This window comes from Janthinobacterium sp. DSP2-3-3, from assembly GCF_049897325.1.
In the GTDB taxonomy this organism is placed as follows: Bacteria; Pseudomonadota; Gammaproteobacteria; order Burkholderiales; family Burkholderiaceae_D; genus Janthinobacterium.
Genome location: NZ_JAFCWA010000016.1, coordinates 55839 through 112495 on the forward strand (window position 1 = coordinate 55839; position 56657 = coordinate 112495).

At 61.5% G+C, this 56657-nt stretch carries 50 protein-coding genes (2 of these 50 cut by a window edge); 31 read left to right on the forward strand and 19 right to left on the reverse strand.

What is annotated here, in order from left to right; all coding sequences use genetic code 11:
• Together ACP7DE_RS24980 and ACP7DE_RS24985 are read left to right on the forward strand one after the other, a co-directional pair.
• Window positions 1-400, forward strand: partial view of an IPT/TIG domain-containing protein gene (locus ACP7DE_RS24980; protein ID WP_426074625.1) — the final stretch only. It extends 2072 nt beyond the left edge of the window; 400 of the gene's 2472 nt are visible here — the last part of the coding sequence; the start codon falls outside the window, past its left edge; the stop codon is at window positions 398-400.
• Window positions 401-558: 158 nt separating this feature from the next.
• Window positions 559-966, forward strand: coding sequence for a tautomerase family protein (locus ACP7DE_RS24985; protein ID WP_426074626.1), 408 nt, complete (start codon window positions 559-561; stop codon window positions 964-966).
• Here ACP7DE_RS24985 and ACP7DE_RS24990 read toward each other — a convergent pair whose 3' ends face one another.
• The 3 genes from ACP7DE_RS24990 to def form a co-directional block, all read right to left on the reverse strand.
• On the reverse strand, window positions 967-1869 hold the full coding sequence (locus ACP7DE_RS24990; RefSeq protein WP_426074627.1) for a LysR family transcriptional regulator: 903 nt from the start codon (window positions 1867-1869) through the stop codon (window positions 967-969).
• Window positions 1870-1903: 34 nt separating this feature from the next.
• Window positions 1904-2860 carry a methionyl-tRNA formyltransferase gene (gene fmt, locus ACP7DE_RS24995; protein WP_426074628.1) on the reverse strand — a complete coding sequence of 319 codons (957 nt, stop codon included), beginning with the start codon at window positions 2858-2860 and terminating at the stop codon, window positions 1904-1906.
• A 107-nt stretch (window positions 2861-2967) separates the two neighbouring features.
• Complete coding sequence (gene def, locus ACP7DE_RS25000) at window positions 2968-3510, reverse strand: peptide deformylase (protein WP_426074629.1); 543 nt, start codon at window positions 3508-3510, stop codon at window positions 2968-2970.
• 304 nt (window positions 3511-3814) lie between these two features.
• On the opposite strand from def, the gene dprA reads away from it, so the two are divergent.
• The 3 genes from dprA (at window position 3815) to ACP7DE_RS25015 (ending at window position 8525) form a co-directional block, all read left to right on the forward strand.
• Complete coding sequence (gene dprA, locus ACP7DE_RS25005) at window positions 3815-4918, forward strand: DNA-processing protein DprA (RefSeq protein WP_426074630.1); 1104 nt, start codon at window positions 3815-3817, stop codon at window positions 4916-4918.
• A 94-nt stretch (window positions 4919-5012) separates the two neighbouring features.
• The gene (locus ACP7DE_RS25010) at window positions 5013-5477 is read left to right on the forward strand and encodes a DUF494 family protein (protein ID WP_096233791.1); all 465 of its coding nucleotides are present in this window, start codon (window positions 5013-5015) and stop codon (window positions 5475-5477) included.
• A 372-nt stretch (window positions 5478-5849) separates the two neighbouring features.
• Window positions 5850-8525 (forward strand): DNA topoisomerase III, encoded by a 2676-nt coding sequence (locus ACP7DE_RS25015; RefSeq protein ID WP_426074631.1) that lies wholly within the window; start codon window positions 5850-5852, stop codon window positions 8523-8525.
• A gap of 73 nt (window positions 8526-8598) precedes the next feature.
• On the opposite strand, the gene ACP7DE_RS25020 is transcribed toward ACP7DE_RS25015, so the two are convergent.
• From ACP7DE_RS25020 to ACP7DE_RS25035, 4 genes are all read right to left on the reverse strand, one after another.
• Window positions 8599-8997, reverse strand: a complete 399-nt coding sequence (locus ACP7DE_RS25020; RefSeq protein WP_426074632.1) for a carboxymuconolactone decarboxylase family protein — start codon at window positions 8995-8997, stop codon at window positions 8599-8601.
• A 77-nt stretch (window positions 8998-9074) separates the two neighbouring features.
• On the reverse strand, window positions 9075-9812 hold the full coding sequence (locus tag ACP7DE_RS25025; RefSeq protein ID WP_426074633.1) for a hypothetical protein: 738 nt from the start codon (window positions 9810-9812) through the stop codon (window positions 9075-9077).
• 78 nt (window positions 9813-9890) lie between these two features.
• The gene (locus tag ACP7DE_RS25030; RefSeq protein ID WP_426074634.1) at window positions 9891-11330 is read right to left on the reverse strand and encodes an alkaline phosphatase; all 1440 of its coding nucleotides are present in this window, start codon (window positions 11328-11330) and stop codon (window positions 9891-9893) included.
• Window positions 11331-11359: 29 nt separating this feature from the next.
• Window positions 11360-12811 carry an alkaline phosphatase gene (locus ACP7DE_RS25035; RefSeq protein ID WP_426074635.1) on the reverse strand — a complete coding sequence of 484 codons (1452 nt, stop codon included), beginning with the start codon at window positions 12809-12811 and terminating at the stop codon, window positions 11360-11362.
• Between the two features lie 288 nt (window positions 12812-13099).
• On the opposite strand from ACP7DE_RS25035, the gene ACP7DE_RS25040 reads away from it, so the two are divergent.
• The 4 genes from ACP7DE_RS25040 (at window position 13100) to ACP7DE_RS25055 (ending at window position 16833) form a co-directional block, all read left to right on the forward strand.
• The gene (locus ACP7DE_RS25040) at window positions 13100-13969 is read left to right on the forward strand and encodes an MBL fold metallo-hydrolase (RefSeq protein WP_426074636.1); all 870 of its coding nucleotides are present in this window, start codon (window positions 13100-13102) and stop codon (window positions 13967-13969) included.
• A 90-nt stretch (window positions 13970-14059) separates the two neighbouring features.
• Window positions 14060-14722, forward strand: coding sequence for a DsbA family protein (locus ACP7DE_RS25045; protein ID WP_426074637.1), 663 nt, complete (start codon window positions 14060-14062; stop codon window positions 14720-14722).
• Between the two features lie 93 nt (window positions 14723-14815).
• Window positions 14816-16279, forward strand: coding sequence for a catalase (locus tag ACP7DE_RS25050; protein ID WP_426074638.1), 1464 nt, complete (start codon window positions 14816-14818; stop codon window positions 16277-16279).
• A gap of 170 nt (window positions 16280-16449) precedes the next feature.
• Complete coding sequence (locus ACP7DE_RS25055) at window positions 16450-16833, forward strand: hypothetical protein (protein ID WP_426074639.1); 384 nt, start codon at window positions 16450-16452, stop codon at window positions 16831-16833.
• A gap of 61 nt (window positions 16834-16894) precedes the next feature.
• Here ACP7DE_RS25055 and ACP7DE_RS25060 read toward each other — a convergent pair whose 3' ends face one another.
• The 4 genes from ACP7DE_RS25060 to ACP7DE_RS25075 form a co-directional block, all read right to left on the reverse strand.
• Window positions 16895-20473 carry an ABC transporter permease/M1 family aminopeptidase gene (locus ACP7DE_RS25060; RefSeq protein ID WP_426074640.1) on the reverse strand — a complete coding sequence of 1193 codons (3579 nt, stop codon included), beginning with the start codon at window positions 20471-20473 and terminating at the stop codon, window positions 16895-16897.
• A 10-nt stretch (window positions 20474-20483) separates the two neighbouring features.
• Window positions 20484-21377 carry an ABC transporter ATP-binding protein gene (locus ACP7DE_RS25065; protein ID WP_035824559.1) on the reverse strand — a complete coding sequence of 298 codons (894 nt, stop codon included), beginning with the start codon at window positions 21375-21377 and terminating at the stop codon, window positions 20484-20486.
• Window positions 21378-21568: 191 nt separating this feature from the next.
• Entirely contained in the window at window positions 21569-22765 is a 1197-nt protein-coding gene (locus tag ACP7DE_RS25070; protein ID WP_426074641.1) for an ABC transporter permease, read from the reverse strand.
• 3 nt (window positions 22766-22768) lie between these two features.
• Window positions 22769-23548, reverse strand: coding sequence for an ATP-binding cassette domain-containing protein (locus ACP7DE_RS25075; protein ID WP_426074642.1), 780 nt, complete (start codon window positions 23546-23548; stop codon window positions 22769-22771).
• Between the two features lie 148 nt (window positions 23549-23696).
• Here ACP7DE_RS25075 and ACP7DE_RS25080 point away from each other — a divergent pair, with 148 nt between their 5' ends.
• The gene (locus ACP7DE_RS25080; RefSeq protein WP_426074643.1) at window positions 23697-24128 is read left to right on the forward strand and encodes a hypothetical protein; all 432 of its coding nucleotides are present in this window, start codon (window positions 23697-23699) and stop codon (window positions 24126-24128) included.
• Between the two features lie 85 nt (window positions 24129-24213).
• A complete protein-coding gene (gene coq7 / locus ACP7DE_RS25085) occupies window positions 24214-24858 on the forward strand; it encodes a 2-polyprenyl-3-methyl-6-methoxy-1,4-benzoquinone monooxygenase (protein WP_426074644.1) in 645 nt (214 codons plus the stop codon).
• A 38-nt stretch (window positions 24859-24896) separates the two neighbouring features.
• Here coq7 and ACP7DE_RS25090 read toward each other — a convergent pair whose 3' ends face one another.
• Complete coding sequence (locus ACP7DE_RS25090) at window positions 24897-25319, reverse strand: OsmC family protein (RefSeq protein ID WP_426074645.1); 423 nt, start codon at window positions 25317-25319, stop codon at window positions 24897-24899.
• Between the two features lie 225 nt (window positions 25320-25544).
• Here ACP7DE_RS25090 and rplM point away from each other — a divergent pair, with 225 nt between their 5' ends.
• From rplM to erpA, 5 genes are all read left to right on the forward strand, one after another.
• Window positions 25545-25973, forward strand: coding sequence for a 50S ribosomal protein L13 (gene rplM, locus ACP7DE_RS25095; RefSeq protein WP_010393282.1), 429 nt, complete (start codon window positions 25545-25547; stop codon window positions 25971-25973).
• 9 nt (window positions 25974-25982) lie between these two features.
• Window positions 25983-26375, forward strand: coding sequence for a 30S ribosomal protein S9 (rpsI, locus tag ACP7DE_RS25100; RefSeq protein ID WP_010393285.1), 393 nt, complete (start codon window positions 25983-25985; stop codon window positions 26373-26375).
• A 179-nt stretch (window positions 26376-26554) separates the two neighbouring features.
• Window positions 26555-27592 carry an N-acetyl-gamma-glutamyl-phosphate reductase gene (argC, locus tag ACP7DE_RS25105; RefSeq protein ID WP_426074646.1) on the forward strand — a complete coding sequence of 346 codons (1038 nt, stop codon included), beginning with the start codon at window positions 26555-26557 and terminating at the stop codon, window positions 27590-27592.
• Between the two features lie 90 nt (window positions 27593-27682).
• Complete coding sequence (locus ACP7DE_RS25110; RefSeq protein WP_426074647.1) at window positions 27683-28072, forward strand: bactofilin family protein; 390 nt, start codon at window positions 27683-27685, stop codon at window positions 28070-28072.
• 98 nt (window positions 28073-28170) lie between these two features.
• Window positions 28171-28533 (forward strand): iron-sulfur cluster insertion protein ErpA, encoded by a 363-nt coding sequence (erpA, locus tag ACP7DE_RS25115; protein WP_029496047.1) that lies wholly within the window; start codon window positions 28171-28173, stop codon window positions 28531-28533.
• Between the two features lie 74 nt (window positions 28534-28607).
• Here erpA and ACP7DE_RS25120 read toward each other — a convergent pair whose 3' ends face one another.
• Complete coding sequence (locus ACP7DE_RS25120; RefSeq protein ID WP_426074648.1) at window positions 28608-29738, reverse strand: anhydro-N-acetylmuramic acid kinase; 1131 nt, start codon at window positions 29736-29738, stop codon at window positions 28608-28610.
• Between the two features lie 112 nt (window positions 29739-29850).
• Window positions 29851-31218 (reverse strand): peptidoglycan DD-metalloendopeptidase family protein, encoded by a 1368-nt coding sequence (locus ACP7DE_RS25125; RefSeq protein WP_426074649.1) that lies wholly within the window; start codon window positions 31216-31218, stop codon window positions 29851-29853.
• Window positions 31219-31372: 154 nt separating this feature from the next.
• Here ACP7DE_RS25125 and tyrS point away from each other — a divergent pair, with 154 nt between their 5' ends.
• From tyrS to ACP7DE_RS25180, 11 genes are all read left to right on the forward strand, one after another.
• A complete protein-coding gene (gene tyrS, locus ACP7DE_RS25130; RefSeq protein WP_426074650.1) occupies window positions 31373-32638 on the forward strand; it encodes a tyrosine--tRNA ligase in 1266 nt (421 codons plus the stop codon).
• Window positions 32635-33084 carry a D-aminoacyl-tRNA deacylase gene (gene dtd, locus ACP7DE_RS25135; RefSeq protein WP_426074651.1) on the forward strand — a complete coding sequence of 150 codons (450 nt, stop codon included), beginning with the start codon at window positions 32635-32637 and terminating at the stop codon, window positions 33082-33084. Before tyrS ends, dtd begins: the two co-directional genes overlap by 4 nt.
• A gap of 25 nt (window positions 33085-33109) precedes the next feature.
• Window positions 33110-33754, forward strand: a complete 645-nt coding sequence (locus ACP7DE_RS25140; RefSeq protein WP_426074652.1) for a YbhB/YbcL family Raf kinase inhibitor-like protein — start codon at window positions 33110-33112, stop codon at window positions 33752-33754.
• Window positions 33755-33757: 3 nt separating this feature from the next.
• Window positions 33758-34402 carry a histidine phosphatase family protein gene (locus ACP7DE_RS25145; protein WP_426074653.1) on the forward strand — a complete coding sequence of 215 codons (645 nt, stop codon included), beginning with the start codon at window positions 33758-33760 and terminating at the stop codon, window positions 34400-34402.
• A 173-nt stretch (window positions 34403-34575) separates the two neighbouring features.
• On the forward strand, window positions 34576-35628 hold the full coding sequence (gene dusB / locus ACP7DE_RS25150) for a tRNA dihydrouridine synthase DusB (protein ID WP_426074654.1): 1053 nt from the start codon (window positions 34576-34578) through the stop codon (window positions 35626-35628).
• A 168-nt stretch (window positions 35629-35796) separates the two neighbouring features.
• Entirely contained in the window at window positions 35797-36030 is a 234-nt protein-coding gene (locus ACP7DE_RS25155) for a helix-turn-helix domain-containing protein (protein WP_008445162.1), read from the forward strand.
• A 105-nt stretch (window positions 36031-36135) separates the two neighbouring features.
• The gene (gene purH, locus ACP7DE_RS25160; RefSeq protein ID WP_426074655.1) at window positions 36136-37722 is read left to right on the forward strand and encodes a bifunctional phosphoribosylaminoimidazolecarboxamide formyltransferase/IMP cyclohydrolase; all 1587 of its coding nucleotides are present in this window, start codon (window positions 36136-36138) and stop codon (window positions 37720-37722) included.
• 194 nt (window positions 37723-37916) lie between these two features.
• On the forward strand, window positions 37917-38456 hold the full coding sequence (gene ruvC / locus ACP7DE_RS25165; protein WP_426074656.1) for a crossover junction endodeoxyribonuclease RuvC: 540 nt from the start codon (window positions 37917-37919) through the stop codon (window positions 38454-38456).
• 61 nt (window positions 38457-38517) lie between these two features.
• Window positions 38518-39096 carry a Holliday junction branch migration protein RuvA gene (gene ruvA, locus ACP7DE_RS25170; protein ID WP_102123180.1) on the forward strand — a complete coding sequence of 193 codons (579 nt, stop codon included), beginning with the start codon at window positions 38518-38520 and terminating at the stop codon, window positions 39094-39096.
• A 6-nt stretch (window positions 39097-39102) separates the two neighbouring features.
• Window positions 39103-40158 (forward strand): Holliday junction branch migration DNA helicase RuvB, encoded by a 1056-nt coding sequence (ruvB, locus tag ACP7DE_RS25175; protein WP_034749202.1) that lies wholly within the window; start codon window positions 39103-39105, stop codon window positions 40156-40158.
• 32 nt (window positions 40159-40190) lie between these two features.
• Window positions 40191-40658, forward strand: coding sequence for a YaiI/YqxD family protein (locus ACP7DE_RS25180; protein ID WP_102123182.1), 468 nt, complete (start codon window positions 40191-40193; stop codon window positions 40656-40658).
• Window positions 40659-40726: 68 nt separating this feature from the next.
• Here the strand turns inward: ACP7DE_RS25180 and ACP7DE_RS25185 are convergent, their stop codons facing one another.
• The 4 genes from ACP7DE_RS25185 to ACP7DE_RS25200 form a co-directional block, all read right to left on the reverse strand.
• Window positions 40727-41866, reverse strand: a complete 1140-nt coding sequence (locus ACP7DE_RS25185; protein WP_426074657.1) for an OmpA family protein — start codon at window positions 41864-41866, stop codon at window positions 40727-40729.
• 13 nt (window positions 41867-41879) lie between these two features.
• A complete protein-coding gene (locus tag ACP7DE_RS25190; protein WP_426074658.1) occupies window positions 41880-43655 on the reverse strand; it encodes an Ig-like domain-containing protein in 1776 nt (591 codons plus the stop codon).
• Between the two features lie 279 nt (window positions 43656-43934).
• The gene (locus ACP7DE_RS25195; RefSeq protein WP_426074678.1) at window positions 43935-44363 is read right to left on the reverse strand and encodes a DUF2147 domain-containing protein; all 429 of its coding nucleotides are present in this window, start codon (window positions 44361-44363) and stop codon (window positions 43935-43937) included.
• A gap of 153 nt (window positions 44364-44516) precedes the next feature.
• Window positions 44517-47324 (reverse strand): valine--tRNA ligase, encoded by a 2808-nt coding sequence (locus ACP7DE_RS25200; protein WP_426074659.1) that lies wholly within the window; start codon window positions 47322-47324, stop codon window positions 44517-44519.
• Window positions 47325-47494: 170 nt separating this feature from the next.
• Between ACP7DE_RS25200 and ACP7DE_RS25205 the strand changes: the two genes are divergently transcribed.
• The gene (locus ACP7DE_RS25205; RefSeq protein ID WP_426074660.1) at window positions 47495-49849 is read left to right on the forward strand and encodes an ankyrin repeat domain-containing protein; all 2355 of its coding nucleotides are present in this window, start codon (window positions 47495-47497) and stop codon (window positions 49847-49849) included.
• A gap of 536 nt (window positions 49850-50385) precedes the next feature.
• Window positions 50386-51453 (forward strand): porin, encoded by a 1068-nt coding sequence (locus tag ACP7DE_RS25210; RefSeq protein ID WP_426074661.1) that lies wholly within the window; start codon window positions 50386-50388, stop codon window positions 51451-51453.
• Here ACP7DE_RS25210 and ACP7DE_RS25215 read toward each other — a convergent pair.
• Complete coding sequence (locus ACP7DE_RS25215) at window positions 51450-53537, reverse strand: putative bifunctional diguanylate cyclase/phosphodiesterase (protein WP_426074662.1); 2088 nt, start codon at window positions 53535-53537, stop codon at window positions 51450-51452. The genes ACP7DE_RS25210 and ACP7DE_RS25215 overlap by 4 nt on opposite strands.
• Window positions 53538-53775: 238 nt before the next feature.
• On the opposite strand from ACP7DE_RS25215, the gene ACP7DE_RS25220 reads away from it, so the two are divergent.
• Together ACP7DE_RS25220 and ACP7DE_RS25225 are read left to right on the forward strand one after the other, a co-directional pair.
• Window positions 53776-54516, forward strand: a complete 741-nt coding sequence (locus ACP7DE_RS25220) for a Crp/Fnr family transcriptional regulator (RefSeq protein WP_426074663.1) — start codon at window positions 53776-53778, stop codon at window positions 54514-54516.
• A gap of 101 nt (window positions 54517-54617) precedes the next feature.
• Window positions 54618-56657, forward strand: partial view of a PAS domain S-box protein gene (locus tag ACP7DE_RS25225; RefSeq protein ID WP_426074664.1) — the 5' portion only. It continues 204 nt past the right edge of the window; the window shows 2040 of its 2244 coding nt (coding positions 1-2040); it begins with the start codon at window positions 54618-54620; its stop codon lies beyond the right edge, outside the window.

Consider the following 56657-nt stretch of genomic DNA (forward strand, 5'->3'; position numbering starts at 1 on the left):
CTTCGATGCCGTAACCGTGGCCGACCATGGCGGCAGCGCCATGAGCCACTTCCGCGTCAGCTTCGCCAACCCCGGCGATATCAGCGACGTGCAAGTATTGTTCAATGGTAAGCCATTGACCAGGCTGGAGCGTTCCGCGCGCCGCAGCAAGGCTGCCAACGATGGCAGCTTTGAGGTAACGCAAAGCGGCGGCAAGCTGGCGCTGGCCTGGGATGCGCAAGCGGAGCCGTACGCGGCCGTGCTGCACGTGGCCGCCGATGGCCGCAAGACGGTGGTCGCCAGCGGCTTGACAGGGGGCAATGCCAGCGTTGATGTGAACGCCTTGCCGACCGGCGGGCGTTTCGAGGTCAGCCTGTCGTCGTCCGTGGGCGGACGTTTGATGAAGGTGCAGCGCCGCTAGGCAAGGGTGCTGGATGCAAAAAAGGGCTTGCCGCGGCAAGCCCTTTTTTATGGTGCAGGCATTGGTGCACAAACTGCACAGATCCTGTGCCTGGCGGAGGCTGCCACTTTTCATCCCGCCTGCCTAGAATGGGTCTTCATCCACTTGCGGAGTATCCCATGCCCATCCTGAACCTGCGTTTGTCCACTGCGCCCGATGCGCGCCAGTCGGCCGCCATCGCCGCCACCCTGAGCGCCCTGACGGCGCGGCTGCTGCACAAGGCGCCCGAATTGACGTCGGTGGCGATCAGCCATGCCGATGCGGCGCATTGGTTTGTCGGCGGGCCCTCACTGCAAACTCAGGGCAAGGCCAGTTTTTTTCTCGATATCTTGATCAGCGATGAAACGAATACGGCAGCGGAAAAAGCCGCCTATATCGCCGCCGTGTTCGCCGCCATGCAGGAGTGTCTCGGCGCCTTGCATGACGTCAGCTACATCCACGTGCATGACGCGCGTCAGGCGGCCTGGGGCTATGGCGGCTTGACGCAGCAGTTTCGCGCCGTGCGCAAGGCGCTGCAGCAGCCATGATCAATCCCAGTGGCGCTCTTGGTAATGCTGCACGGCAAAATCGACGAAGACCCTGACCTTCGGCGACAGCTGGCGGCTGTGCGGATACAGCGCGTACAAGGTGCGTGGGCGCAAGGTGTAGCCGGGCAAGACCTCGACCAACTGGCCGCTGCATAGCGCATCGCGCACGATGAAGGCGGCTGCGCCAGCGATACCCATGCCACCCACTGCGGCCTCGCGCAGGGCGACGCTGGTATTGGCTTGCAGGCTGCCGCGTACGGCCACTTTGTGCGCGGCGCCGTCACTATCCGTGAACAACCACTCCGCCGGTTTGTCGCCCGATGTGTACATCAAGCAATTGTGCTGCGCCAGATCTTGCGGCGTGGCCGGATGGCCATGGCGGGCCAGGTAGGCGGGCGAGGCGACGGCCAGCGTGCGGCTGCTGGCCAGCTGGCGCGCCACCAGGGTGGAATCGGGCAAGCCGCGCGCCAGGCGCAGCGCCACGTCGAAGCCATCGTCGATCAGGTCGACAATGCGGTCATTGCAGACGAGGTCGATGTGTATGTGTGGGTATTGGCGGGTGAAATCGGGCAGCCAGGCGGCCAGTTCCAGCGCGCCGAAGGCCACCGGTGCATTGATGCGCAAGCTGCCGGACGGTTGCGCCTGGTGCCTGGCGACGGCGCGGTCGGCCGCATCGAGCGCGTCAAGGATATCGCGGCTGGCCAGATAGTATTCCTGGCCGGCGGCCGTCAGGGCGAAGCGGCGCGTGGTGCGGTTCAGCAACTGGGCGCCCAGTTGGCCTTCCAGCTGGCGGATTTGGCGCGAAACGATCGAGTGGGAAATGCCCAACGCGGCGCCGGCGGCCGTGAAACTGCCCAGTTCCACGACGCGGCGCAAGGCGCGCAGGGCGGTTAGCTGGTCCATGGGGTGCTTGCCGCCGGGCTAGTTGGGGTGTGAATTAAACGAAACGTTTGCCTTCCAGCGGGAAGCCTTTGATGAACTCAGTTGCGGGCAAGCGCTTGCCGCCCGGTTTTTGCAGTTCCGTCAGGCGCAAGGAACCATTGCCGCAGGCCACGACGATGCCGTGCTGGGCATCGGCTGCCAGCACCTGGCCTGGCGCTTCCTTGCTGTCCGCTTCAATTACCTCGGCGGACCAGATCTTGATGGTCACGCCATCGACCTGGCCGCAAGCGCCGGGGAAGGGATTGAAGGCGCGGATTTTCAGGCCCAGTTCCAGCGCAGGCTGGCTGAAATCGAGCGCCGCTTCGTCCTTGGCGATCTTTGCCGCGTAAGTCACGCCCGCTTCCGGTTGCGGCACGGCTTCGAGTGGCTGCTGCTGCATCTTGCGCAGGGTCTCGACGATCATCTTGCCGCCCAGCGTGGCCAGCTTGTCGTGCAGGCTGGCGGTGGAATCGCCCGCTTCGATGGGCGTGCGCTCGATGGCCAGCATGGGGCCCGTATCGAGGCCTTCTTCCATTTGCATGATGGTCACGCCCGTTTCATCGTCACCGGCCTCGATGGCGCGGTGAATCGGCGCCGCACCGCGCCAGCGCGGCAGCAATGAACCGTGGATATTGATGCAAGGTTTGATGTCGAGCGTGCTGCGCGGCAAGATCAAGCCGTAGGCCGCTACGACCATCACGTCGTAATCGGTGGCCAGCAGGCGCTCGTGAGCTGCTTTTGCCTCGGCCGCGCGCTGCGGGTCCTTGCTGTCCATGCGCAGGGACAAGGGTTGCAGCACGTCGATGCCATGCTGTTGCGCGTATTGCTTGACGGCCGAGGCGTGCAGTTGCATGCCGCGCCCGGCAGGGCGGTCGGGCTGGGTCAGCACCAGCGGAATGTCAAAACCTGCTTCATGCAAGTCTTTCAGGGCCGTGGCGGCAAATTCAGGGGTGCCTGCGAAGATCACTTTCATTTGGTTCCTTGACGTGAGATGCGCAGGCCTGTGCCGGAGGCGCCAGACTGGCGTGGTGTGACGACTACTGTTGCTGCTTAGTCTATCAGCACAGCGGCAAAAGCGGCTTAGAAACGGCGATTTTGTGCGCGCAGGCTCGCTTCGCGCTCGAGACCACGGTTTTCCTTGATCATCTTGGCCTTGATGCGGTTGCGTTTGAGCGGCGACAGGTATTCGACGAATACCTTGCCCAGCAGATGATCCATCTCATGCTGGATGCAGACGGCCAGCAAGCCATCGGCTTCCAACTCGAACTGCTTGCCGTGGCGGTCCAGGGAGCGCACCTTGATGCGGGCCGGGCGCTCGACGCCATCGTAGATGCCAGGCACGGACAAACAGCCTTCGTCGTAGACCTGCTTTTCCTCGCTGGCCCAGGTAATTTCAGGGTTGATGAATACTTGCAGCTGGTTTTTTTCTTCGGTGATGTCGATCACCATCATCTGGATATGCGCATCCACTTGTGACGCGGCCAAGCCGACGCCTGGGGCGTCGTACATGGTTTCGGCCATGTCGTCGATCAGGGTTTGCAGGCGCGCGTCAAATTCGGTGACGGGCTTGGCGATCGTGTGCAGGCGAGGATCGGGGTAACGCAGGATATTTAATATGGACATACGGATTCGACTGGTTAAGGTGGGCGCCGATGCGCCGGATTATTCATGCCTGGGCCATGCGAACGATGGCAGGGCTATTTTATTTGAGTACGCTACGTTTGGGCGCGTATGGCACAACGGCGCGGCAGATGCGTTTGCCAGTGCGCTATTCGTTTGATGCAAAGGGAAATTTTATCACAGACGCCCATGGCCCTGTGGACGGCGGGCCGTTTTGCAGCGCCATTGCACGTATCCTTGCGCGCGTCGGTATCGCATGCGCGCCATGGCGCTAGCATGGGATGGCACAGTACACAGTGAGGTTGTCATGCATGCACTTGCAACGACGGCAGACACGGCCACGGAATTGGCGGGCTGGCTGCGCCTGCAGCATCTGTCCGGCGTGGGGCCGGTGGCGGCGCGCGCCTTGCTGGCCCGCTTCGGCTTGCCGCCGCAGATCTTCGCCGCGCCGTTCGAGGCCTTGCGCGAGGTGGTGCCGGCCGGCGTGGCGCGTGCCATCGTGCAGCCGCCCAAGCCGGTGGCCAACAGCCAGCTGGCGCTCACCCTGCAATGGTTGCAGCGGCCCGGCAATGCCGTGCTGACCCTGGCCGATGCCGGGTATCCGCCCCTGTTGCTGGAAATCGCCGATCCGCCGCTATTGTTATATATACGGGGGCGGGCGGAACTGCTGTCGCGTCCCGGCGTGGCCATCATCGGCAGCCGCAATGCCAGCGCGCAAGGCATGCAGAACGCGGCCGCGTTTGCACACGCCCTCAGCGCGGCAGGCTTGACCATCATTTCCGGGCTGGCGCTGGGCATCGACACGCACGCGCACGAAGGCGGCTTGCGCGGCACGGGCGCCACCGTGGCCGTGATCGGCACGGGCGCCGATTTGGTGTATCCGCGACGCAACCTTGATCTGGCGCAAAGAATTGCCGAACAGGGATGCATCGTCAGCGAGTATGCGCTTGGGCTGCCCGCCATGCCGGGTAACTTTCCGCGCCGCAATCGTTTGATCAGCGGCCTGGCGCGCGGCGTGCTGGTGATCGAGGCGGCCGCGCAATCGGGCTCCCTGATCACTGCACGCCTGGCCGGCGAGCAGGGGCGCGACGTGTATGCCTTGCCCGGTTCCATCCATGCCACGCTGGCCAAGGGCTGCCATGCATTGATCAAGCAGGGCGCCAAGCTGGTCGAGTCGGCCGATGACGTGCTGCAAGAGCTGCAGTGGCTGGGCGGTGTCCCCAAGGCGCCGCCAGCGGCGGAAGACGAACCGCCGCTGCTGGCCGCACTGGGCCACGATCCCCTCGATGCCGATACCCTGGCCGCGCGCAGCGGCCTGGCCATGGGCGTGCTGATGGGTGAGTTGCTTGCGCTGGAGCTGGCGGGGCTGGTCGAGCGCTTGCCGGGAGGACTGTTTCAACGCTGCAAATGACAGCTTGTCACTTGTGTGGTGGCCTTGCCGCACGGGCGCGCTTTGTCCGTGCGCACCCTTGTGTCGCAGCGAACTTAGCTGATAGAGTAGAGCCATGTTCGATATCCTGGTTTACCTCTACGAGACTTACTATCGCCCCGACGCCTGCCCCGAGCCGGCAGTCCTGGCGCGTAAACTGTCGGCCGTCGGTTTCGACGACGTGGAGATTTCCGAAGCGCTCGTGTGGCTGACGGACTTGAACGCCATGGCCGGCGTCGAGCAAACCTTGACGGCTAGTTCCACGGGCACGCGCTTCTATGTCAAGCAGGAAAGCGACGTGCTGGGCACGGCCGCCATCGGCTTCATCCAGTTCCTGGAAAGTGCCAAGGTGCTCTCGCCGCTGCAGCGCGAAATCGTCATCGAACGGGCGCTGGCGCTCGACGAGGCGCCCGTCTCGCTGGGCAAGCTGAAAGTCATCGTGCTGATGCTGTTGTGGAGCCAGGGCAAGGAACCGGATGCCCTGATGTTTGACGACTTATTTGTCGACGACGAAGACCTGCCTCCCCGTCTGCTACACTAATAAAAATGTCCATGGCGGCGTTACAGCGTCTTGCCGTACTAGCGTACTGTCTGCAACGCTGCGCCTTGCCCTGAACATTTTTATGCTGTCTTGCTGGCTGCCACGCAGCCGTTGGCCCAATCTTGGCACCGCTGCCGCGCCGTCCCCTTTACTATGTACTGCACCAGCGCGCCCGCTAGTCCATCGTGTTTGCGCCTGCGCATTCTTGCTTGCAGATAACTTGCCGAATTCTTCAATAGGCGCTTATCATTGGCCGCTTGACAAGACCACAAGTCACAAGGCCTTGCGCAGACAAAAGCGTCGGCGCCTGGCAATGCACTGTATGATGCGCATGCTGAAACTATCCTAGAGCATTTTTCGAGACTAAAAAATATGACAAAAACCCTCATCATCGCCGAGAAGCCTTCTGTCGCGAACGATATCGCGAAGACGCTTGGCGGCTTCACCAAGCACGATGAGTACTTTGAATCGGATGAATACGTCCTGTCGTCGGCGGTCGGCCACTTGCTGGAGATCGCCGTGCCGGAAGAATTCGACGTGAAGCGCGGCAAATGGAGTTTCGCGCACTTGCCGATGATTCCACCGTATTTCGCGCTGAACCCGATCCCTAAGACGGAAGCGCGCCTCAAAGTATTAAACAAGCTGATCAAACGTAAAGACGTCACCACCCTTATCAACGCATGCGATGCGGGGCGCGAAGGCGAGCTGATTTTCCGCCTGATCGCGCAAAACGCGAAAGCCAAGCAACCGGTCAAGCGATTGTGGCTGCAGTCGATGACGCCGGGCGCCATCCGCGACGGTTTCTCGCACCTGCGCAGCGATGAAGAAATGCTGCCGCTGGCGGACGCGGCCCGCTGCCGTTCGGAAGCCGATTGGTTGATCGGCATCAATGGCACGCGTGCCATGACGGCGTTTAATTCGAAAGAAGGCGGCTTCTATCTGACCACCGTGGGCCGCGTGCAAACGCCAACGCTGTCGATCGTGGTTGAACGCGAAGACAAGATCAAAAAATTCGTGCCGCGCGACTTCTGGGAAGTGCGCGCCGAATTCGTCTGCGCGGCCGGCATTTATGAAGGCCGCTGGCTCGACACGAAGTTCAAGAAGGACGAAAACGATCCCGAGAAGCGCGCCGAGCGCCTGTGGAGCAAGACGGCTGCCGACTCGATCGCCACCGCCTGCCGCGGCCGCCAAGGCATCGTCACGGAAGAATCGAAACCGACCACCTCGATGGCGCCGGGCCTGTTCGACCTGACCAGTTTGCAGCGCGAAGCGAACTCGCGTTTCGGCTTCTCCGCCAAGAACACCCTGGGTCTGGCCCAGGCGCTGTACGAAAAACACAAGGTGCTGACGTATCCGCGTACCGATTCGCGCCACCTGCCGGAAGACTACATCCCGACCGTGCTGCAGGCGCTGGAAACGGTCAAGGAAAACAGCAACTACCACCAGTTCGCCAAGCAGATCGTCGACAAGGGCTGGGTCAAGCCGAACAAGCGCATCTTCGACAACACGAAGATCTCGGATCACTTCGCGATTATCCCGACGACGATCGCGCCAAAGAACCTGTCCGAGCCGGAACAAAAATTGTACGACCTGGTCACGCGCCGCTTCATGGCCGTGTTCTTCCCGCCTGCGGAATTCCAGGTCACCACGCGTTACACGGAAGTGTCGGGCCATCAGTTCAAGACTGAAGGCAAGGTCATGACCAATCCGGGCTGGCTGGCTATTTATGGCAAGGAAGCGTCGACGGATGCCGACAAGGAAAGCAATGGCAACGGCAACCTGGTGCCCGTCGCCAAGGGCGAAAAAGTGCAGACGGAAAGCGTCAACGCCAACGGCCTGGTCACCAAGCCGCCTGCGCGCTTTACGGAGGCGACCTTGCTGTCGGCCATGGAAGGCGCCGGCAAGCTGATCGACGACGACGAGCTGCGCGATGCGATGGCCGGCAAGGGCTTGGGCACGCCAGCGACGCGCGCGGCCACCATCGAGGGCTTGCTGACGGAACGCTATTTGATACGCGAAGGCCGCGAACTGATCCCGACAGCCAAGGCGTCGCAGCTGATGACGTTGCTCAAAGGCCTGGGCGTCAATGAATTGACGGCGCCGGAGCTGACGGGCGAGTGGGAATACAAGCTGTCGCAGATGGAAAAAGGCAAGATTTCGCGCGAAGAATTCATGCGTGAAATCGCGCAGATGACGCAAATCATCGTCAAGCGCGCCAAGGAATACGATAACGACACGATTCCCGGCGACTACGCCACGCTGGAAACGCCCTGCCCGAATTGCAGCGGCGTGGTGAAGGAAAACTACCGCCGTTTCGCCTGCACCAAGTGCGAATTCTCGATGAGCAAGACGCCGGGTTCGCGCCAGTTCGAAATCGCCGAAGTGGAACAATTGCTGAAGGACCGCACCATTGGCCCGCTGCAAGGCTTCCGCTCGAAGATGGGCCGTCCGTTCGCCGCCATCCTGCGCATCGTGCGCGATGAAGAGATCACGAATTTCAAGCTGGAATTCGATTTCGGCCAGAACGACGAAAGCGAAGATGGCGAAGGCGTCGATTTCACGGGCCAGACGCCCGTGGGACCTTGCCCCAAGTGCAACGCCGGCGTGTATGAAATGGGCCTGGCCTATGTGTGCGAACACAGCATGGCCAAGCCGAAGACGTGCGACTTCCGCAGCGGCCGCATTATCTTGCAGCAGGAAATCTTGCCGGAACAAATGGCGAAACTGCTTAACGATGGCAAGACGGACTTGTTGCCGGGCTTTGTTTCGCAGCGTACCCGTCGCCCGTTCAAGGCTTTCCTCGTGCGCGGCAAGGATGGCAAGGTGAGCTTCGAGTTTGAAGAACGCAAGGCCAAGCCGGGCGCCAAGGCGGTAGCCAAGCCCAAGGCGGCAGCCACTGAGGTGGAAGGCGAAGAGGGCGCGGCGCCAGCGAAGAAACCGGCGCTCAAGAAGGCGGCCGTGAAGAAAGCACCGGCCAAGAAGGCTGCGGCTGTGAAAAAGCCGGCCGCCAAGAAGGCGCCGGCGAAGAAGGCGGCGGCAGCGGAGTAATCCGGCGCCAGCCAGACGAAAGCCAGGGATCGCTCCCTGGCTTTTTTTACGTCCCGATTGTACGCATCAATGCTCAGCCTGGCGGCGTGGCCGGTGTCGCCAGCCCCATTTCCTTGAGCACTTCATGCGCCGAGCGGAAGGCGTCGATGGCCAGCGGCATGCCGCAATACACGGCCGCGTGCAGCAGCACTTCCTGGATTTCCTGCATCGATGCGCCATTGTTGATGGCGCCGCGCACGTGACCGCGCAGCTCCTGGGCGCGGCCCAGGGCCGTCAGCATGGCAATCGTCGCCAGGCTGCGCGTTTTTAAATCCAGGCCGTCGCGGCACCAGGTCGTGCCCCAGGCGTTGCGCGTGACGAAGTCCTGCAAGGGCGCCGAAAAAGCGTCGACCTGGGCGAAGGCGCGCTCGACAAAGGCGTCACCCATCACGTGTTTGCGCATGCGCAAACCATTTTCGAATTGTTCATCCATGCCGCACTCCCGTTGCTGTACCTTGTCGATACTAGCGAGCGGGCATGGGGTGGTCAAGTGCGGAACTAGCCTCGTTCTTAGTCGAGATAGTCCGAATACTCGCGCTGCGCGTAGTTTTGCAGATTGGCCCACGGCTGTGCCTTGCTGACGGTCGGCTGCAGCTTGACGTCGACCCGGCGATAGAAGGTGTTCGCGCGGTCGCCGCTTTCGATGACCAGGGGAATCTGCTTTTGCTCATCCCACAGGATGCGCTGGAACACGCCATTTTTTTCCACTTCGCGCCAGCGCGCGCCCGTCACGCTCGATGCCTGTTTCGACAGCGGCATGGCGGCCACCAGTTTCGGGTCCAGCAAATAAAAACTGTTTTCCCAGGAACCGTCGAAATTGACGTTTTCGTATTCGGCCTTGGGGATGGAGACGACGATCTTGTCGTGTGCATCGATGTATTCCACGCGCACGGTGTTCTTTTCCAGCATCACGTGGCGGGGAATCAGCACGGGATTGAAGTGCTTGTGCTCATGCTGCGTGGCCGCAGTCGACGTTTTCAACGTCACCTTCTTGTGCTCGCCATGGCTGTGGCCCGCGTGCGCGTCGGTGGCCGGCGCCAGCACGCGCTCGACCCACACGTGGCCGGGGCGGCGCAGCATTTTTTCCTCGTAGCGGCTCTCGCGCGTTACGCCTTCCGGCGTCAGCACGCGGCTGTAATAGGTGATGCCCAGATCCAGGTCGGCGGGAGCGGAAGGTGTTGCGGGAGCGGCTTGCGCGCCGGCGGCAAAGCCGGCGGCGAGGAGCACGGCGATCAGGGTCGATTTCATGGTGTTGCCTTTATCGTGCAAAGGGGGCGGAGGGCAAAACTGCCATCCGCCCCGGTGGGGTTACCGTGTTGATGCAGATCAGAAGCCGAATGCCGCCTTCAGCAAGTCAAATACCTTGGTGTTGTCCAGCGTGCCCTTGAATGCCTTGGCGCCGGCACCCGTGGCCAGCAGCTTGACGTCGCCGCCGCCGTGGGTTTCGCTGGCCAGGCGCACGCCTGTTTCTTGCTTGTAGTTGTCGGCCAGGGCCGTGGCGCTGTCGACGTTGGTGCGCAGGTCAGGGCGGTTCGGGCCGTTGCCGAACACCAGGGTGGTGTAGGTATTGCCGTCTTCATCCTTGCTTGGCTGGTTATCCTTGTAGCCGCGGTTGATGTCGAGGATAGGGTTGCCGCGCTTGCCGTAGCCGTTGAACGCCAGCGTGTGGTCGTGGTCGGCCGTGACGACGATCAGGGTGTTTTCCAGCTTCGGATCGGTTTCCCTGACCTTGTCGATGGCCGCCTTGATGGCGTCGTCGAAGGCGATGGTGTCCGTCAGCGCGCGCTTGGCGTTGATGCCGTGCAAGGCGTGGTCGATACGCCCGCCTTCGACCATCAGGAAGTAGCCAGCGTTGTTTTTCGACAGCAGGTCGATGGCTTTCAGCGTCATTTCCGACAGGCTAGGCTGGGTCGCGCCTTCGCCCAGCGGTGGCGTGGCGGTGCGGTCCAGTTCATATTCCAGGTGGCTCTTCGCGCTGTACAAGCCGATGAATTTCTTGCCGCTCGGTGCGGCTGCCATTTCCGCCTTGTTGGCGGCCACGGTGTAGCCCTTGGCCGCGAATTCGGCCAGCAGGTTGCGGCCGTCGGCACGGCCGCCCTTGTTGCTGGCGGACCATGGCGTGAAGTGGTTGCGTCCGCCACCCATCAGCACGTCCACGCCGTCGCCCAGGGCCGTGTTGTAGCCGTTGCCGCCTGGCGCCGTTTGCGCGGCGATGGCGTACTGCGCATTGCGATTGCAGATGTGCGAGAAGGTGGTCGCCGGCGTGGCATGCGTCAGTTCCGTGGTGGTGATGGCGCCCACGGCCTTGCCCTTGGCCTTCGCCAGTTCCAGGATGGTGGGCACGCTCTTGCCGCCGGCCGGGCAGTTGTCCACGCCCAGGTTGCCGTTGGCGTCGCGGCCGGGTTCCTTGGCGATGGTGTCTTGCGCCATCGAGATGACTTCATTGTTCATCTTGACGCCGGTCATGTAGGCGGCCATCGATGGGGCGCTGTCTGTCGTTTGCGCATCGTTCGAGAACGTCTTGATGCGCGCCGTGCGTTCCAGCTTGTCCATGTTCAGGCTGCCCTCTTCCTTGTACTTGAAGATGCGCGCTGCAGTCACGACGGAAGGACCCATGCCGTCGCCGAGGAAGAAGATGACGTTCTTGGCGTCGGCGGCGTAGGCGCTGGCGACGCTGGCGGCCACGAGCGTGGTCAGCAAGGAGAGTTTCAGGGCCGATTTCAGTGTGGCGGGTTTCGATGCAACGGGTTTCAAGGTGAATTTCATGTGCTTGTCCAATTCTTGTCTCTTGGTGATTACAGACCGCCGGCGGTCTTGACCAGGCCGAATACTGTGGTGTTGTCGATGGTGCCCAGGAAGGTTTCCGAGCCCTTGCCGATGGCGCCCAGGAAGACGTCGGTGCCGCCGTGGGTTTCATTGCCGACCGCGGTGCGGATCACCGCTTCCTGATGGTAATCATTGGCGCTGGTGACGGTTTCATCGAGGCTGGCCATGGCGGCGCGGCTCGATTGCGTGCGCTTTTCGCCATTGCCGAAGCCGATGATCGAGTACGGTGCGCCGTCCAGGTCTTTCTCGACCGCGCCGGTGACGTAGTTCTTCACCACGCCCAGCACGCCAGCGTTGCCGGCAGCCGTCTTGCCGGTGCGCTTGGCGTAGCCGTTCAGCACCAGGGTGTGGTCATGGTCGGCCGTGACGACGATCAGGGTATTGGCCAGGGTCGGGTCGGTAAGCTTGGCTTTCTCGATGGCGGCCTTGATGGCGTTGTCAAAAGCGACGGTGTCTTGCAGGGCCTTCTTGGCCGTGGTTTCGTGCAGCGCATGGTCGATGCGGCCGCCTTCGACCATCAGGAAATAACCCTTCTTGTTCTTGGCCAATACATCCATGGCTTTGGTAGTCATTTCCGCCAGGCTAGGTTCCTTGGCCGCATCGCGGTCCAGGTCGTAGCTCATGTGGCTGGAGGTGAACACGCCGAACAGGCGCTCCGTCTTGGCCGCATCGACGGCCTTGAAGTCGGTGGCGTTGTTGGCGACGGTGTAGCTCTTCGCTTTCAGCTCGGCCACCAGATCGCGGTCGTCGGAACGCTTGCCGCCGTCCTTGAACGGCTTGAAGAATTGCGCGCCGCCACCGAGCACCACTTCCAGGCCGGTGGTGCCCAGGGCGCTGTTGTAGCCGGTACCGCCTGGCACGAGGGCCGCAGCGATATCGTTTTCCAGGTCGCGGTGGCAGATGTGCGAGTAGGTGGCCGCCGGCGTGGCGTGCGTCACGCGCGCCGTGCTGACGACGCCGGCCGCGTAGCCCTTGGCTTTGGCCAGTTCCAGCAAAGTGGTGGCGGGGGTGCCGTTGCCGGTGCCGCATTTGTTGACCAGCTTGTTGCCGTTGGCATCCTTGCCCGGATCGATGGCGAGCGTGTTGGCCGACATGGAAATGACTTCATTGTTCATCTTAACGCCCGTCATGTAGGCGGCCATCGATGGCGCGCTGTCGGTGACTTGCGCATCGTTCGAGAAGGTCTTGACGAAGGCCGTTTCCGGCAGCGTGTCCATGGTCAGCGCACCGTCTTCGCCTACCGAATAGATGCGCGCGGCCGTCATGGTGGTCAGGCCCATGCCATCGCCGAGGAAGAAGATGACGTTTTTCGGCGGCGCTTCAGCCACTATCTCTTCTTTTTTGGCGTCGCTGCCGCAGGCGGCCAGCATCAGGGTGATGGCGACGCTGCAGCCAGCGACGGAAATTTTTCTGCGTGTCATGTGGTTCATCCGGCTAGGTTTGAAAGAGCTAGCAAGATAACAATCTAATGTGACGCCATCATGACCCTGTGACCCTGTGGCACATTTGATATGTTGATGCGCGTGCGCTGCCGTGTTGTTTCAGCGCACCTCCCCGGTGGAAGAGTGCACGGTGCCGTGTTTGCCAGCTTTCGATGGAATCGACGATTGCGTCGAATCAAGCAACAAACTATTGCATTTTATTCGGTTTTTCTACCGGATTAAGCAACGTAAGATGCATGCATCCCCATCATTTTGTGAAGGCACAGCATGTTCTCCAAATCCATCAGCAGCGTTCTTGTTTCCACCCTGTTTGCCGCCGGCGCCGCCTCGGCTGCCGCCAGCGCCCCCTTGACCCTGGACGTGTTCAACCCGGGCGAAGCGGCCATCTTCCCCGTCGCTTCCGTGCTGGTCGCGGGCAAGCATGATGCCGTGCTGATCGATGCACAGTTTTCGCGCGCCGAAGCGCAAAAGCTGGTGGAAAAAATCCGCGCCAGCGGCAAGAAACTGACGACGGTGTACATCAGCCACAGCGATCCCGATTTTTACTTTGGCCTCGACGTGATCAAGGCAGCGTTCCCGCAGGCGAAAATAGTTGCCACTTTGGAAACGGTTGCGGAAATCCGTCGCAAGGCCGATGCCAAGGTCGCCTACTGGGGACCGATCCTGAAAGACAATGCGCCGCACAGCATCGTCATTCCCGAAGCGTTGACGGGCAAGCGCATCGCCCTGGAAGGCCAGTCGCTGGACATCGCCGGCCCGACGCCATCGCGCACCTACGTGTGGATTCCATCGATCAAAGCTGTCGTCGGTGGCGTGGTGCTGTTTGGCAACTTGCACGTGTGGACAGCCGATACGCAAAGCGCGCAATCGCGCCAGGACTGGCTCAAGACGCTTGATGACATTGCCGCGCTGAAACCCGTCACCGTCGTGCCGGGCCACTTCAAGGTGGGCTCCAGCCTGACGCCCGACAGCATCGGCTTTACGCGCGACTACCTGGTGACGTTTGAAGCGGAAACGGCCAAGGCCGCCAATTCGGCCGCCCTGATCGAGACGATGAAAATGCGCTATCCGAAGCTGGGCCTCGATGGTGCGCTGGAAACCAGCGCCAAGGTGGCCAAGGGCGAGATGAAGTGGTAAGTGGGTGGTTAGGTGGTAAAAACTGCCGCGCGGGGCCTGCACGGGCCGCGCGGGGTTGAATGCAACGAATTCAAGAATCAAGGAGCCAACATGGCCAACCCTACATTGCACTACATTTTTGATCCCCTGTGCGGCTGGTGCTACGGCGCCGCGCCGCTGGTCGAGGCGGCGCGCGCCGTGCCGGGCCTGGCGCTGGCGTTGCACGGCGGCGGCATGATGACGGGCAGCAATCGCCGCCAGATCACGCCCGAATGGCGCGGCTATGTGCTGCCGCATGACCGGCGCATCGAGCAATTGTCTGGCCAGCCCTTCGGCGACGCCTACGTGAATGGCTTGCTGAATGACACCATGGCCATGATGGATTCCGAGCCGCCGATCACGGCCATCCTGGCGGCTGACATGCTGGCCGGCAAAGGGCTGGACATGCTGCAGCGCGTGCAGCGCGCTCATTACGTGGACGGCATGCGCATCGCCGACCTGCCGGTGCTGCTGGCGCTGGCGCAAGAGCTGGGCATGGATGGTGCTGCATTCCAAACGGAATATGCGCGGCAGGCCGGCGTCGCCACGCAGCAGCATATCGATGCCAGCCGCGCCTTGCTGGCGCAGGTGGGCGGGCAGGGCTTTCCCACATTCGTGCTCGACGACGGCAGCGGCAAGTTGTCCGTGATCGATATCGGAAGCTTTTTGGGGCAGCCGGCGAAGTTGCAGGCGCAACTGGGCGGCGTATGCGACGCCCACGGTTGTTCATTGTAAATAACTATCGATTCGATAAAATCAATTATCTTTTCCTTTGTTGTTGACCTCGTTACACTGCTTCTATTGGTCAACAACGAAGGAAAAGCAGCCATGCGCCAACAGCCGCCATTCAGTACCGCCTCGGGCATCCCCGTCGCCGATAACCAGAATTCCCTCAGCGCCGGTCCCCGCGGCCCGCTGCTGCTGCAAGACTTCCACCTGATCGAAAAACTCCAGCATTTCAACCGTGAGCGCATTCCCGAGCGCGTGGTGCACGCAAAAGGCTCGGGTGCCTACGGCACTTTTACCGTCACGCACGATATCTCGCGTTATACCAAGGCCAGATTGTTTGCCGAAGTGGGCAAGCAGACGGCGACCTTCGCGCGCTTTTCCACCGTTGGTGGCGAACGCGGCAGTGCTGATACGGAACGCGACCCGCGCGGCTTCGCCGTACGCTTCTATACGGAAGAAGGCAATTGGGATTTGGTCGGCAACAACACGCCCATGTTCTTCATCAAGGACCCGATCAAGTTCCCCGACTTTGTCCACACGCAAAAGCGCGATCCGCAAAGCAATTTGAAATCGGCCGAAATGATGTTCGACTTCTGGAGCCATGCACCGGAAAGCCTGCACCAGGTCACCATGCTGTTCTCGGACCGCGGCACGCCGGACGGTTACCGCCACATGGACGGCTTCGGCAGCCACGCGTATAGCCTGATCAATGCCGATGGCCAGCGCGTGTACGTGAAATGGCATTTCAAGACGCGCCAGGGCATCAGGAATCTGCCGGCGGCGGAAGCGGGCCGCCTGGCAGGTGCCGATCCCGATTACGCCCAGCGCGACCTGTTCGGCGCCATCGAGCGCGGTGATTTTCCTCAGTGGGAAGTCAAGCTGCAGGTGGCGACGCAGGAGCAACTCGATGCATGGGAGCAGCGCACGGGCTGGAACCCGTTCGACCTGACGAAAGTGTGGCCGCACGCGGACTTCCCGCTGTTACCGGTGGGTATTTTCGAGCTGAACCGCAACCCGGCCAATTACCACGCGGAAGTCGAGCAGGCAGCCTTTTCGCCGGCCAACGCCGTGCCGGGCATGGGATACTCTCCGGACAAGATGCTGCAAGGTCGGCTGTTCGCCTACCACGACGCCCAGCTGTACCGCGTCGGCACCAACCACCAGCATCTGCCCGTGAATGCGGCCCGCTGCCCCTTCCATAACCAGCAGCGCGACGGCAGCATGGCCATCCGCAATGACGGCGCGGCGCAGAACTACGCGAACGTGGCGGCGGCAGGCACGCAGCCGCAAGGCCTGGGCCATGGCGAGGGGGCGCTGGCACTCGATGGCGGCGCGGCGCGCTACGATGGGCGCGCTGCGGAAGACGATTACACGCAGGCCGGCAATTTGTTCCGTCTGATGTCTGTCCAGGCGAAACAGAACCTGTTCGACAACCTTGCCGGTCCTTTGAGCCAGGTGCGCGCGGACACCTTGCAGCGTCAGCTGGCGCACTTCGACCAGGCCGACCCGGCTTACGGCGCCGGCGTGCGGGCAGCCTTGCAGGCACGCGCCGTGGCGCTGTAATTGTGTGTTGCAGGCGGAACAAGCTTGTTCCGCCTGTTGTTGATGTGGCACAAATTAGAGGGCGATAATAAATATTGCCGTATGGACATATTTGTCTTCCCTGCGTAGACTTGTCGGTCTGATGATCGCATCGTCGTCCTGGCGGCGTCCTGACTAGAAAGTCTTGTAATATGAATATGGTGAAGCTGTCGGTGCATGGGGACGACCCCACGCTCAAATCTATCCTCGAAGTCTTGCCCACCGATCCGGAACGGCAATGGCGCAAGGGCGAGGCGAAGGGCGCTGGCCGCGTGCATCTCGATTCCGGCTTCGACGTACTGATCGCGCAGGCGTCCAAAGCGCAAGTGTTGCCCTCACGCATACGCAGCTACCTGGCCGAATGCCGCTCGCGCGGCGTCACATTCACCATGCCGCGCATCGTGGCCGAGTTGCAACTGGAGTTGAATGGCGACGACACGGTCGACGCGCCGCTGGACCTGACCCTGACCGACATGCAGCATCTGACGGAAATGGGCATCAGCCTGAGTCTGGTGACGCGCTCCGCCGCAGCCTGATAGCTGGGCCTGACGTGGATGCAGAGAAAAATGGCCGCCTGTTCAGGGCGGCCATTTTTTGTCACGGTTCTTCGAGCTCGACGGTGACCATATTGTCATCGGGCTTGCGGTCGATCAGCTTGTTGTCTGGATCGATCCCCGCCTTGCCTGGTCGGCTGCTGAGGATGACGGTGTAGTTCGCTTCACGCGCCGTCATGCGCAGGCGTTCGCGCAGCAGCGGATGGCCATTCGCGTCGTCGACGCCGATCTCGATCCAGTCGTGCAGGGGCGCGTCGTGTTCCTCTCCCTGTTCACCTGCCGTCAATTTGCTCGCCTGCACCTTGAGGGTGACGACGTATTTGCCATCGCTGCGTTTCGTGGCCGTGGCCGACAGGGCGCGGTTGTCGAACAGCACGATTTTCTCGAACAGATCGTCGATCAAGTATGCCTGCTCGGGCGGCGTGACTTGGCGCAAGCCGGTAATCAGCGCCGTCACGCTGGCGTACGGCGGGCCTTTCTGGCCATGGGTCTTGAGCAGCTCGCGCAGCACGCCGTTGACCTTGTCTTCGCCGATGATGTCTTGCAGCAAGTACATGGCCAGGCTGCCCTTGTGGTAATGGATGTAGGCCTGGTTTTCATTCTCGGCCAGCGGCAGTTCCTTCTTGCGTTCTTCGCTGCGACCCATCAGGTATTGATTCAAGTCATAGCGCAGGAAGCGGCGCATCTTGGCCGGCCCCACGGTTTTCTTCATCACCATCAGGGCCGAATATTCGGCCAGGGTTTCGCTGAGCACGGTGGCGCCCCGTGTGTTGCCGCCGACCAATTGATGCGCCCACCACTGGTGCGCCACTTCATGCGCGGTGATGTAGAACGGATAGTCGATGTCTTTCGGATTCTTGTCGTCCACCTTGGCGATGAAGCCCAGGCCTTCCGAGTACGGAATCGTATTCGGGAACGATTGCGCAAAGGTGGCGTAGCGGGGGAACTCGACGATGCGCAAGACCTTGTGCTGGTAGGGGCCGAAGTTTTTCGTGTAGTACTCGAGTGCTTCCTTGCTGCCGCGCACGAAACGATCGAGATTGTATTCATGGCCAGGATGGTAATACACGTCGATGGCCACGTCTTGCCAGCGCTCGTGCCTGACGGCGTAGCGGGCCGACTGGAACGCGTAGAAATTCAGGATCGGCTGCTCCATCGTGTAATGGAAGTAATGGCGGCCCTTGGCGATCCAGTCGTTGTCGAGCATGCCCGGCGCGATGGCCGTCTGGCCGTCGACGGTGCTGACGGTGGCGTCAAAGTTGATGCGGTCGGCGTCGTTGCTGACGTAATTGTCGGCCAGCCCCCGTGCATCGTCGCGCGGCAAGGCCCGTTCGCGCGCGGGCAAGCCGTGTTTCTTGCGGTCGCGCGGGTCCGTCAATTCCAGCTGCGGCTGGTAGCCGATATGCGGTAGCACGGCATTCGTGAAGAAGGTGCCGTTGGCCACCACGGGCGTGTCCTGGCCCAGGCCGAAGATGCCGCGTGGCGCATAGGAAATGTCGAAATCGAGGCCCAGGCTGGCGCCCGGCGCCAGCGGCGCGGCCAGGCGGTAGCTGTAAAAGCCCAGCATGCCGTCATCGAGGCCGGGATGCACACGCGCATCGAAACGCAGCCGTATGGTGGACGTGGGGTCTTGCTGCACAAAAATGTGGCTGATCGGCAGACTGGTCTTGTTTTGCAGCACATAGCGGCCCGTGACGGCCAGGGTGCGCTGCGCCGGGTAGATGGCCACGTCGAGTTTCACGTCGGTGATTCTCGGCTGTGGCGTGGCGGCAAACTTGCGGTACTGGCGCTCGATACTGGCGCGGTCCGCATCGCGGGCGTAGTCGGATTTGTAATAGTTGGCCACGTGGAAGACGTAGAACAGCACGGCGCCGGCGCCGACGAAGATCAGGGCGCCGCCGGCAAAACTGGCCAGCACGCCTTGCGTCAGGCCGTGGCGCGCCAGGCGCAGGCGGATGCGCCAGCTGTCCTGCGCGCCGCGCGGCCAGAACAGCAAGGACAGTACCGTCAGCATGACGGCCGCGCCGCTCCAGTACAGCAAGTACCAGCGCTCGCGCAACACATAGTGGCCGGCGCCGTTCATGGCCGAATACACGAAGTCCGGTGTGTCGCCGTACAGCAGCAGCGGGTCGCCCAGGCCCAGCGAGGAAAAGCTGATGCTGGCGATGTGGTACAGAATCATGGCGAAATATGCCAGGTACTTGTGATTGATCAATACCTGCAAAAAGATGGCCAGCACGGCGATCAGCGCGTAATGCGGCAGGTGCGACAGGAACAGCGATTCCACGTACAGGCCGGGGTCGAGGCGGTAATAGCCCTTGAAGACCTGGATCGACATACCGCATAGCATGATGACCAGGCTCAGCAGTGCCTGCAGGCCGATCAGCGCAAACAGTTTCGACAGCAGGGGCAGCCAGTTCGGCACGGGTAGGGCGTCGAGCATCAAGTGCGTGCCCGCCTCGCGCTCGCGCCATACCAGTTCGCCCGCGTAGAAGGTGGTAATGATCAGCATGAACAGGGCGAACGATGCGCTGACCATGTCCAGCACCTTTTCCGTTACCGGATAGGTATTCGTGCCATACATGGAACCCATGTCGAGCGCGCCGCCATACATGGTCAGCACGCCGGCCAGCACGATGACGACAAAATAGATGTTCTTGATGGTTTCGCGCAGGTTCAGCCAGCTCATCTTGACGAGCAGGGCGGCCAGGCTGCGCTGCGCGAAGTCCGGCGCTTCTTGCGTGGACAGCGAGGCGTTCGACAGGCGCAGCGGCACGTCACCCTCGCTGCGGCGCTTGCTGGCGCCCGCGTCCGTCGTGGCGTGGAACTGGAAGCGCCAGTAACCGAGTAACAAGGCCACCAGGGCGAAGCCCGACCAGATGGCGCGGTTCAGCAGGTACACGCCCTCTAACGTCACCAGGCGCGTGTTGCGCTCCGCGTTTGGCCAGTATTCCGTCAGGCGTATCAGCGCCGTCGTGCCGAAGGGGTCGATCAGGGCGGCCAGGGTCTTGTAGTCGAGGTCGCGCGCCAGCGAGGGCGCCACCAGGTAGCCGATCAGCATGACTACCGAGCTGATGTACACGGGCAGCATGCGCCGCGTCAGGGCGGCGATGACGAAGAAGATGGCGCCAAAGATGAACAGGTTCGGCAGCAGGGTAAACACATACGGCATCAGGTAGGCCAGCGCGCGTTGCGGCCCCAGCCGTTCCGGGTCGATGCCGGGCAGCCAGGCGCCCAGCCAGGCACCGATCACGATGCTGGAAAACACCACCGCCAGCACCAGGTAGGCGCCGAGGAAGCGGCCAAATACATACTGGTATTTTTTGATCGGCGCGCTGAAGAAGAAGTGCTGCATGCCGTACTCGAAATCCTGCTGCACCGAGCGGCCCATCATGGCGGCCACCACCACGGCGCCGAAGCAGCCCAGCAGGCTGCACGTGAACGCCAGCGAGCGCGGTGCGTTGATCAGGAACTTGCCGCCGAAACTGATGCTCGCTTCCTTGAGGACGCCGCCGGCGGCGGCCATCCACAGCATGGCCAGCGCCAAAAACATGACGAAATACACCCAGGTGGACAGCAGCTTGAGCCGCTGTCGCGCTTCAAAGCGGGCGATGGCAAACATGGCTGGCCCCTCAGTCGCACTGCGGGGCGACGCGGTGGCGCCCGGCAATGGTGGCGAAATACAGGTCTTCCAGGTCGCCGATGGCTTCCTCGAAGCCGTCGCCCGGATCATCGTCGCTGTAGACGTGAATCAAGGTGCGGCCCGACAGCAAGCGCGTGGAAATGACGGCATGGCGCTGCTGGAAGCTGGCCAGCTCCTTCTTCTCGACAAAACGCGCCCAGATCTTGCAGCTGACTTCGTCGATCAGCTCCTGGGTCTTGCCGCACAGCAGCAAATGGCCCTTGTTGATGATGGCCATGTTGGCGCACAGGTCGGCCACGTCGGACACGATGTGGGTCGACAGGATCACCGTCTTGTCTTCGCCTATGTCGGATAGCAAGTTGTGGAAGCGAACCCGCTCCTGCGGGTCGAGGCCGGCCGTCGGCTCGTCGACGATGATCAGTTTCGGGTCGCCCAGCAGGGCCTGCGCAATGCCGAAGCGCTGGCGCATGCCACCGGAAAAGCTGCCCAGGCGCTGGTGGCGCACGTCGAACAGGTTGGTTTGCTGCAACAGGCCATCAACGACTTCGCGCCGGCGCGCCCGCTGCGACAGCCCTTTCAAGGTGGCGAAGTGGTCGAGCAGCTCGTAGGCCGTCACTTTCGGGTACAGGCCGAAATCTTGCGGCAGGTAGCCCAGCATGCGGCGGATCTCGTCCTTGTCGTCGAGCACGTCATAGTCGCCGAAGAAGATGGAGCCGGAATCGCATTCCTGCAGGGTGGCCAGGGTGCGCATCAGGGTAGACTTGCCGGCGCCATTCGGGCCCAGCAAGCCAAACATCCCGGGCGGTATCGTCAGCGACACGTTATCCAGCGCCACCACGCCATTCGCGTAGGTCTTCGACAATTTGCGAATCTGCAATTCCATACAACTCCTAATTCATGCGTTGTTGCCCGATGCTACAGGGCTACTCTATGCTGGCATTGTATTGAATTTAAGACGTACTGGGCAGTTGCATGCGATACACGGCGTTTTCGCGTGCCCAGAGTGCAGATGGACAGGGTGGACGGCGCGCCATATCGGGGGCTGTTTTACCCCGCTGGCGCGCCGCGTGATTATCAATTACGGAACAGGACCGATTCCCGGTTAAACCACCAACGGCACAGCATCAGCAGGGCTCCCGCAATCACCGTGGTCGAGGCCAGAATCACGCCAAACATGCGGTAATCCATGGTGCCTTTCACCAGTTCCTTCATGGCCAGCGATACGTTGGTCAGCGGCACCATGGCCCACATCCAGTTCAGCTCGACGCCGGGCAGCATGGCCGCCACCGTAGGCAGGATGACGAACAGCATCAATGGCGTGATCATGCCGGCCGCTTCCTTGTAGCTTTTCGCGTAGATCGAGATCGACAGCAGCAGCGAGGCAAAGATGGCCGCCGTCGGCACCAGCATCAGGGTCACCATGGCCAAGTCGGGCAAGCCGATGCTGCGCACCATGACGGCCATGTTGCCCTCCAGCGAACTGCCGAAGATGGCCAGCAGGGCGCCCATGCTGCCGACCATCAGCACGGCCGAGGTCATGCCGACGGTAAACAGCACGAGGAACTTGGCCAGCACAATGGCGCTGCGCGGCACGGGCGCCAGCAGCAGGGTTTCCAGGGTGCCCCGCTCCTTTTCTCCGGCGCCCAGGTCGATGGCCGGGTACATGGCCGCCGTCAGGCACACCATCAGCAGCAAATAGGGCAGCATGCCGCCGACGATGGCGCCCATCTGCTCGCGCTGGTTGGCCGTCGATTGCTTGTCGAGCACGATGGGGTGCAGGGCAAAGGCCAGCTGGGCCGGACTCAGGTTCAGGGCCGATAGCGCCCCTTCGCGCAGGCTGGCGTTGTAGGTCTCGACAATGTCGCGCACCCGCTGCTGGGTCACGTCGACCGTGCTGGCGCTGTTGTAGTGCAAGGTGACCTTGGCTTGCTGATGTTGCTGCAGCGCCTCTTCAAAATGGGGCGGAATGACCACGGCGAACTTGATGGTGTCATCGCCGATGGCGCGGCGGATGTCCCCCACGCTGGCCAGCGGCACTTCGCGCAAGTTGTGCTGCTGCGCAAAACGCGCGCTCAAGCCCGGCGAATGGTCCTTGCCGAACAGGGTGTAGCGCATTTCCGCCGTCTTGGCGTTCTTGAACATATTGCTTGAAACATAAGCGAAGCCGCCAAAGATCAGCGGCATGGCAAAGATGGGGATGAGGATGGTGAAGATCAGCGTCTTGCGGTCGCGCGTGAGTTCCAGCAACTCTTTCAGATAAATGGTCCACATGGCTCAGGCTCCCTGGTTGATGACGCTGACAAAGGCGTCGTACAGATCGGCACTCCCGCCCAGGTGGCGCAGTTCGTTGACCGTGCCATGGAAGGCGGTGGTGCCGCGGTTAATGATGCAGACGCGGTCGCACAGCTTTTCCACCTCGTGCAGATGGTGCGTGGAAAAGATCAGCGGTACGCGCAGCGCCTTGTAGCTGGCGATGAAGTCGAGCAGGATCTTGGCCGACATCACGTCCAGGCCCGTCGTCGGCTCGTCGAGGATCACCACTTGCGGCTCATGCACGACGGTGCGGGCGATCGCGCACTTCTGTTTCATGCCCGTCGATAACTGATCGGCCCGCTTGGCGCCGTATTCCTCCATCTGCAGCAGGGCAAACAGCTCGTCGCAGCGGCGTTTCAGCTTGTCGGCCGGCATGCCATGCAGACGGCCAAAGTACTCGACGTTCTCGCGCGCCGTCAGGCGGCCATACAGCCCCGTCGAACCGGACAGGAAACCGATGCTCTGGCGCGCCACCAGCGGCTGGCGCAGCACATCGACACCGTTCACCAGGGCGCTGCCCGCGTCCGCTTGCAGGGCCGTCGACAGCAGGCGCAAGGTGGTGGTCTTGCCGGCGCCATTCGGACCCAGCAGGCCCAGTACTTCGCCCGGGGCGCAACTGAAACTGACGTCGCGCACGGCGTGAAACCAGCCCTCATGTTCGCGCGGATCGCTGACGTGCACGCCCTTGCCCTTGTGGGACGGCATGCGGAAACGTTTTGCCAGGTGCTTGACCTCAATCATGTGTTTCATCCATTCAACGGTGAAGAACGAGAGTAGCATGCAAAAAATGTAACTTGCAAGATGGAAATATCGTTTGGTCTATTGAAAAAAACAGTATCTTCATGCAAGCTGGCCCGGTGGGCGCCGACGGACGGCGCGGGAGAGCGCAATGCGAACGATCGATCAGGCAATGCAGGACAAGGTACTGGCCGTGGCGCGCGCCGGCATGAGCAGTGCCGAAGCCATCGGTTTCTTCCGCGTCAGCCTGGGCTTGTACTACCTGGCCGGCCTGATGACGGAAGAAGCCCTCGATTTCAAGCAGATCGACGCAAAGTACAACCGTTTTATTTATCACTCGATAGGTGGCGGGCACAGCATCGCCAGCGTGCTGCAATTCATGAGCGGCGAGAAAGTCTTGCGCGTGCTGCAATCGGAGCGTTTTCGCGCCGCTTTTGCCGAGCATTGCCCGGACATCCCCGTCGACAGCATTTCTTTCCTGGTTTCACTGAACCTGGGCGTGGCGAAAAACCTCTCCGGCCTGGACGCCGTCGGCCCCGTGGTCGATTGGATCGAGCAGGAAAAAGCGCGCACAGGTCAATGAAGCCCCGTTCATCCTGCGCGCGGCGTGGGGACGGCTGGCCCTGATCGTCCTATAATTCATGTTTTCCCTTACATGAATAGCCACGATGACCGCGAACCGTTATTTTGACCCCCTGGATCGTTTGATTGTTGGCGCCGACAAGGCCCTGCGAGTCATTGCGGGCGTTGCCTCGGCTTCGCGTCCCTCGCCGGCTGCGCACGCGCCCGATGCGGAGCTGAGCGCGGCCGAGCAGCGCCACAGCGCCGGCTTGATGCGCGTCAACCACGTGGGCGAAGTCTGCGCGCAGGCCCTGTACAACTCGCAGGCGCGCTATGCACACAGCCCGGCCATCCGCGCCCAGTTCGATGAAGCGGGGCGGGAAGAAGAAGACCATCTGGCCTGGACGGCGCAGCGCCTGACGGAGCTGGGCTCGCGCTTGAGCCTGCTCAATCCACTGTGGTACGCGGGTTCCTTTGCGCTGGGCACCATTGCCGCGCGCATGGGCGACGGCCGCAGCCTGGGTTTTGTGGTGGAAACGGAGCGCCAGGTGGAAGCGCACCTGGCCAGCCACTTGCAAGAATTGCCGCCCCAGGACGCCAAGTCGCGCGCCATCGTCAAGCAGATGGCCATCGATGAAGTGGAACATGGCGCCGCCGCCCAGAGATTAGGCGCCATCGACACCCCGGCGCCAGTCAAGGCGTTGATGGGCATCATGGGCAAGGTCATGACGAAAACCGCGTACTACATATAAGTAAGCGATAAAAAAGGCGCTCCGTGGAGCGCCTTGGATTATTCCTCAATGATCTCGAACGAGTGAGTGATTTCCGCCGTCTTGGCCAGCATGATCGATGCCGAGCAATATTTGTCATGCGACAAGGCTACGGCCCGTTCCACTGCCGTCGGTTTCAGGGCCTTGCCCCGCACGGTGAAGTGGAAGTGGATCTTGGTAAACACTTTCGGGTCGGTCTCGGCGCGCTCGGCCTTCAGCGTCACTTCGCAGCCACTGACGGCTTCGCGCCCGCGTTTCAGGATCAGCACCACGTCATAGGCGGTGCAGCCGCCCGTGCCCAGTAAGACCATTTCCATGGGGCGTGGCGCCAGGTTGTGGCCGCCGCCATCGGGCGCGCCATCCATGGTCACCAGGTGGCCGGAACCGGTTTCTGCCCGAAAACTCATGCCCGACGGGCCATTCCAGCTGACTTTGCATTCCATCGTACTCTCCGAAAATTGTAAGCGTTTTGTATTGTAATAGAGGAATGCCTGTCCATGTGCCGCCCGCCAGCCCGCAGCGGGTCTGCATCTTGGCTTGACGCGGCAAGGCAAAGCCGCTTATACTTGTCGGCTTTCCGTTCGCTCAGGAAAAGTAAATAAGGCAGAGTCCGCATAGCAGCATCGGCGGAACCACCATTTGAGCGTGTAATCTATTAGGAAGTCAACATGAAAACATTTTCCGCTAAAGGACATGAAGTCCAGCGCGATTGGTTCGTGGTTGACGCGACGGACAAAGTCCTCGGACGTGTTGCCAGCGAAGTGGCACTCCGACTGCGCGGCAAACACAAACCAGAATTTACTCCTCACGTCGATACCGGCGACTTTATCGTCGTCATCAACGCAGGCAAACTGCGTGTGACCGGTACCAAAGCTACTGAGAAAATTTACTACCGTCACTCTGGCTATCCAGGCGGCATCTACGAAACCAACTTCCAGAAAATGCAACAGCGTTTTCCAGGTCGCGCGCTTGAGAAAGCGGTCAAAGGCATGCTGCCTAAAGGCCCACTCGGCTACGCAATGATCAAGAAGCTGAAAGTGTACGCGGAAGGTTCCCATCCGCACGCTGCTCAGCAACCTAAAGCACTTGTTCTCTAAGGAACTGACATGATCGGTAATTACAATTATGGAACCGGCCGTCGCAAAAGTGCAGTGGCTCGGGTTTTTATCAAAGTTGGCACAGGCTTGATCGTTGTTAACGGCAAACCAGCAAACGAATACTTTTCGCGCGAAACGGGTCTGATGGTCATCCGTCAACCTCTGGAACTGACCGGCAATGTCGAGCGTTTCGACATCAAAGTCAACGTCCATGGCGGCGGTGAGTCGGGCCAGGCTGGTGCAGTTCGTCACGGCATCACCCGCGCTCTGATCGACTACGATGCAGCGCTGAAACCGGAACTGGCGAAAGCCGGCTTCGTTACCCGCGATGCACGTGAAGTCGAGCGTAAAAAAGTTGGTCTGCGCAAAGCACGTCGCGCAAAGCAATTCTCGAAGCGTTAATTTCTACGCTACAGCACCTTTCGGGGTGCTGGTCGAAAAGCCGCTGGACTTCGGTCCTGCGGCTTTTTTGCATTTCAGCGGGATGCGCCGTTGCGCTGTAAAATACGCGGAAAACCCGCAGGGGTAGGGTTTCCCCTATCTTTATGCAATCTTATGCAATCTATATACAAGGAAAGAACATGATCAAAGTTGGCATCGTCGGCGGCACTGGATACACGGGCGTGGAATTGCTGCGCTTGCTGGCTACCCATCCAGATGTCGAGTTGACGGCGATTACCTCGCGCAAGGAAGATGGCTTGCCCGTTGCTGACATGTATCCTTCCCTGCGTGGCCACGTAAAACTGGCGTTTTCCTCGCCGGACAAGGCCAATTTGCAGCAGTGCGACGTGGTCTTCTTTGCCACGCCACACGGCGTTGCCATGGCGCAAGCACCAGCGCTGCTGGCCGCCGGGGTGAAAGTCATCGACCTGGCCGCCGACTTCCGCCTGAAAGACCAGGCCAAGTTTGAACAGTGGTACAAGATTCCCCACACGGCGCCCGAGCTGATCGAGCAAGCCGTGTACGGCTTGCCGGAATTGAACCGTGAAGATATTAAAAAAGCCAGCCTGATCGCCAACCCCGGTTGCTACCCGACCACCATGCAGCTGGGCTTTTATCCGCTGCTCAAGGCCGGCCTGGTCCATGCGGGCGGCTTGATCGCCGACTGCAAGTCGGGCGTGTCCGGCGCCGGCCGCAAGGCGGAAATCGGCATCCTGTTCTCGGAAAGCAGCGACAGCTTCAAAGCCTACGGCGTGGCCGGTCACCGCCACTTGCCAGAAACGACGGCGCAATTGCAGCGTTTCACGGACGAAAAAGTGGCGCTGACCTTCACGCCGCACCTGGTGCCGATGATCCGCGGCATGCATTCGACGCTGTACGCGCAGCTGAACAAGGATGTCGGCAATGAAGAACTGCAAGCCTTGTTCGAAGAGCAATACAAAGATGAGCCTTTCGTCGATGTGATGCCATTCGGCTCACATCCGGAAACGCGTTCCACGCGTGGTTCGAACATGTTGCGCCTGGCCTTGCACCGCCCTGAAGGCGGCAACACCGTCATCGTGCTGGTGGTGCAGGACAATCTGGTCAAGGGCGCCTCGGGCCAGGCTGTGCAATGCATGAACTTGATGTTTGGCTTGAAAGAAACGGCTGGTTTGCAACACATCGCCCTGCTGCCGTAAAAATAGGCAACCGTGCTTGTGCAGGTCCGACGCCTTTTTGCCGGACCTGTGATAAATTGGATTGCCACCTACCCCGACAGGATGACGTTCATGTTCGAGCGCAACGCGAAAAACCCCATCGATACCCTGATCGGCGCCTCCACGCGGATCGAGGGCGACTTGCTGTTTTGCGGCGGCTTGCGCATCGATGGTCATGTGCGCGGCAATGTCACGGGCGAAGCAGGCGAGCCCACGTATGTGGTGCTGGGCGAGGCGGGCCGCATCGATGGCGAGGTGCGCTGCTCCAGTCTGGTCGTCAGCGGCGAGATCAATGGCCCCGTGTATGTGTCCGAAATGCTTGAAATCCAGCCGAAAGCCCGTATTCTGGGAGAGGTGTATTACAAGGTGCTGGAAATGCACAGCGGCGCATTGGTGCAAGGCAAGCTCAGCCGCCACGACAGCGCCGACCCCGTGCTGCACCTGGCCGTGTCGGAAATGTGAGCAGGAACAACACCGTCCAGCCGCGTCAGCGGCGGTCGCAGCGCGACTTGCGGCAACAGTCTATAATGAGTTAATGTTTTCTAGTAGGAGTGTCCGATATGAATGCCGTCGCTGAAATGCAAGATGTGATCCCTTCACCCATTATCTTTACCGATAGCGCCGCTGAAAAAGTCGCGCAGTTGATCGAAGAAGAAGGCAATCCCGACCTGAAATTGCGCGTCTTCGTGCAGGGTGGCGGCTGTTCCGGCTTCCAGTATGGCTTCACTTTCGACGAAATCGTCAACGAAGATGACACCACCATGGTCAAGAACGGCGTCCAGCTGTTGATCGATTCCATGAGCTACCAGTATCTGGTCGGCGCGGAAATCGATTACAAGGATGACCTGGAAGGCGCGCAGTTCGTGATCAAGAATCCGACAGCCACCTCGACTTGCGGTTGCGGTTCCTCGTTCTCCGTCTAATAACAGACTGAACGGGTTTAAGAAATAGCGGATCGATGATCCGCTATTTGTGTTTCTGGAATAGTTATTCCTTGTCAACGCGGATACAGCGCACCCAGCACTCGTAAGCCCTGCGCGCCCGTGACGGCCGGCAAGTTGCCTGGCTTGCGCTGCGTAAAACGGCAAGCCAGCCAGGCAAACGCCAGCGCCTCGACCTGGCTGGGCGCCACGCCCAGCGCTTCGGTCGATGCCACCGCCATGCCCGGCAATTCGCGCGCCAGCGCCGCCATCAGGCTGGCGTTCTGCGCGCCGCCACCACATACATACACCGTTTCCGCCTGTGCGCCGTCGCGCGCGATGGCGTGCGCCAGGCTGGCTGCCGTCAGTTGGGTCAGGGTCGCTTGCACGTCGGCCGGCCGGGCGGTTGGATGCCTGGCCAGCTTGCCTTGCAGCCAGTCGGCATGGAACAAGTCGCGCCCCGTGCTTTTCGGCGCCGGCAAGTCAAAATACGGATCATCGAGCAATTCTGTCAGCAGGGCAGGGATAACCTTGCCCGTGGCGGCCCAGGCGCCGTTGGCGTCGTACGGCTGGCCCTGGTGCTGCAAGACCCAGCCATCCATCAGCGCATTGCCGGGCCCCGTGTCGTGGCCCGTTACCGTGCCGTCCGCATGCAGCACGCTGATATTGCTGATGCCGCCGATATTGGCCAGCACACGGGTGTGGCCGGGGAGATTGAAAATGGCTTGATGGAAGGCCGGCACCAGCGGTGCGCCTTGGCCGCCGGCCGCCACGTCGCGGCTGCGCAAGTCGGCGATGACATCGATGCTCGTCAGTTCGGCCAGCAGGGCCGGGTTGTTCAACTGGCGCGTAAAGCCCAGTTCGGGGCGGTGGCGGATGGTCTGGCCATGCGCACCGATGGCAACGATGGCGTCTGCGACTATGCCCGCGTTGCTCAATAGCATGGTGACGCAGTCGGCGTAATGGCGCACGAGTTGATTGGCCGCCAGCGCTTCGCGTTCGATTTCATTCTGGCCGGCACTTTGCAATGCCATCAGGTCGGCGCGCAGGCTGGCGGGAAAGGCAATATAGGCGTCGCCCAGGCTACGCACGCTGCCATCGTCGGAAAAATCGACCAAGGCGCCGTCGACGCCGTCCAGGCTGGTGCCCGACATCAAACCGATATACAGCATGGGGGTTTCCTTGAATGCGTAAGTGATGAGGTGCATTGTGCCGCATTTGTGCCGTACGCAAAAGCGCGCGGGAAAAAACAAAGGCACCGGCCATCTACATGGGCGGTGCCTGTTGCCCGAAGGCAGTGTTGCAGTGTCGCAGTCTCGTTTAACGCGACGCCAGTGCCGTGTCGTTCGGACGCAGCAGGGTGAAGCGGTGCATCATGTCGTTCGACACCATGCGGAAGCGGCTCAGCTCGGCGGCCGTCAGCGGCGCCTGGGCTTGGACGTTCAGTTTGCTTGGGTCTTGTGCCACGCCGCCGACGCGGAATTCATAGTGCAAATGGGCGCCCGTGGACCAGCCGGTGGTGCCGACATAGCCGATCACATCACCCTGGCTGACTTTTTGACCTTTTTTCAAGCCCGAAGCGAAGCGGCTCATGTGGGCGTAGGCGGTGGTGTAGTTGGCCCAGTGTTTCAGGACAACAACATTGCCGTAGCCATTTTGACTGCCGACGGTATCGACCACGCCGTCGCCCGAGGCGCGGATAGGCGTGCCCGTTGCAGCAGCAAAATCGATGCCCTTGTGTGCTTTCCAGTTGCCGGAAATCGGGTGCACGCGCATGGAGAAGCCGGACGAGATGCGGGAGAATTCGAGGGGGGATTTCAGGAAGGCTTTTTTGAGGGACTTGCCGTCAAAACTGTAGTAACCGCCGCCTTGTTTGCTGGCTGGGTCTTCGAACCAAACGGACTGATAAGTCGTGCCGCGGTTGGTGAATTCACCGGCCAGGATGCGGCCCGCTCGGACGAATTCGCCATCTTGCCAGAATGTTTCGTAGACGACATTGAACGAGTCGCCGCGTTTCAGGTCGGAGCGGAAGTCGATATTGGTCGAGAACATTTCCACGATTTGCGCGGAAATCGAGTCGGGCAGGCGGGTGCCGTCCAGGCTGGAGTCGGTGGCGGCGAACAGGGTGGAAGTAATCTTGCGCGCGTGCATTTCAACGCGGCGTTCCAACTGGGCTGCCACTTCCGTGGCCACAAACTTGTCGCCCTTGCGGGTGATCAGGATGTTCTTGACCGATTTGTCGCTGCCGTCGACGAGGGTGGCGCGCATCCAGTTGAGGTCGCCGTTTTCGGACGTTTGCGCTTGCACGCGCTTGCCCGATTTGAGCAACATCACGCCGCGCGCAATCTTGTCGGTCTTGATGAAATTGGCGGCCGCCGGATCATCCACGCCGAGACGGGTCAGCAGGGTGGCGAGGGTATCGCCAGCGCGGACTTTTTCTTCGTGGGTGAAATTCTGGTCTACCTGTTCCATCGCGGAAATTTGCGAGGCGAGATCCGGCATTTCCAGGTTCTGGGCGATGGACGTGACCGGCATGTCGGATGCGTCGGGCGCCATGGGAGACACAGCGACAGCGCCGAAGGCGGTAACGGCGAGCAACACTGCCGACACGCTAATAATGCGTGCCTTGCGTGTCGTCGTCAGCTGTGTGTACAAGCGTGAGCCTGTGATTTTATGTATAGGGTTCATGCAATCAGTTAAAATTTGCCCTTGAACGTGACCTGAACTAATGCTCTTTGTTATTGTTATTTTGGTTCGTTTTCATACGGCAAGATTGATGGGATCGAGCATTATAGCAAACTCCGCAAACCTACTACCATTTTGAGATCTACAGTCAAATTTTATGGAAATCAACACCACCGCATCGCCTGTAAAGGCTAACGCCGCTCAGACCGCACTTCCGCTGTCGGACAGAGTACAAGAAGCCCTCGCGATTACCAAGCGTGGCGTCGACGAACTCTTGATCGAAAGCGAATTTGCGCAAAAATTAGCACGTTCCGAGAAAACCGGTGTTCCACTGCGCATCAAACTGGGCCTGGACCCGACTGCACCCGACTTGCATCTGGGCCACACTGTTGTGCTGAACAAAATGCGTCAGTTGCAAAACCTGAGCCATCAAGTCATTTTCCTCATTGGCGACTTCACGTCGATGATCGGCGACCCTTCGGGCCGCAACGTCACGCGCCCGCCTTTGACCAAGGAACAGATCGAGATTAACGCGATGACGTATTTCGCGCAAGCATCTTTAGTGCTGGATGCCAGCAAGACCGAAATCCGCTATAACTCCGAGTGGTGTGATCCGCTGGGCGCGCGCGGCATCATCCAGCTCGCTTCCCACTACACGGTGGCGCGCATGATCGAGCGCGACGATTTCACCAAGCGCTTCCAGGGCGGCATTCCTATTTCCGTGCATGAATTCCTGTATCCGCTGATGCAGGGCTACGATTCGGTGGCCCTGAAATCGGACCTGGAACTGGGCGGCACGGACCAGAAGTTCAACCTGCTGGTGGGCCGCGAATTGCAAAAGCAGTACGGACAGGAGCAGCAGTGTATTTTGACCATGCCGCTGCTGGAAGGTTTGGACGGCGTGGAAAAAATGTCCAAGTCGAAGAATAACTACATCGGCATCACGGAACCGGGCAACACCATGTTCGCCAAGCTGATGAGCATTTCCGACGTCATGATGTGGCGCTACTACGAGCTGCTGTCGTGGCGCTCGATCGCCGAACTGGCGCAGCTGAAGAGCGAAGTGGAGGGCGGGCGCAATCCGCGCGATGCCAAGGTTGCTCTAGCGCAAGAAATCGTCGCCCGTTTCCATTCGCAGCAGGCAGCGGAAGATGCGCTGGCCGACTTCGTCAACCGTTCGAAGGGCGGCATTCCCGATGACATTCCCGAAGTCAGCCTGGCTGGCGCGCCGCTGGGCATCCCGCAATTGCTCAAGCAGGCGGGCCTGTGCCCATCCACGTCGGAAGCCATGCGCATGATCGAGCAAGGCGGCGTGCGCATCGACGGCACCGTTATCAGCGACAAGGCGCTGCAAGTGGCGGCAGGCGAATTCGTGTTGCAAGTTGGCAAGCGCAAATTTGCGCGCGTCACCCTGGCGGCATGATCGCGCTGCTGCAACGCGTTACGCAGGCGAAAGTCGATGTCGATGGTGCCAGCATCGGCGCCATTGACGCCGGCCTGATGGTGCTCGTGTGCGCCGAGCGGGGCGATACGGAGAAGGAAGCGGACGCCTTGCTGAGCAAATTGCTCGGCTATCGCGTCTTTGCCGACGAGGCGGGCAAGATGAATCGCAGCGTGACGGACGTGGCTGGCGGCTTGTTGCTGGTGCCCCAGTTCACCCTGGCGGCCGACACCAAGTCCGGCACGCGCCCGTCGTTTACGCCGGCGGCCGCGCCGCAGGATGGCTTGCGCCTGTTCACGCATTTCGTAGAACAGGCGCGCCACCGCCATGCTACCGTGCAAACGGGGCAGTTCGGCGCCGACATGCAGGTGTCCCTCACCAATGACGGCCCCGTCACGTTCTGGCTGCAAGTGAACGTAAAGCAATAGATAAAACGATAAAGAGGAGCAAACGATGAAATTGTGGAGCGAGACGTTTCGTGATGGCGGCTTGATACCGGCCGAATATGCGTTTGCCGAGCTCGATCCGGTCAGCCGCGTGCGCCTTGCCGGCAACCGTAATCCCCATCTGGCCTGGGACGAGGTGCCGAATGGCACCGAGTCGCTGGCCCTGTTCTGCATTGACCCTGATGCGCCGCAAGATGCGAGCCTGGCCAACCGCGAGGACCAGGCTCTGCCGCTGACGGCGCCGCGCGGTGACTTTTATCACTGGAGCTTGCTCGACTTGCCGCCGTCCATGCGCTCGATTGCCGCCGGTGAATTTTCCAGCGGCATCACGCCGCGCGGCAAGGCTGCCGGCACGGGTACCAGGCTGCAATTGCGCCAGGGTATCAACGACTACACGGGCTGGTTTGCCGGCGATCCTGACATGGCCGGCGATTATTACGGCTACGATGGTCCGTGCCCGCCGTGGAATGACGAGCGCATCCACCATTACATTTTCCGACTGTATGCGCTCGACGTGCCGCGCCTGGCCTTGTCCGAGCGTTTTACGGGGCAGCAAGCGCATGCCGCCATGTACGGCCACATCCTCGACGAAGCCCAGCTCGTCGTTGCCTACTCGCTCAACCCCGAGCTGGCACTTACCCTGAAGAAATAAAGCATGAGCACTACGATTTTACTGATACGCCATGGCGAAACGGCCTGGAATGCGGGCCGCCGCCTGCAGGGGCATATCGACATCGCCCTGAACGAGGCGGGCCTGGCGCAAGCGGCCGCGCTGGGGCAGGCGCTGGCGGACGCACCGCTGGCCGCCATCATTGCCAGCGATTTGCAGCGCGCGCAGCAGACGGCGCAAGCCGTGGCCGACGTGAAAGACTTGCCCGTGCAGACGGACCCCTTGCTGCGCGAGCGCTGCTATGGCGCCTTCGAAGGCTTGCTGTATGCCGACATTGCCGCCCGCTATCCGCATGAGTATGCGCAATGGCAATCGCGGCAGATCGATGCCGTGATGCCGGCAGGCGAGCGTCAGGCCGAGAGTTTTCGCCAGTTCTATGCGCGCGCGAACGTCGCCATCGCCCGTTGGGCCGAACAATATGACGGCCAGACGATTGCCATCGTGGCCCACGGTGGCGTGCTTGAATGCGCCTACCGCGAAGCGGTCGGCATGACGCTCGACAGCCCGCGCGACTTCCAGGTCAAAAATGCCAGCGTCAACCGTTTTTCGTATGCGGACGGCAAGCTGCATTTAGTGCACTGGGGAAATATCGAACACCTGAGCGCGCCTGCAATGGACGAGCTGGGCTAAAAGTTGGGTGAACAGGGGGGCGGCCCGCCGGACCGGCTGGCCGGTCCCCCATTTTGCTGTGCTGCACAAGCGTGGCGCCCACTCTAGCGCATTGAAACAAAAAAATAGTGCTTATTAAATAGGCAGGGAATCGGTTAAAATAGCAGGTTCCCCCGTCCATTCCAGGTTCTTCAGTGCAAATCGGCCCTCACATTCTGCGCAACAACGTTTTCGTCGCTCCCATGGCGGGCGTGACGGATCGGCCTTTCCGCCAGTTGTGCAAGCAGCTGGGTGCCGGCTATGCCGTGTCGGAGATGGCGGCGTCGAATCCGCGCCTGTGGGCGACGGAAAAAAGCGCGCGCCGCACGGACCATGAAGGCGAAATGGAGCCGAAAGCCGTGCAAATCGCCGGTGCCGATCCGCAAGACCTGGCCGATTGCGCCAAGTTCAACGTGGACCGGGGCGCGCAGATCATCGACATCAACATGGGTTGCCCCGTGAAGAAGGTGTGCAACAGCTGGTGCGGTTCGGCCTTGTTACAAAACGAAGCCTTGGTCGAAAAGATCTTGCACGCCGTCGTCAACGCCGTTGACGTGCCCGTCACCCTGAAATTCCGCACGGGCTGGAACCGCGAAAACAAGAATGCCCTGACCATTGCCCGCATCGCCGAGCAAGCCGGCATCCAGATGCTGACCTTGCACGGCCGCACGCGCGCCGATGGCTACAAGGGCGATGCCGAATATGAAACCATTGCCGCCGTGAAAGCGTCGGTGGGCATCCCCGTGGTGGCCAATGGCGACATTAGCAGCCCGGAAAAGGCCCGCTTTGTGCTCGATCAAACGGGCGCCGATGCCGTCATGATCGGCCGCGCGGCGCAGGGCCGGCCGTGGATTTGCCGCGAGATCGATCATTTCCTGCGCACCGGCACCTTGTTGCCGGCGCCCTACGTGGATGAGGTGCGCACCTTGATGGACGAACATTTGCGTGCCCATTACGCGTTTTACGGTGAATTCCTGGGCGTGCGCACGGCGCGCAAGCACATCGGCTGGTATGTGAAAGACCTGGACGGCGGCGAAGCGTTCCGACAGCAAATGAACTTGCTGGAGTCGACGGATGCGCAATTGCTGGCCGTCGATCAATTTTTTGAATCGCAATGGAAATTTGGCGAACGGTTACAATACCGCCTCTCCGAATCCAGTGAAAGTGGCCTGCTCGATGTGATCAAACTTACGGCCACGGCAGCATGAGCAGATAGCAACAAGCAGGGTAAATCAGTTACCAGCAGTACAAGGGCGAGCGCCTATACAGAGCGTCATGCAATATTAATTACAACACCGAAACAAGACGGCAGCAGGCGGACCGCATGAGCGGCGCGGCAGCGGATTGTCAGGTGTTCAGCCGGTTGAAGCATACAAATGAGCAAAGAAAGCATTCAGGAAGTCGTACAGAAAAGTCTAGAAGATTACTTCAATGACCTGGGCGAACAGCAAGCATCGAATATCTATGACATGGTCGTGCTGACCGTGGAAAAGCCCATCCTGGAAGTCGTGATGACACGCGCCGATGGCAACCAGTCGCACGCCGCGCAGATGCTGGGCATCAACCGCAATACCCTGCGCAAGAAATTGCAGGAGCACGGTTTGCTGTAATGCCGGCATGCAAGTGACGCCAAGATTTGAATCCGCCGCAGCAGTCTTCGCCTGAGGACTGAACTGCGCCATTCGCCAAGAACACTTAACCACCTAGCCACAGCCATGATCAAACAAGCTCTCCTCTCCGTTTCCGACAAGACCGGCGTTCTCGAATTCGCCCGCGCCCTGTCCGCACTCGGCGTTAACCTCCTGTCCACCGGCGGCACCGCCAAATTGCTGGCAGACAACGGTGTTCCCGTCACGGAAGTTGCCGATTACACGGGTTTCCCGGAGATGCTCGATGGCCGTGTGAAGACCCTGCACCCGAAAGTGCATGGTGGTATCCTGGCGCGCCGCGATTTCCCTGAACACATGTCGAAACTGGTCGAGCACGACATGCCGACCATCGACATGGTGGTGGTCAACCTGTATCCGTTTCAGGGCACGGTCGCCAAGGCCGATTGCACGCTGGAAGACGCGATCGAAAACATCGATATCGGCGGCCCGACCATGCTGCGTTCGGCGGCCAAGAACCACAAGGACGTGGTCGTCATCTGCGATCCGACCGACTACGACGCCGTGCTGGCGGAGCTGCGCTCGGCCGACGGCAAGGCAGGCGACGTGAGCTACGACACCAAGTTCATGCTGGCGAAAAAAGTCTTTGCGCACACGGCGCAATACGATGGCGCCATCACCAACTACCTGACCAGCCTGGGCCCGACGAAAGTGCACGCCGAGCGCGGTGCCTATCCGCAAATCCTGAACGTTGCATTTGAGAAAGTGCAAGACATGCGTTACGGTGAAAACCCGCACCAGAGCGCCGCCTTCTACCGCGACCTGGCCGTCACCGATGGCGCGCTGGCCAACTACCGCCAGCTGCAAGGTAAGGAATTGTCGTACAACAACATCGCCGACGCCGATGCAGCCTGGGAATGCGTGAAGAGCCTGGGCGGTTTCGAGCAAAGCGCCGCCTGCGTGATCGTCAAGCACGCGAACCCATGCGGCGTCGCCCTGGGCAAGAATGCGGCCGAAGCGTATGCGCGTGCCCTGCAGACGGACCCGACTTCCGCGTTTGGCGGCATTATCGCCTTCAACACGGAACTCGACGGCGCCACCGCCGGCGAAATCGCCAAGCTGTTCGTCGAAGTGCTGATCGCCCCATCGTTCTCCGCGGAAGCGAAACAGATTCTGTCGAGCAAGCAAAACGTGCGCATGCTGGAAATCCCACTGGGCTCGGGTGTGCACGCGATGGACTTCAAGCGCGTGGGTGGCGGCTTGCTGGTGCAATCACCGGATGCGAAAAACGTCGGCATCGGCGACTTGCGCGTGGTCAGCAAGCTGCAGCCAACGCCGCAGCAACTGGCCGACCTGATGTTCGCCTGGAAAGTGGCAAAATTCGTCAAGTCGAACGCCATCGTCTTCTGCGGCAATAACATGACCCTGGGCGTGGGCGCTGGCCAGATGAGCCGTATCGACTCGGCCCGTATCGCTTCCATCAAGGCGCAAAATGCCGGCCTGTCGCTGACCGGTTCCGTGGTGGCGTCGGACGCCTTCTTCCCCTTCCGCGACGGCCTCGACGTGGTCGTCGACGCAGGCGCGACCTGCGTCATCCACCCGGGCGGCTCCATGCGCGACCAGGAAGTGATCGATGCGGCGGACGAGCGCGGCGTCGTGATGCTCTACACAGGAACGCGTCACTTCCGTCATTAAGAAGGCGGTCTAACCTACGGCGCGGCGCGGCGCGGGGCGCGGCCTGCGATGCTCACTGTGCTCTAGCACAGTTGCGTTTCTCGGCCACGCCGCATCGCCGCTCGCTACGGTTTATCCCACCTTCTTGAAAGGTGTGCAAACGGCAGGCACCGGTTATTCACCGGTGCCTGCCGTATTCATTATAGAATCTGGCGATGATTATTCTTGGCATCGATCCTGGCCTGCGCACCACCGGCTTTGGGGTCATTGAAAAACACGGCAACAAGCTGCGCTATATCGCTTCGGGGACCATCAAGACGAGTTCCGAAGGGGAATTGCCGCCGCGCCTGAAGATCATCTTGCAGGGCGTGAGCGAAATTGTCGGCACCTACCAGCCCGATTGCGCGGCCATTGAAAAAGTGTTTGTCAACGTCAATCCCCAATCGACCCTTCTGCTGGGCCAGGCGCGCGGCGCGGCCATTTGCGCGCTCGTGCATGCCGACCTGTCGGTGGCCGAATATACGGCCCTGCAAGTGAAACAGGCCGTCACGGGGCACGGCAAGGCGGCCAAGGAGCAGGTGCAGGATATGGTGTCGCGGCTGTTGTCACTGCCCGGCTTGCCCGGCACGGATGCCGCCGATGCCTTGGGCGTGGCCATTTGCCACGCCAACAGCATTGATGCGCTGGCCATGCTCGGCGCGCTGGCGCCGCAATTGCAGGGCTTGCGCATGAAGCGCGGTCGTCTGGTCGGCTAGGTTCCTTACTTGGCCTTCAGATATCAATAGAAACAACGATACACAACATTAGGAACACGCGATGATAGGCCGTCTCTCCGGTATTTTGCTTGAAAAGAATCCGCCACAATTATTGGTCGATTGCCAGGGCGTCGGCTATGAAGTCGACGTGCCAATGAGCACGTTTTATAACCTGCCCCATGTGGGCGAAAAAGTCGTGCTGTTCACGCACCAGGCCATCCGTGAAGATGCGCATCTGCTGTTTGGTTTCGGCAATGCGGCCGAGCGGGCCGTGTTCCGGCAGTTGATCAAGATCACGGGCGTGGGTGCGCGCATGGCGCTGTCCATCCTGTCCGGCATGACGATAGCCGACCTGGCGCAAGCGATCACGCTGCAAGATTCCGGCCGTCTGGTGAAAGTGCCTGGCATCGGCAAGAAGACGGCGGAGCGGTTGCTGCTGGAATTGAAGGGCAAACTGGGGGCCGACATCGGCGCCAGCGGTGCGCATGCGGCGCCCGATGCGCAATCGGATATTTTGAACGCGCTGGTCGCGCTCGGCTATTCGGACAAGGAAGCGCTGGCCGCCGTGAAGAACGTGCCGGCTGGCAGCGGCGTGTCGGATGGCATCAAACTGGCGCTGAAAGCGCTGTCGAAAGGCTGATAAGGCATGAGCATCCAGACCGACAGCTTCACGGAACAGCGCATCATCGACGCGGCGCCCATCTCGCATAACGAAGAAGCCATCGAGCGGGCCTTGCGCCCCAAGCAACTCGACGAGTATGTGGGGCAGGAAAAGATCCGCGACCAGCTCGAGATATTCATCACGGCCGCGCGCCAGCGCAAGGAAGCGCTCGATCATACCTTGCTGTTCGGCCCGCCGGGCTTGGGCAAGACGACCTTGGCGCACATCATCGCGCGCGAAATGGGCGTGAATTTGCGCCAGACCTCCGGTCCCGTGCTGGAGCGTCCGGGCGACCTGGCCGCGATTTTGACGAACCTGGAAGCGAACGACGTCCTGTTCATCGATGAAATCCACCGGCTGTCGCCCGTCGTGGAAGAAATTCTGTATCCGGCGCTTGAGGATTATCAAATCGATATCATGATCGGCGAAGGTCCGGCCGCCCGTTCCGTGAAGCTCGATTTGCAGCCGTTTACCTTGGTCGGCGCCACCACGCGCGCCGGCATGTTGACCAACCCGCTGCGCGACCGCTTCGGCATCGTGGCGCGGCTGGAGTTCTATAACACGGGCGAGCTGACCAAGATCGTCACGCGCAGCGCCGCCTTGCTGAAAGCGCCTATCGATCCGGAAGGCGCGCACGAGATCGCCCAGCGCGCCCGCGGCACGCCGCGCATCGCCAACCGCTTGCTGCGTCGCGTGCGCGATTTCGCTGAAGTCAAAAGCAATGGCGAGATCACCAAGGTGGTGGCCGACCGCGCGCTGGCCATGCTCGACGTCGATTCTGCCGGCTTCGACGTGATGGACCGCAAGCTGCTGGAAGCCGTGCTGTTCAAGTTCGGCGGCGGCCCCGTCGGCATAGGTAATTTGGCGGCAGCCATCGGCGAAGCGGCCGATACCATCGAAGACGTGCTGGAACCGTACCTGATCCAGCAAGGCTTTTTGCAGCGCACGCCGCGTGGCCGCGTGGCCACGCCGGCCGCCTATTTGCACTTTGGCGTCAGCGCCCCGCGCATGGGCCCCGGCGGCGAAGCGTGGGAACTGTGATGGCGGTAGAGGGCGTGCCCGCGAGCACGGGCATGCAGATCTGGATCGATGCCGATGCCTGCCCCGTGGTCATCAAGGAAATTCTGTACCGCGTGGCCGACCGCCTGGAGTTACCCCTCACTCTGGTGGCCAACCAGGGCTTGCGCGTGCCGCCGTCGCGTTTCATCCGCACCGTGCAAGTGCCGTCCGGCGCCGACGTGGCCGACCAGGAAATCGTGCGGCTGTTGAATCCCGGCGACCTGGTCATCACGGGCGACATTCCGCTGGCCGCCGATGTCTTGACCAAGGGCGGCTATGCCTTGAATCCGCGCGGCGAGTTTTATACGAAAGACAATATTGCCCAGCAACTGACGATGCGCGCCTTCATGGAAGAATTGCGCAGCGGCGGCGTGGACACGGGCGGCCCGGCCGCCTTCAGCCAGTCCGACCGGCAGCAGTTCGCCAACAGCCTCGACAGGCATTTGAGCAAGCATCACCGCAAGCCGGCGCCAGCGCAATAAGCGGTGGACGAAAAGAACTGTGGACGAAAAAAAACCGGCGCAAGCCGGTTTTTTTATGCGCATGCAACTTAACGCGCGACTTTTCTCGTGCCCACCACTTCCACCGTTACGCGGCGGTTCTTGGCGCGGCCGGCGGCACTCGTGTTGTCGGCCACCGGTTGCGTTTCTCCCTTGCCTTCCGTGTAGACGCGGCTCGTTTCCACGCCTTGCGCCACCAGGTAAGCTTTGACGGCTTCCGCGCGGCGCTGCGACAGTTTCTGGTTATAGGCGTCGGAACCGACGGCATCCGTATGACCGACCGTGACGATGACTTCCAAGTCCATGCCGCTTAATTGACCGAGTAGCTGGTCCAGCGCGGCCTTGCCTTGCGGCTTGAGCGTCGATTGATCGAAATCAAACAATGCTTCCGAAGCAAACGACACTTTTTCCGCCACGGGGACAGGTGCCGGTGCGGCCACGACGACGGGTGCCGGCATGGCGACGGCAGGAGCGACTTCGGGCGCCGGCTGGTAGGCGGGCGTGGCGCTGGCCGGGCGGCCCAATTTGTAGACCAGGCTGACGGAATACAGGTCCGCATCGCCGCGGTTGCCGACGGCGTCGTTCAAGCGATAACGCTCGACTTCGCCGCGCAGGGCCAGTGCTTCGCTGAACTTGTATTCCAGGCCCAGGCCCAGCTTGGCGTTGAGCTTGCGCTCGCTGGCATGCGTGTTGGTCGAGCCCAGCAGGCGGTTGCCGCTGAACTCCGTGTTGGTCTTGGTGTAATGCATGCCGACCCGGCCCAGCAAGGACAGGCGCTGCGACAGCGGCAGCTGGCCCAGCAAGTCCAGGTTCACGCCGCGAAAGGCTGCTTGTCCGTTGAGTACGCCATTGCCGCTGGTGGTCGACTTGAAATCGAACTTGCCCAAGTCAAAGTAACCGCCTTCCACGGCGAAATACTGGTTCAGTTGACGGCCGACAAACAGTTTATAGCCGGTATCGCGCTGATCCTTGGTAAAACCGGTGACGGTTTCACCGTTGGCGGCCAGGCTGGCGCGCAGGCGCGGTTCGTCGATGGTGGCGCGCGACTGGCCCACGCCCGCACCGAGGTACCAGGCGCTGTTGGCCCAGTCCGGGTTGATGAAGGTGTTGTCCTGCGCCTGCGCCGCTTGCGCCGCCAGCAAGGCGCCGGTCATCACGCTCAGGGCGCCCAGTGTGTGTGCAATAGTCATGGTCATGTCCCGATTATTTGGTGATCTGGTTGTTGCGCAGGGTGACGGCGGCAGCCGTCAGCACGCGGCCATTGAGCAAGGTCGTGTTGTCGCCGACCGTGATGGCGGCCGACTGGCCCAGGATATTGCCCTTGAAGACGCTGTTCGCGGCCAGGGTGGTCGGGCCGACGGGCAGCCAGCTGACGTTGTCGGCCGTGGCGCCATTGTTCAGGGCAACGATGGAGTTGACGGTCGAATCCAGGGTCAATGCCGTGCGGAAGATGTACACGCCGGGACCGTTCAGTGTCAGAGTGCCTGTGATGCTGATGGCGCCCGCATAGCAATACACGCCGGGGCCGAAGGTCTGCCCACCGAGGTCGATGCCGCCGGCAAAGCTGACGTCGCAGGTACGGCTATTGCCATCCGTGATTGCCGCTTGCAAATCCGTCATGGCACCGGCCAGGATGGCGCCCGACTTGTAGTTGGTAAAGCCGGCCGCCTGGGTCGGATCGACCGTTTGCGACGGTGCACCGACGTCGCCCGTGATCAGTGTGGTGCCGCCCGAATTGTTGGTGATCGAGGTACCGGCCAGCACGCCGAACGGTGCCGCGCGGCCCAGAATGATCGGGTTGAACACGGGCGGGATGGCCACTGCCGTGACAGTCAGCAGCGCGCTGCCCGACTGGCCGCCGACCGTGGCGGTGATGTTGCTGGTGCCGGTGGCGATGCCGGTAGCCACGCCAGTGTTCAGTACGCTAGCGGTGGTAACGGTGCCCGAAGTCCAGCTAGCGCCGGTCGTGACGATGGCGTTCGAGCCGTCCGAATACGTTGCCGTGGCAACGAATTGCTGTTGGGCACCGACAGCGATGCTGGCGGTAGCTGGCGTGACGGCGATGCTGGCCAGGGTGAGGGCAGGCACGGTGACGGTGGTGCTGGCCGTTTTGCCATTGAAGCTGGCAGTCATGACGCTGGTACCAAAGGCAACGCCACTGACCAAGCCGTCGCTGGCGACGGTGGCGAAAGCGGGCGTGGCGGCAAGGAAGCTGGTGCTGGCCGTGACATCGACGGTGCTGCCATCCGAATAGGTGGCAAGGACGGCCAGCTGGCGCGTCGCGGCGACGGGAATGATGGGGTTTTGCGGCGTGACGGCGATCGACAGCAAGGTCGCTGGCGTGACGGTCAGCACGGTGCTGGCCGTGAGCGCGCCCGAGGTGGCCGTGATCTGCGTCGTGCCGGCAACCTTGCCGAGCGCCAGGCCGCTAGCGGCGATGCTGGCCGTGGCGGGGGTGGCGGAGGCAAAGGTCGAGACGGCCGTAACGTCGCGCGTGGCGCCGTCGCTGAAGCTGCCGGTCACCGTAAATTGCTGCGTTGCGCCGATGGTGATGGATGGCGCGAGCGGCGTGATGGCAATCGCCGTGAGTGTGGCGGGCGAGACGGTCAACTGGGCCGCTGCGCTCTTGCCGCCGAACGCGGCGCTGATGCTGCTGCTGCCGGCAGCAATGCCGGTGCTCAAGCCTGTGGCGGCATTGACTGTCGCGCTGGCCGGCGTAGCGGAAGTCCAGGTCGCCTTCGTGCTGACGTCTTGCGCGGAGCCGTCGCTATACGTGGCGATGGCCGTGAATTGCTGGCCGGCACCGATGGCGACCGTCGCCGTGGCTGGTGTAACAGCCAGACTGGACAGGGTGGCAGCCGGCAAGCCGAGGATGGGATCGCGTCCCTGGTCGCCGCCGCCGCAGCCGGCCAGGACGGCCATGGCCAGCAAACCTGCCGAGACGAGCAGCGGGTTCAGATATCGTTTGAAGAGGTTCATTTGCGTTCCTTTGTGCATGGCATTCACTGCCGGGCATCTGCGGATGAGGTCATCCGGCAGAGCCATGCCGCCCGTCGCTACAGGGCGATGGCGTCACTGGCATGCACTATTTCACGGCGGGGACTACCGGTATGTGCGTTGGCGCGCATAGCGTTCAGCCACCTTGATACAGGCCAAAATACAAGCGGATTCGAGCTGGAAAAACAACAGGAGTACGGGAGCAGGGACGTAAAAAAGCCGGCGCAGAGGCCGGCTTCGACAGCGCAGGGCGTGTGTCGATTATTCTTCGCGCACCCACGTTTGCGAGCGACCAAACATTGGCACACCGATATAGCCGCGCACTTGCAGCTTGGTGCCGCCATCCGTCAGTTCGGCCTTGCTCTTGTAAGTCTTGCCATTGGCCGGGTCCGTGATTTCGCCGCCCGTCCATTCCTTGCCGTCATATTTCAGGCCGGACAGGATCACCAGGCCGATGATGGGCTGGTCTTTCTTGGCGCCCGTGCACTTGTCGCACTTGGGGTTCTGATCTTCGTCCGGGCCGCGGAACAGCTTGTCGATCTTGCCTTGCAAGACACCGTTGCTTTCCGTGATGACGACGAGGGATTTCGGCTTGCCGCTGGCGTCGTCGATGGTTTTCCACGTGCCGACAGGGGTGTAGTTGCCGTCGCGCGCGGTGGCGCTGCCGGCGATGGCCAGGGCGGCCACCATGATGCTTGCTGTGACGGTTGTTTTGTATAAAGTACGCATCGCTAGTCTCCTATGGTTTTTTTTGATCGGGTCACGAACAGTGTATATACCAAGGCAAGACCAGCCATCCTGCGCGGCGTCACGGGGACGCCGCGCAATCCTTCCAAACTTGCCTTATGCGCTGGCTAGTTTAGCAAACTGTTCGCGCAATTTTTCAATTGTGGCCGAAAAACTGAGCAAACGCTCGTTTTCTTGCGCAACGATGGCGGCCGGGGCGCGCGCGACGAAGCTTTCATTGCCTAATTTGCTATTCACTTTAGCAATTTCAGCTTCGATGCGGGCGATTTCCTTGCCCAGGCGTTCGCGTTCGGCCGCCACATCGATTTCCACTTTCAGCATCAGCTTGGTGGTGCCGACGATGGCGACGGCCGCTGGCGAATCCGGCAGCGCATCGACGATCTGCACGTCGGCCAGCTTGCCCAGCGACTGGATGTAGGGCGCGTATGATGCCAGCGCGGCCTTTTCCGTGGCATTGCCCGCTTCGACGATCAGCGGCACGCGCACGGAAGGAGAAATTTGCATTTCGCCGCGCAGGTTGCGCGTCGCGTCCGTCAAGGCTTTCAGCTGCTGCATCCACGCTTCGGCCGATGCGTCGATCTTGTCGACGTTGGCAATCGGGTAGGGCTGCATCATGATCGAATCACCGTCCGCTTTGAGCGTCTTGCCGGCCAGTGGCGCCACCGTTTGCCACAGCGCTTCCGTGACAAACGGGATGATCGGATGGGCCAGGCGCAGCACCACTTCCAGCACGCGCAACAGGGTGTGGCGGGTGGCGCGCTGCTGCCCTTCCGTGCCTTGTTGTACTTGCACCTTGGCCACTTCCAGATACCAGTCGCAATACTCGTCCCAGACGAACTTGTAGATGGTGGCGGCGATATTGTCGAAACGGAAGTCTTCGAAACCCTTGGCCACGTCCAGTTCAGCGCGTTGCAGCAAGGAGATGATCCACTTGTCCGCTTGCGACAGGTCGGCCTCGTTCGGCGAGCAATCCTTGCCTTCCGTATTCATCATGACGAAACGGGTGGCGTTCCACATCTTGTTGCAGAAGTTGCGGTAGCCTTCGCAGCGGCCCAGGTCGAAATTGATGTTGCGGCCCAGCGAAGCATAGCTGGCCATGGTGAAGCGCACGGCGTCCGTGCCGTAGGCCGAAATGCCTTCCGGGAATTCCTTGCGCGTCGCCTTGGTGATCTTTTCCGCGTCGCGCGGGTTCATCAGGCCCGTGGTGCGCTTGACGATCAAACCTTCCAGGTCGATGCCATCGATCAGGTCGATCGGGTCCAGGGTGTTACCCTTTGACTTGGACATCTTCTGTCCCGTCGAATCGCGCACCAGGCCGTGCACGTAGACGGTTTCAAACGGCACCTTGCCCGTGAAGTGCGCCGTCATCATGACCATGCGCGCGACCCAGAAGAAGATGATGTCGAAACCCGTCACCAGCACGGACGACGGCAGGAAGGCCTTCATGTCCGGCGTTTCTTCAGGCCAACCCATGGTCGAGAATGGTACCAGGGCCGACGAGAACCACGTGTCGAGCACGTCGTCGTCGCGTTTCAACGGACCCGTGCTGCCGGCGGCCAATGCCTTGGCTTGCGCCTCAGCTTCCGTCTTGGCGACAAAGATATTGCCGGCGTCGTCGTACCACGCCGGGATTTGATGGCCCCACCACAGTTGGCGCGAGATGCACCAGTCCTGGATGTTGTTGAGCCACTGGTTGTAGGTGGTGCTCCAGTTTTCCGGCACGAACTTGATTTCGCCATTGGCGACCTTGTCCAGCGCCGTTTCGGCGATCGACTTGCCTGGGAAGAAAGTGCCTTCCGGGGCCGGCTTGCTCATGGCGACAAACCACTGGTCAGTCAGCATCGGCTCGATGACGACGCCCGTGCGGTCGCCGCGCGGCACCATCAGTTTATGGGGCTTGACTTGCTCGAGCAAGCCTTGTGCATCGAGGTCGGCGACGATCTGCTTGCGCGCGGCGAAGCGGTCCATGCCGCGATACGCTGCCGGCGCGTCGTCGGTGATCTTCGCGTCCAGGGTCAGAATGACGATCTGCGCCAGTTTGTGGCGCTGGCCCACGGCGTAATCGTTCATGTCATGCGCTGGGGTAATTTTGACGCAGCCGGTGCCGAATTCCTTGTCGACATATTCGTCGGCGATGATGGGGATTTCACGCTCGGTCAGCGGCAGTTTCAGCATCTTGCCGACCAGTGGCAGGTAGCGCTCGTCCGTCGGATCGACGGCCACGGCCACGTCGCCCAGCATGGTTTCAGGACGCGTGGTGGCCACCGTCAGGAAACCGCTGCCGTCGGCCAGCGGGTACTTGATGTACCACATGGAACCGTCTTCTTCCTCGGATACCACTTCCAGGTCCGAGACAGCGGTGCCCAGCACGGGGTCCCAGTTGACCAGGCGCTTGCCGCGGTAGATCAGGCCTTGCTCGAACAGGCGCACGAAGACGTCGGTGACGACTTTCGAGCGTGGCTCGTCCATGGTGAAATATTCGCGTTGCCAGTCGGCCGAAGCACCCAGGCGGCGCATCTGGCCGGTGATGATGGAACCCGATTTTTCTTTCCATTCCCACACTTTTTCCACGAATTTCTCGCGGCCCAGGTCATGCCGCGAAATCTTTTGCGCGTCCAGCTGGCGTTGCACGACGATTTGCGTGGCGATGCCCGCGTGGTCGGTGCCGGGAATCCAGGCCGTGTTGTGGCCCAGCATGCGGTGGTAGCGGGTCAGGCCATCCATGATGGTCTGGTTGAACGCGTGGCCCATGTGCAGGGTGCCGGTGACGTTCGGCGGCGGCAACTGGATGCTGAAGGAAGGTTTTCCCGCATCGAGGGTGGCGGTAAAGTAACCGCGCTGTTCCCACTCGGTGCGCCAGAATTGTTCAATGTCGGCGGGCTCGAAAGACTTGGCTAATTCCATGATTTGGCGTGTGATTGGCAAAAGGAACCATTATAAGGGGTGCATAAAGCATGCGCAGCAAATAGCGGGCCTGGATGGCCCGAAAAGCCGCGCACGATTGCGCAATATTGCCCCATTGTATTTTTTTCAAGCTATCATCTTTGCAACATTATTTGAAAGCTCAGGCAATCATGAAAAAATTGTGGCAATTGGCCGTGCTCGGCGCCGGATGGGCTGTCGGCGGCGCGTGCGCCGGCGTCCCGGAAGGAATGGCGGCTTTCCAGCGTGGACGCTGCGTTGACGCCGTGGCGCAATTGCGCGGACCGGCACTGGGCGGCCATGTCAAGGCGCAAAAAGTCCTCGCCGATATCTACATGGGCGAGAAAGGATGCCGGGACGTAGAGCGCAGCGAGGTCGAAGCGGAGCGCTGGTATCTGCTGGCGGCCAAGGGCGGCGATCGCGCCGCGCAGGAGGCGCTGGTTTTCATGTATGCATACGCGCCGGGCCGCATGCACAATCCATCGCGCGCGCGGCCCTGGTTGGGCGTCATGGCAGCGCAGGGTGACGGCAAGCCGCTGCAGGACCTGGCACAAATGTATGAGCGGGGCGAAGGCGGGCCGGTCGACAGGGTGCTGTCGTACGCGCTCAACCTGCTGGCGCTGCAAGACAAGGAGTGGAGCGGTGCGGCCGCGATGGAGAAGTCCCTGCCGATGCGCCGTGGCACGATGTCGCCGGACCAGATCGACGAAGCGCAGCGCCTGGCCAAGCGCTGGAAGCGCGGCGCGCCCTTGCCGGCGACGTCGCTGACGGGACGGCGTTCGCCGCAGGATTGGTACCGCCGCGCCGCCGAGCGCGGCGACATGGAAGCCGCCTACCAGCTGGGCTTGTTGTGCTGGAAGGGCACGGGCGGCCTGGATGAAAAGCAGGCCGCCCGCTGGCTGCGCAAGGCCGCCGAAAGCGGCAGTGCCAAGGCCCAGTTGCAGCTGGCCGTGCTGTATGGCGAGGAGGCGGGCGTGCCGCAGGACTATGTGCTCGCTTCCATGCTGAGCCAGTTGGCGGTGGCGGGCGGCGCGGCGGGCGCCGGCAACGCTGTGGCCGGCTGGACAAAGAAACTGAATGCGGCGCAACGCGCCGAGGCGGAGCAGCTGGCGCGGGCATGGAAGGTGGGCATGCCGTTGCCGCAGGTCTCGGTGCACGGCATGGAACGCTTGATCAATTATGTACGCGAGGCACGCAACAAGCTGCCGACGACGCCAGAGGTGACGGCGCTGTTCAAGGCTGCCAAAGAAGGCGACGAAGCTGCTTTTGGCAAGCTGCTTGCCGGCGTCGCCGAGCCGGGCAACTATGCGATCGACAGGCTTCCCTTGCTGAACTATTTGATCTTGCCCCCATCCAGCATGGTCGAAGCCGAAGCGGCATGGCTGAAGGCGCAACTGCGGCTGGACGACGATCAGGAGCGACTGGCGCAGGCGTCGCTGCAGGCGCGCCGCCAGGTGTTGCGTGAGCGGCACGCCGCGCTGTTGCCCGCCAAGCTGCGCATGATGACGCTGCTGTTGCAGCGCGGCGTGCCGCTCGGCGAAGGCGATACGCTGTACCACGCCGCGCCCCTGCATCTGGCTGCCCTGTACGGCAATGCCGCGATGGTGCGTTTGTTGCTGGCCCATGGCGCCGATGTGCGGCAATACGGCGGCGAAAACCACACGATGGCGCCGCTGGAATACGCCTTGCAGCAGGAGAATGCGGACATCTTGCCGGAATTGATCGATGCGAATGAACGTACGGCCAGCATGATCGCCTTGCTCGACGCAGGCGCGGGCCGGCCATATTTGCTGATAGATCAGTACCTGGCAGAGAAAAAAGCCGAGAAAGGCGGGGCTGCGCAGCCAGCCGAACGGCCGTTGGCCGATTCTTTGCTATGGGGGCGCTTGCTGCGCCTGACGCGCGGCACCGAAGTGCTCGATAAAATGCTGGCCACCGGCACCACGCCGAATATTGATGAGCAGGACAAGTCGCTGTACGCCTATGCCGCCGAAGCGGGTAACGGCCGTGTGCTGGACTGGCTCAAGCAGCGCGTGCCCCGGCATGACGCGAAGGGCATGGACCGCTGGCTCGACGCCGCGATGCGCGCCATGTACAACCATCAGCCGGCGTCCGAAGACGTGCTGCGCCAACTGCTGATGCCCGGCATGCCATGGCAGCAAGTCGGACCCGCCGCCGAAGAGTCTTACAAGGGACAGCAGGCGGCGCTCGATTCGCGGCGTCTGGAAAAGGAGACGCTGCTGTGGCATGCGGTGCGCAGCCAGCGGCACGACTGGGTCACCCGCCTGGCCGCGATGGGCGCGCCCGTCGTCAGCGACGGTTATCTTCCGCCTTTGCTGGCGGCTGTTGAAAATGGCGACGCGGCGATGGTCAAGCTGTTGTTGGGCCTGGGCGCCAATCCGCTGGGCGGTGAAATTTCCGTGTTGAAGATGGCGCAGCAACGGGCGCCGACGCCGGAAAATAAAGCCGTGCTGGCCTTGCTGCGGGCGGCTGCCGCGACGCGCTAAACTCCGGCTGCCACACCGCTGCACAAGGGCAAAGACAAGGCAGCCGGCCTGCCGCAGCAATAGCGTTTGCCTGGTCGGCATGCGCCATCTTGTGCGGCCATATGGACGTGTTTTGGCGGCCTGGCGAGTCGTTTTCCAACAACAGAACGGGGATAAAGGCGCTGCCGATGCTATAATATCGGCCTCGGCGCCTCCTGCCTCATCCTTGCGGACGGCGCCAGCAGACGCGGTTGTATCAACGTTGCATATCCAACACTCGTCCGCGTCTCAAGGCTAGCGCATCAGCGATGCCAGCCACTTTCAGTGCGTCCCCTGCGGGCCGGGCGCCTGAGCCACGCGCACCGCCAGCGGTGCACCATTCACGGCGGAATACCGCGCGCCATCGTCTTTATCGGCCGCGCCGCCACAGCTTCGCCAGGAATGTTGTTATCTGGCCCGTCGTCTTTCGATACGGCAGTAACTACAGCGCGCCTAGCCGCCTGTGGCCGCGCCATGGCCGCGCGCTTTCCCGGTTTTGTCTTTACAAGGAAACCAGCATGAAAAAAATCTCAATCACCATGGCACTGGCCAGCCTGGGCGCCTTGCCTGTCGCCCACGCCCAGTCGTCCGTCGACTCGTCTTCAGTCACCCCGTCTTCAGTCATCGTGTATGGCCTGATGGACGCGGGCCTGGTGCAGGAAGGCGGCATCAGCAAGCTTACCAGCGGCGTGTCGGCCGGCTCGCGCCTGGGCCTGCGCGGCACGGAATCGCTGGGCGACGGCTGGCAAGCCGTGTTCACGCTGGAAGCGGGCTTGTTGAGCGACACGGGCCGCTCGGACCAGGCAGGCCAGTTGTTCGGCCGCCAGGCTTTTGTCGGCCTGAACAGCCCGCTGGGCATGCTGACGGTGGGCCGCCAGTACAACTTGCAAAGCCAGGCGCTGACCGACGTGGCCGACCCGTTCGAGGGCGGCCTGGCCGGTGCGTCGACCAACCTGGCCGGCTATTCGGCCACGCGTATCGACAATACCGTGCGCTATACGTCGCCGGAATGGCGCGGGGTGACGGCCACCGTCATGTTCGGTGCTGGCGAACACACGGGTGTGGCGGCAGATCAACGTTCGCTGGGCTTGGCCCTCGGTTATGTCAACGGCCCCCTGACCCTGCGCCTGGCGCGCCAGAGCCGTGGCGGCGAATTCGGCAAGGCCGACGTCAACAACACCATTTTGGCCGGCAACTACAACTTCGGCATGGCCACCGCGTTTGCCGGCTATGGCCGCAACACGGGTGATGGCAGTTCGATGTTCTTTGCGGAAAACCCGTATGGCGCGGCGCAGGCTCCCATTCCGTCCACGGACAGCCGTGACGCCATCGTCGGCGTGTCCGTGCCGCTCGGCGCGACCACCTTGCTGGCTTCGTTCATCCACAAGGATGACCGCGACGCGGCCAACCGCGACGCGCAGCAGCTGGCCATCGGCGCCACGTATGCCTTGTCCAAGCGCAGCAAGGTGTATCTTGCCTACGCGTACATTCGCAATCGCAACGACGCCGCCTACATGGTGGGCAATGCCACTGAGGTAGGCAGCGGCAACCGCGCGCTGAACATCGGCTTGCGCCACGCGTTTTAAGCGGGTAGCAATTTTCTCTGCTGTAACAGTTCTTCGAAGGCGGGCGCGGTCAGCGGCCGGCTGAACAGATAGCCCTGCATCTGGTCGCAGCCGTGCTGGCGCAGGAAGGCCAACTGCTGCGCCGTTTCCACGCCTTCGGCGATCACTTTCAGGCGCAGGCTGTGCGCCAGCGAAATGATGGCGCGCACGATGGCCGCGTCGTCGTCGCTGTGCGTGATGTCGCTGACGAAGGTCTTGTCGATTTTCAGTACGTCGATGGGGAAGTGGCGCAGGTAGGCCAGGCTGGAATAGCCGGTGCCGAAGTCGTCGATGGACAGTTGCACGCCCAGTACCTTCAGCTTGCTCATGATGGCCGTGGCTTGCTCCACGTTATGCATGACCATGCTTTCCGTCAATTCCAGTTCCAGATGGGCGGCATTGAGGCCGGTCTCGGCCAGTGCCTGCGCCACCGCGTGCAGCAGATTCCTTTGCTTGAATTGCCGCGCCGACAAGTTGACGGCCAGGCGCAGCGGGCCATGGCCGGCCAGTTGCCAGGCGTGCGCCTGGGCGCACGCCGTGCGCAGGGCCCAGTCGCCGATGGCAATGATCAAGCCCATTTCCTCGGCCAGGCCGATAAAGCTGGCAGGCGGAATGCGCCCCAGTTGCGGATGTTGCCAACGTAACAGCGCTTCCATGCCCACCACCGCGCCGCTGGCCAGATCCAGTTGGGGCTGGTATTCGAGGTGGAACTGTCCGCGCTCCAGGGCGTGGCGCAACTCGCTTTCCAGTCCCAGCCGCTCCAGGGTGCCCGCATTCATGCTCGAGGCATAGAATTGCCAGTGGCCCCGTCCTTGTTCCTTGGCGCGGTACATGGCGATGTCGGCATGCTTGATCAGCGTGTCGGCATCCTGGCCATCGTCGGGATACACGGCCACGCCCATGCAGCAGCTGAGAAAGAATTCATATTCGCCCAGTTGCAGCGGCTGCGCCACGGCGTCCTGGATGCGCTGCAGGATGGCGGCGCCCGGTTCGCCATTGCCATGCTGGGGCAGCAGCAGCACGAATTCGTCGCCACCCAGGCGCGCCACCGTGTCGACTTCGCGCGTGGCGTCGCGCAGGCGCTCTGCCACGTTTTTTAGCACCAGGTCGCCGGCGTCGTGGCCCAGGGTATCGTTGACGAATTTAAAACGGTCGAGGTCGATGAACACCACCCACAGGGGCAGGCCGTTGCGGCGCGTCACGGCCATCGCCTGCTCCAGCCGTTCGCGCAGTAGTGCCCGGTTGGCCAGGCCTGTGAGGATATCGTGCCTGGCCTGGAATTCCATCTCCTGTTCGAAGCGCATGACGGTGCTGATGTCGTATTGTGCTACAACAAAGTGGCTGACGGGGCCATCGCCATCTTCGCGCACGGGCGCGACGAACAATTCGCTCCAGTAGCAACTGCCATCCTTACGGAAATTGCGCACGATGGCCTTGCCTTCGCGCTGTTCGCGCAGGGCGGCTGTAATCTCATGCATGTCTTGCCGCCCTTGCTCGGGACCCTGCAAGTCTTCCAGGCGCTGGCCAATGACTTCGCCGGCCGCATAGCCGGTGATGCGCTCGAAGGCGGGGTTGACGTATTCAATCAGGAAGCCCGGCGCATCGGCGCTGCACAGGATGACGGCATTGGCCGAGACTTCGATGATGCGTTCGCGCAAACGCAGCGACTTTTCATTGTGCATGCGCGCGGCGATGTCTTCAGACAGGCGCAAGTTGGCAAACTGCAGCGCTGCCGTGCGTTCGCCCGTGATGCGGGCAATCACGACATTGCGCGACACCAGCTGAAACACATACGCCGTTGCCAGCAGGCTCGACAGTAATCCGCCCAGCAGCACGTACAGAGAACCGCGATGGTTGGCGTCCAGGCTCATGCCGCTGGCGGGCAGCAGGGCGGTGCCCAGCGCGTGAGCGCTGGCGTAGTACTGCAGCAGCAGCAGCCGGCTGCTTTCCGACTCGATCTGGCGCGCCGAGGCGTAGCACAGGGCCGTCAGGCACAGCCCGACCGCCAAGGTGATCAGTGCGGAGGTGGAAACGGAAATGGAGATGCGTGTGAAGAATGATTGCATGATGGCGTCCGGTAGGCAGCGCCGGTGCCGATCCATGATCCGGCAGCCCTGGCAGTGACTGACTGTAGGGCGCGGGGCACGTGGCCGTCCGTTCGCTGGCGAACAGACAACCATACCCGCAAGAAATATAGTCGCATGCTTGTGCAAACGCCGTGTTAGGCTGCTGCATATAGCGGCCCTCGTTCGGACGTCTTTCATTTATCCCCTAGCTGACGACTGGAAACCAGGAAAACTGCCCATGTCGAGTCCGCATGCCCAGCTGCACAACCCGAATCAAAACCATTTACTCGCCGCCATGCTCGACGCCGATTTCGCGCGCCTGGCCCCCCATCTGGAGCAAGTCTCCATGCTGCTGGGCGACGTGATCTACGATTCGGGCGACAAGCTGCAGCATGTGTACTTTCCCACCACCGCCATCGTTTCTCTTCACTATCTGCTGGAAAATGGCGGCTCGTCGGAAATCGCCGGCGTGGGTAATGAAGGCGTGGTGGGCGTGTCGCTGTTTATGGGCGGCAACTCGACCCCCAGCCGCGCCGTCGTGCAGACGGGAGGCGTCGGCTATCGCTTGAAGGCGCACCTGCTGATGGAAGAATTCGACCGCGCCGGCCCCGTCATGCGCTTGCTGCTGCGCTATACGCAAGCCTTGATCACGCAAATGTCGCAGACGGCCGTGTGCAACCGCCACCATACGGTGGAGCAGCAGCTGTGCCGCTGGCTACTGCTGACCATGGACCGCCTGCCGAACCGCGAACTGACCATGACGCAGGAACTCATCGCCAATATGTTGGGCGTGCGCCGCGAAGGCGTGACGGAAGCGGCCGGGCGCTTGCAGGCGCGTGGCTTCATCAGTTACCGGCGCGGCCATATCTCCGTGCTGGACCGCGCCGGTCTCGAAGGCAATGTGTGCGAATGCTATGGCGTGGTGAAGAAGGAGTTCACGCGTCTGCTGTCGGACGTGCGCCAGCGCCAGGCGCACTGAACACTGCCGCACTGAACATTGCCGCACTGAAAATTGCCGCACTGAAAATTGCATTAAGTACCACATTCTTCCTCTTATCGTAGTCATTGCCCAGGCTCATCATGCAATCTGTCGAAAATATCCCCCCGCGCGCGCCCTCGCGCTGGCCCATGGCGCTGGCATTTTCGTTCAGCGCCGTCGTGCTGCTGGCCGTCGGCGCGCTGGCCTGGCGCGCGCCGTTCGAGACGGCATGCGCCATCGACGCGCTGGTATTTCTGCTGCTGATGCTGCTCGCGGCACTGTACCGGCGCACGGTGGCGGCCAGCCTGCCGCGCCAGCTGCTCAAGGCGGGCGCCTTGCAGGATGCGATCTTCAACAGCGCCAATTTCTCTTGCATCGCCACCGATGCGCAGGGCGTTATCCAGATTTTCAATGTGGGCGCCGAACGCATGCTCGGCTATGAAGCGAGCGACGTGGTCGACAAGTTGACGCCGGCCGGTATTTCCGACGCGCAAGAAATCATTGCGCGCGCCGCCGCCCTCAGCTCGGAACTCGATACCGTCATCACGCCCGGCGTGGAAGCGCTGGTGTTCAAGGCCACGCGCGGTATCGAAGACATTTATGAGCTGACCTACATCCGCAAGGATGGCAGCCGCTTCCCCGCCATCGTGTCCGTGACTGCCCTGCGCGACGCGCAGAGCAAGGTCATCGGTTACTTGCTGATCGGCACAGATAATACGGCGCGCAAGCAGGTCGAGGCGGAACAGGCGCTGCTGGACCAGCGCTTGCGCGAGCAGCAGTTCTATACGCGCTCGCTGATTGAATCGAATATCGACGCTCTGATGACGACGGACCCGCGCGGCATCATCAGCGACGTCAACCAGCAGATGGAAGCGCTGACGGGCTGTACGCGCGACGAATTGATCGGCGCGCCGTGCAAGAATTACTTTACGGAACCGGACCGGGCCGAGGAAGCCATCGCGCGCGTGTTGCGTGAAGGCAAAGTGACCAATTACGAGCTGACGGCCCTGGCACGTGACGGCAAGCAGACGGTAGTGTCGTACAACGCCTCGACCTTCCACGACCGCAACCGCAAGCTGCAGGGCGTGTTTGCCGCCGCGCGCGACGTGACGGAACGCAAGCAGTTCGAACTAGCGTTGCAAGACACGAATATCGAAATGGAAAAGGCCCGCCAGGCGGCGGAAAAGGCGAACCTGGCGAAGTCCGAGTTTCTGTCGAGCATGAGCCATGAATTGCGCACGCCCTTGAACGCCGTGCTGGGCTTTGCCCAGCTGATGGCGTCTGAGACGCCGGCACCGAGCGTGCCGCAGCAGCGCTCGATCGACCAGATCCTCAAGGGCGGCTGGTATCTTTTGCGTTTGATCAATGAAATCCTCGACCTGGCCATGATCGAATCGGGCAAGGTCACCATGTCGGAAGAGGCGATGTCCTTGCTTGACGTGCTGCAGGATTGCCAGGCGATGATCGCGCCGCAGGCGGAAAAACGCGGCATCAGCATGCATTTCCCCCGCTGCGGCCAGGCTTTTTATGTGCATGCCGACCGTACGCGCGTAAAACAGGTGATGATCAATCTGCTGTCGAACGCCATCAAGTACAACCAGAGCGGCGGCAGCGTGAAAGTCGATTGCCGCCAGCGCGGCGACAAAGTGCGCACCAGCGTCAGCGACAGCGGCGCCGGCTTGAACGCCGAACAGATGAGTCAGCTGTTCCAGCCTTTCAACCGCCTGGGTCAGGAAAGCAGCACGGAAGAGGGCACGGGCATCGGCCTGGTCGTCACCAAGCAGCTGGTCGAACTGATGGGCGGCCAGATTGGCGTCGACAGCACGGTGGGCCTGGGCACCACTTTCTGGGTCGAATTCAAGGCCTCGCGCGCGCCCGAATTGCATTTGGAACCGGGCGAGGTCTTGCCTGTGGCACCGGAAGACCAGGAAACCCAGCGCACCTTGCTGTACGTGGAAGACAATCCGGCCAACCTGGCGCTGGTGGAGCAATTGATCGCCCGCCGCAGCGATTTGAAACTGCTGACCGCCATCGATGCGCATCTGGGCATCGACCTGGCGCGCACGTATCAGCCGGACGTGATCTTGATGGATATCAACCTGCCCGGCATCAGCGGCTATGGCGCCTTGCGCATCTTGCAC

What these genes read in the sequence shown, in the direction of transcription:
- ACP7DE_RS25065 (WP_035824559.1), bottom strand. Translation starts at nt 21,377, where the DNA reads ATGGAATTGCAGATTCGCAAATTGTCGAAGACCTACGCGAATGGCGTG.
- purH (WP_426074655.1), top strand. Translation starts at nt 36,136, where the DNA reads ATGATCAAACAAGCTCTCCTCTCCGTTTCCGACAAGACCGGCGTTCTC.
- ACP7DE_RS25220 (WP_426074663.1), top strand. Translation starts at nt 53,776, where the DNA reads ATGTCGAGTCCGCATGCCCAGCTGCACAACCCGAATCAAAACCATTTA.
- ACP7DE_RS25035 (WP_426074635.1), bottom strand. Translation starts at nt 12,811, where the DNA reads ATGACACGCAGAAAAATTTCCGTCGCTGGCTGCAGCGTCGCCATCACC.
- ruvB (WP_034749202.1), top strand. Translation starts at nt 39,103, where the DNA reads ATGAGCATCCAGACCGACAGCTTCACGGAACAGCGCATCATCGACGCG.
- ACP7DE_RS25215 (WP_426074662.1), bottom strand. Translation starts at nt 53,537, where the DNA reads ATGCAATCATTCTTCACACGCATCTCCATTTCCGTTTCCACCTCCGCA.
- ruvC (WP_426074656.1), top strand. Translation starts at nt 37,917, where the DNA reads ATGATTATTCTTGGCATCGATCCTGGCCTGCGCACCACCGGCTTTGGG.
- ruvA (WP_102123180.1), top strand. Translation starts at nt 38,518, where the DNA reads ATGATAGGCCGTCTCTCCGGTATTTTGCTTGAAAAGAATCCGCCACAA.
- ACP7DE_RS25125 (WP_426074649.1), bottom strand. Translation starts at nt 31,218, where the DNA reads ATGAACCCTATACATAAAATCACAGGCTCACGCTTGTACACACAGCTG.
- dtd (WP_426074651.1), top strand. Translation starts at nt 32,635, where the DNA reads ATGATCGCGCTGCTGCAACGCGTTACGCAGGCGAAAGTCGATGTCGAT.
- ACP7DE_RS25050 (WP_426074638.1), top strand. Translation starts at nt 14,816, where the DNA reads ATGCGCCAACAGCCGCCATTCAGTACCGCCTCGGGCATCCCCGTCGCC.
- ACP7DE_RS25055 (WP_426074639.1), top strand. Translation starts at nt 16,450, where the DNA reads ATGAATATGGTGAAGCTGTCGGTGCATGGGGACGACCCCACGCTCAAA.
- ACP7DE_RS25140 (WP_426074652.1), top strand. Translation starts at nt 33,110, where the DNA reads ATGAAATTGTGGAGCGAGACGTTTCGTGATGGCGGCTTGATACCGGCC.
- ACP7DE_RS25185 (WP_426074657.1), bottom strand. Translation starts at nt 41,866, where the DNA reads ATGACTATTGCACACACACTGGGCGCCCTGAGCGTGATGACCGGCGCC.
- ACP7DE_RS25180 (WP_102123182.1), top strand. Translation starts at nt 40,191, where the DNA reads ATGCAGATCTGGATCGATGCCGATGCCTGCCCCGTGGTCATCAAGGAA.
- ACP7DE_RS25200 (WP_426074659.1), bottom strand. Translation starts at nt 47,324, where the DNA reads ATGGAATTAGCCAAGTCTTTCGAGCCCGCCGACATTGAACAATTCTGG.
- ACP7DE_RS25075 (WP_426074642.1), bottom strand. Translation starts at nt 23,548, where the DNA reads ATGATTGAGGTCAAGCACCTGGCAAAACGTTTCCGCATGCCGTCCCAC.
- ACP7DE_RS25195 (WP_426074678.1), bottom strand. Translation starts at nt 44,363, where the DNA reads ATGGTGGCCGCCCTGGCCATCGCCGGCAGCGCCACCGCGCGCGACGGC.
- tyrS (WP_426074650.1), top strand. Translation starts at nt 31,373, where the DNA reads ATGGAAATCAACACCACCGCATCGCCTGTAAAGGCTAACGCCGCTCAG.
- ACP7DE_RS25155 (WP_008445162.1), top strand. Translation starts at nt 35,797, where the DNA reads ATGAGCAAAGAAAGCATTCAGGAAGTCGTACAGAAAAGTCTAGAAGAT.
- fmt (WP_426074628.1), bottom strand. Translation starts at nt 2,860, where the DNA reads ATGAAAGTGATCTTCGCAGGCACCCCTGAATTTGCCGCCACGGCCCTG.
- ACP7DE_RS25205 (WP_426074660.1), top strand. Translation starts at nt 47,495, where the DNA reads ATGAAAAAATTGTGGCAATTGGCCGTGCTCGGCGCCGGATGGGCTGTC.
- ACP7DE_RS25060 (WP_426074640.1), bottom strand. Translation starts at nt 20,473, where the DNA reads ATGTTTGCCATCGCCCGCTTTGAAGCGCGACAGCGGCTCAAGCTGCTG.
- ACP7DE_RS25145 (WP_426074653.1), top strand. Translation starts at nt 33,758, where the DNA reads ATGAGCACTACGATTTTACTGATACGCCATGGCGAAACGGCCTGGAAT.
- ACP7DE_RS24985 (WP_426074626.1), top strand. Translation starts at nt 559, where the DNA reads ATGCCCATCCTGAACCTGCGTTTGTCCACTGCGCCCGATGCGCGCCAG.
- ACP7DE_RS25015 (WP_426074631.1), top strand. Translation starts at nt 5,850, where the DNA reads ATGACAAAAACCCTCATCATCGCCGAGAAGCCTTCTGTCGCGAACGAT.
- ACP7DE_RS25070 (WP_426074641.1), bottom strand. Translation starts at nt 22,765, where the DNA reads ATGTGGACCATTTATCTGAAAGAGTTGCTGGAACTCACGCGCGACCGC.
- ACP7DE_RS25010 (WP_096233791.1), top strand. Translation starts at nt 5,013, where the DNA reads ATGTTCGATATCCTGGTTTACCTCTACGAGACTTACTATCGCCCCGAC.
- ACP7DE_RS25030 (WP_426074634.1), bottom strand. Translation starts at nt 11,330, where the DNA reads ATGAAATTCACCTTGAAACCCGTTGCATCGAAACCCGCCACACTGAAA.
- ACP7DE_RS25040 (WP_426074636.1), top strand. Translation starts at nt 13,100, where the DNA reads ATGTTCTCCAAATCCATCAGCAGCGTTCTTGTTTCCACCCTGTTTGCC.
- def (WP_426074629.1), bottom strand. Translation starts at nt 3,510, where the DNA reads ATGTCCATATTAAATATCCTGCGTTACCCCGATCCTCGCCTGCACACG.
- ACP7DE_RS25190 (WP_426074658.1), bottom strand. Translation starts at nt 43,655, where the DNA reads ATGAACCTCTTCAAACGATATCTGAACCCGCTGCTCGTCTCGGCAGGT.
- dprA (WP_426074630.1), top strand. Translation starts at nt 3,815, where the DNA reads ATGCATGCACTTGCAACGACGGCAGACACGGCCACGGAATTGGCGGGC.
- argC (WP_426074646.1), top strand. Translation starts at nt 26,555, where the DNA reads ATGATCAAAGTTGGCATCGTCGGCGGCACTGGATACACGGGCGTGGAA.
- ACP7DE_RS25025 (WP_426074633.1), bottom strand. Translation starts at nt 9,812, where the DNA reads ATGAAATCGACCCTGATCGCCGTGCTCCTCGCCGCCGGCTTTGCCGCC.
- ACP7DE_RS25210 (WP_426074661.1), top strand. Translation starts at nt 50,386, where the DNA reads ATGAAAAAAATCTCAATCACCATGGCACTGGCCAGCCTGGGCGCCTTG.
- rpsI (WP_010393285.1), top strand. Translation starts at nt 25,983, where the DNA reads ATGATCGGTAATTACAATTATGGAACCGGCCGTCGCAAAAGTGCAGTG.
- ACP7DE_RS24990 (WP_426074627.1), bottom strand. Translation starts at nt 1,869, where the DNA reads ATGGACCAGCTAACCGCCCTGCGCGCCTTGCGCCGCGTCGTGGAACTG.
- ACP7DE_RS25080 (WP_426074643.1), top strand. Translation starts at nt 23,697, where the DNA reads ATGCGAACGATCGATCAGGCAATGCAGGACAAGGTACTGGCCGTGGCG.
- ACP7DE_RS25120 (WP_426074648.1), bottom strand. Translation starts at nt 29,738, where the DNA reads ATGCACCTCATCACTTACGCATTCAAGGAAACCCCCATGCTGTATATC.
- ACP7DE_RS25045 (WP_426074637.1), top strand. Translation starts at nt 14,060, where the DNA reads ATGGCCAACCCTACATTGCACTACATTTTTGATCCCCTGTGCGGCTGG.
- coq7 (WP_426074644.1), top strand. Translation starts at nt 24,214, where the DNA reads ATGACCGCGAACCGTTATTTTGACCCCCTGGATCGTTTGATTGTTGGC.
- ACP7DE_RS25090 (WP_426074645.1), bottom strand. Translation starts at nt 25,319, where the DNA reads ATGGAATGCAAAGTCAGCTGGAATGGCCCGTCGGGCATGAGTTTTCGG.
- rplM (WP_010393282.1), top strand. Translation starts at nt 25,545, where the DNA reads ATGAAAACATTTTCCGCTAAAGGACATGAAGTCCAGCGCGATTGGTTC.
- ACP7DE_RS25110 (WP_426074647.1), top strand. Translation starts at nt 27,683, where the DNA reads ATGTTCGAGCGCAACGCGAAAAACCCCATCGATACCCTGATCGGCGCC.
- erpA (WP_029496047.1), top strand. Translation starts at nt 28,171, where the DNA reads ATGAATGCCGTCGCTGAAATGCAAGATGTGATCCCTTCACCCATTATC.
- ACP7DE_RS25020 (WP_426074632.1), bottom strand. Translation starts at nt 8,997, where the DNA reads ATGGATGAACAATTCGAAAATGGTTTGCGCATGCGCAAACACGTGATG.